52 protein-coding genes, 7 tRNA genes and 2 pseudogenes are annotated in these 56,625 nt (G+C 70.7%); 41 read left to right on the plus strand and 20 right to left on the minus strand.

Features of this window, described 5'->3' with window-relative positions:
* The 5 genes and pseudogenes from KUM44_RS46330 to KUM44_RS38995 form a co-directional block, all read right to left on the minus strand.
* A pseudogene (locus KUM44_RS46330) lies at positions 1-276 on the minus strand (FMN-binding protein); the annotation flags it as partial.
* Between the two features lie 38 nt (positions 277-314).
* Entirely contained in the window at positions 315-1,697 is a 1,383-nt protein-coding gene (locus KUM44_RS38980; RefSeq protein WP_217214498.1) for a ferric reductase-like transmembrane domain-containing protein, read from the minus strand.
* A gap of 98 nt (positions 1,698-1,795) precedes the next feature.
* A complete protein-coding gene (locus KUM44_RS38985) occupies positions 1,796-2,497 on the minus strand; it encodes a L,D-transpeptidase (protein WP_217214499.1) in 702 nt (233 codons plus the stop codon).
* A gap of 3 nt (positions 2,498-2,500) precedes the next feature.
* Entirely contained in the window at positions 2,501-3,085 is a 585-nt protein-coding gene (locus KUM44_RS38990; protein WP_217214500.1) for a pyridoxamine 5'-phosphate oxidase family protein, read from the minus strand.
* 117 nt (positions 3,086-3,202) lie between these two features.
* Positions 3,203-4,129 (minus strand): hypothetical protein, encoded by a 927-nt coding sequence (locus KUM44_RS38995; RefSeq protein ID WP_217214501.1) that lies wholly within the window; start codon positions 4,127-4,129, stop codon positions 3,203-3,205.
* Between the two features lie 300 nt (positions 4,130-4,429).
* Between KUM44_RS38995 and argH the strand changes: the two genes are divergently transcribed.
* The 6 genes and pseudogenes from argH (at position 4,430) to KUM44_RS39025 (ending at position 11,331) form a co-directional block, all read left to right on the plus strand.
* Positions 4,430-5,863 (plus strand): argininosuccinate lyase, encoded by a 1,434-nt coding sequence (argH, locus tag KUM44_RS39000; RefSeq protein ID WP_217214502.1) that lies wholly within the window; start codon positions 4,430-4,432, stop codon positions 5,861-5,863.
* A gap of 160 nt (positions 5,864-6,023) precedes the next feature.
* Positions 6,024-6,995, plus strand: a complete 972-nt coding sequence (locus tag KUM44_RS39005) for an aldo/keto reductase (RefSeq protein WP_217214503.1) — start codon at positions 6,024-6,026, stop codon at positions 6,993-6,995.
* Between the two features lie 80 nt (positions 6,996-7,075).
* On the plus strand, positions 7,076-7,645 hold the full coding sequence (locus KUM44_RS39010) for a TetR/AcrR family transcriptional regulator (RefSeq protein ID WP_254390731.1): 570 nt from the start codon (positions 7,076-7,078) through the stop codon (positions 7,643-7,645).
* Positions 7,642-9,168 carry an MFS transporter gene (locus KUM44_RS39015; protein ID WP_217214505.1) on the plus strand — a complete coding sequence of 509 codons (1,527 nt, stop codon included), beginning with the start codon at positions 7,642-7,644 and terminating at the stop codon, positions 9,166-9,168. The genes KUM44_RS39010 and KUM44_RS39015 overlap by 4 nt, the downstream gene beginning before the upstream one ends.
* A gap of 222 nt (positions 9,169-9,390) precedes the next feature.
* Entirely contained in the window at positions 9,391-10,329 is a 939-nt protein-coding gene (locus tag KUM44_RS39020; RefSeq protein WP_217214583.1) for a MerR family transcriptional regulator, read from the plus strand.
* A gap of 85 nt (positions 10,330-10,414) precedes the next feature.
* A pseudogene (locus tag KUM44_RS39025) lies at positions 10,415-11,331 on the plus strand (IS982 family transposase).
* Positions 11,332-11,457: 126 nt separating this feature from the next.
* Here KUM44_RS39025 and KUM44_RS39030 read toward each other — a convergent pair.
* Positions 11,458-12,132 (minus strand): 1-acyl-sn-glycerol-3-phosphate acyltransferase, encoded by a 675-nt coding sequence (locus tag KUM44_RS39030; RefSeq protein WP_030050417.1) that lies wholly within the window; start codon positions 12,130-12,132, stop codon positions 11,458-11,460.
* A 379-nt stretch (positions 12,133-12,511) separates the two neighbouring features.
* Here KUM44_RS39030 and KUM44_RS39035 point away from each other — a divergent pair, with 379 nt between their 5' ends.
* The 3 genes from KUM44_RS39035 (at position 12,512) to KUM44_RS39045 (ending at position 14,805) form a co-directional block, all read left to right on the plus strand.
* The gene (locus KUM44_RS39035) at positions 12,512-13,678 is read left to right on the plus strand and encodes a glycerophosphodiester phosphodiesterase (protein WP_217214506.1); all 1,167 of its coding nucleotides are present in this window, start codon (positions 12,512-12,514) and stop codon (positions 13,676-13,678) included.
* Between the two features lie 74 nt (positions 13,679-13,752).
* Positions 13,753-14,262 (plus strand): sigma-70 family RNA polymerase sigma factor, encoded by a 510-nt coding sequence (locus KUM44_RS39040; protein ID WP_217214507.1) that lies wholly within the window; start codon positions 13,753-13,755, stop codon positions 14,260-14,262.
* A gap of 45 nt (positions 14,263-14,307) precedes the next feature.
* On the plus strand, positions 14,308-14,805 hold the full coding sequence (locus KUM44_RS39045; RefSeq protein ID WP_217214508.1) for a GNAT family N-acetyltransferase: 498 nt from the start codon (positions 14,308-14,310) through the stop codon (positions 14,803-14,805).
* Positions 14,806-14,874: 69 nt separating this feature from the next.
* On the opposite strand, the gene KUM44_RS39050 is transcribed toward KUM44_RS39045, so the two are convergent.
* The gene (locus KUM44_RS39050) at positions 14,875-15,318 is read right to left on the minus strand and encodes a hypothetical protein (protein WP_217214509.1); all 444 of its coding nucleotides are present in this window, start codon (positions 15,316-15,318) and stop codon (positions 14,875-14,877) included.
* Positions 15,299-15,658 (minus strand): hypothetical protein, encoded by a 360-nt coding sequence (locus KUM44_RS39055; RefSeq protein ID WP_048581135.1) that lies wholly within the window; start codon positions 15,656-15,658, stop codon positions 15,299-15,301. The genes KUM44_RS39050 and KUM44_RS39055 overlap by 20 nt, the downstream gene beginning before the upstream one ends.
* Positions 15,659-15,800: 142 nt before the next feature.
* Here KUM44_RS39055 and KUM44_RS39060 point away from each other — a divergent pair, with 142 nt between their 5' ends.
* The 10 genes from KUM44_RS39060 to KUM44_RS39105 all read left to right on the plus strand — a co-directional run bounded on the left by KUM44_RS39060 (position 15,801) and on the right by KUM44_RS39105 (position 28,565).
* Entirely contained in the window at positions 15,801-16,448 is a 648-nt protein-coding gene (locus KUM44_RS39060) for an HAD family hydrolase (protein ID WP_217214510.1), read from the plus strand.
* A gap of 333 nt (positions 16,449-16,781) precedes the next feature.
* Positions 16,782-17,819, plus strand: coding sequence for a methionine ABC transporter ATP-binding protein (locus KUM44_RS39065; protein ID WP_217214511.1), 1,038 nt, complete (start codon positions 16,782-16,784; stop codon positions 17,817-17,819).
* A 20-nt stretch (positions 17,820-17,839) separates the two neighbouring features.
* Positions 17,840-18,550 carry a methionine ABC transporter permease gene (locus tag KUM44_RS39070; protein ID WP_217214584.1) on the plus strand — a complete coding sequence of 237 codons (711 nt, stop codon included), beginning with the start codon at positions 17,840-17,842 and terminating at the stop codon, positions 18,548-18,550.
* A gap of 69 nt (positions 18,551-18,619) precedes the next feature.
* Entirely contained in the window at positions 18,620-19,453 is an 834-nt protein-coding gene (locus tag KUM44_RS39075) for a MetQ/NlpA family ABC transporter substrate-binding protein (protein ID WP_217214512.1), read from the plus strand.
* Positions 19,454-19,613: 160 nt separating this feature from the next.
* On the plus strand, positions 19,614-20,252 hold the full coding sequence (locus tag KUM44_RS39080) for a GNAT family N-acetyltransferase (RefSeq protein ID WP_217214513.1): 639 nt from the start codon (positions 19,614-19,616) through the stop codon (positions 20,250-20,252).
* Positions 20,253-20,366: 114 nt separating this feature from the next.
* Entirely contained in the window at positions 20,367-21,578 is a 1,212-nt protein-coding gene (cbiE, locus tag KUM44_RS39085; RefSeq protein WP_217214514.1) for a precorrin-6y C5,15-methyltransferase (decarboxylating) subunit CbiE, read from the plus strand.
* Positions 21,579-21,945: 367 nt separating this feature from the next.
* A complete protein-coding gene (gene cobT / locus KUM44_RS39090; protein WP_217214515.1) occupies positions 21,946-25,905 on the plus strand; it encodes a nicotinate-nucleotide--dimethylbenzimidazole phosphoribosyltransferase in 3,960 nt (1,319 codons plus the stop codon).
* 141 nt (positions 25,906-26,046) lie between these two features.
* On the plus strand, positions 26,047-27,279 hold the full coding sequence (gene cobA / locus KUM44_RS39095) for a uroporphyrinogen-III C-methyltransferase (RefSeq protein ID WP_217214516.1): 1,233 nt from the start codon (positions 26,047-26,049) through the stop codon (positions 27,277-27,279).
* A gap of 63 nt (positions 27,280-27,342) precedes the next feature.
* Positions 27,343-28,161 (plus strand): RNA methyltransferase, encoded by an 819-nt coding sequence (locus KUM44_RS39100; protein WP_217214517.1) that lies wholly within the window; start codon positions 27,343-27,345, stop codon positions 28,159-28,161.
* A gap of 11 nt (positions 28,162-28,172) precedes the next feature.
* The gene (locus tag KUM44_RS39105) at positions 28,173-28,565 is read left to right on the plus strand and encodes an NUDIX domain-containing protein (protein ID WP_217214518.1); all 393 of its coding nucleotides are present in this window, start codon (positions 28,173-28,175) and stop codon (positions 28,563-28,565) included.
* Positions 28,566-28,588: 23 nt separating this feature from the next.
* Here KUM44_RS39105 and KUM44_RS39110 read toward each other — a convergent pair whose 3' ends face one another.
* The gene (locus KUM44_RS39110) at positions 28,589-29,983 is read right to left on the minus strand and encodes a serine/threonine-protein kinase (protein WP_217214585.1); all 1,395 of its coding nucleotides are present in this window, start codon (positions 29,981-29,983) and stop codon (positions 28,589-28,591) included.
* A 196-nt stretch (positions 29,984-30,179) separates the two neighbouring features.
* Between KUM44_RS39110 and KUM44_RS39115 the strand changes: the two genes are divergently transcribed.
* From KUM44_RS39115 to KUM44_RS39130, 4 genes are all read left to right on the plus strand, one after another.
* On the plus strand, positions 30,180-30,455 hold the full coding sequence (locus KUM44_RS39115; RefSeq protein WP_217214519.1) for a hypothetical protein: 276 nt from the start codon (positions 30,180-30,182) through the stop codon (positions 30,453-30,455).
* Between the two features lie 199 nt (positions 30,456-30,654).
* On the plus strand, positions 30,655-30,852 hold the full coding sequence (locus KUM44_RS39120) for a hypothetical protein (RefSeq protein ID WP_217214520.1): 198 nt from the start codon (positions 30,655-30,657) through the stop codon (positions 30,850-30,852).
* 492 nt (positions 30,853-31,344) lie between these two features.
* On the plus strand, positions 31,345-32,286 hold the full coding sequence (locus KUM44_RS39125; protein ID WP_217214521.1) for a phosphotransferase family protein: 942 nt from the start codon (positions 31,345-31,347) through the stop codon (positions 32,284-32,286).
* Between the two features lie 80 nt (positions 32,287-32,366).
* Positions 32,367-32,657 carry a zf-TFIIB domain-containing protein gene (locus KUM44_RS39130; protein ID WP_078916175.1) on the plus strand — a complete coding sequence of 97 codons (291 nt, stop codon included), beginning with the start codon at positions 32,367-32,369 and terminating at the stop codon, positions 32,655-32,657.
* A gap of 49 nt (positions 32,658-32,706) precedes the next feature.
* Here the strand turns inward: KUM44_RS39130 and KUM44_RS39135 are convergent.
* From KUM44_RS39135 to KUM44_RS39155, 5 genes are all read right to left on the minus strand, one after another.
* Positions 32,707-32,778: transfer RNA gene (locus KUM44_RS39135), tRNA-Val, on the minus strand.
* 29 nt (positions 32,779-32,807) lie between these two features.
* Positions 32,808-32,879, minus strand: a tRNA-Val gene (locus tag KUM44_RS39140).
* A 34-nt stretch (positions 32,880-32,913) separates the two neighbouring features.
* Positions 32,914-32,985 (minus strand) — tRNA-Val (locus KUM44_RS39145).
* 1 nt (position 32,986) lies between these two features.
* Positions 32,987-33,060 (minus strand) — tRNA-Cys (locus KUM44_RS39150).
* Positions 33,061-33,099: 39 nt separating this feature from the next.
* Positions 33,100-33,172, minus strand: a tRNA-Gly gene (locus KUM44_RS39155).
* Positions 33,173-33,351: 179 nt separating this feature from the next.
* Here KUM44_RS39155 and KUM44_RS39160 point away from each other — a divergent pair.
* The 3 genes from KUM44_RS39160 to KUM44_RS39170 are packed head-to-tail and all read left to right on the plus strand — an operon-like array spanning position 33,352 to position 36,089.
* Complete coding sequence (locus tag KUM44_RS39160; protein ID WP_217214522.1) at positions 33,352-34,395, plus strand: chorismate-binding protein; 1,044 nt, start codon at positions 33,352-33,354, stop codon at positions 34,393-34,395.
* Entirely contained in the window at positions 34,392-35,213 is an 822-nt protein-coding gene (locus KUM44_RS39165; RefSeq protein ID WP_217214523.1) for an aminotransferase class IV, read from the plus strand. The genes KUM44_RS39160 and KUM44_RS39165 overlap by 4 nt, the downstream gene beginning before the upstream one ends.
* A gap of 51 nt (positions 35,214-35,264) precedes the next feature.
* Positions 35,265-36,089, plus strand: a complete 825-nt coding sequence (locus tag KUM44_RS39170) for a GNAT family N-acetyltransferase (protein ID WP_217214524.1) — start codon at positions 35,265-35,267, stop codon at positions 36,087-36,089.
* 44 nt (positions 36,090-36,133) lie between these two features.
* Here KUM44_RS39170 and KUM44_RS39175 read toward each other — a convergent pair whose 3' ends face one another.
* Positions 36,134-36,658 carry a DsbA family protein gene (locus tag KUM44_RS39175; RefSeq protein WP_217214525.1) on the minus strand — a complete coding sequence of 175 codons (525 nt, stop codon included), beginning with the start codon at positions 36,656-36,658 and terminating at the stop codon, positions 36,134-36,136.
* A 193-nt stretch (positions 36,659-36,851) separates the two neighbouring features.
* Between KUM44_RS39175 and KUM44_RS39180 the strand changes: the two genes are divergently transcribed.
* Both KUM44_RS39180 and KUM44_RS39185 read left to right on the plus strand, forming a co-directional pair.
* Positions 36,852-37,295, plus strand: a complete 444-nt coding sequence (locus KUM44_RS39180) for a hypothetical protein (protein WP_217214526.1) — start codon at positions 36,852-36,854, stop codon at positions 37,293-37,295.
* A gap of 154 nt (positions 37,296-37,449) precedes the next feature.
* Positions 37,450-37,602: a hypothetical protein gene (locus KUM44_RS39185; RefSeq protein WP_167366237.1), complete on the plus strand. Its 153-nt coding sequence runs from the start codon at positions 37,450-37,452 to the stop codon at positions 37,600-37,602.
* A 58-nt stretch (positions 37,603-37,660) separates the two neighbouring features.
* On the opposite strand, the gene KUM44_RS39190 is transcribed toward KUM44_RS39185, so the two are convergent.
* Positions 37,661-38,221 (minus strand): CGNR zinc finger domain-containing protein, encoded by a 561-nt coding sequence (locus KUM44_RS39190; protein WP_217214527.1) that lies wholly within the window; start codon positions 38,219-38,221, stop codon positions 37,661-37,663.
* A 316-nt stretch (positions 38,222-38,537) separates the two neighbouring features.
* Entirely contained in the window at positions 38,538-38,951 is a 414-nt protein-coding gene (locus KUM44_RS39195; RefSeq protein ID WP_004002642.1) for an SsgA family sporulation/cell division regulator, read from the minus strand.
* A 191-nt stretch (positions 38,952-39,142) separates the two neighbouring features.
* Between KUM44_RS39195 and KUM44_RS39200 the strand changes: the two genes are divergently transcribed.
* The 7 genes from KUM44_RS39200 (at position 39,143) to KUM44_RS39230 (ending at position 46,938) form a co-directional block, all read left to right on the plus strand.
* Entirely contained in the window at positions 39,143-39,601 is a 459-nt protein-coding gene (locus KUM44_RS39200; RefSeq protein WP_217214528.1) for a TIGR02611 family protein, read from the plus strand.
* A 102-nt stretch (positions 39,602-39,703) separates the two neighbouring features.
* Positions 39,704-39,775: transfer RNA gene (locus KUM44_RS39205), tRNA-Val, on the plus strand.
* Between the two features lie 554 nt (positions 39,776-40,329).
* Positions 40,330-41,616 (plus strand): ABC transporter substrate-binding protein, encoded by a 1,287-nt coding sequence (locus KUM44_RS39210; RefSeq protein ID WP_217214529.1) that lies wholly within the window; start codon positions 40,330-40,332, stop codon positions 41,614-41,616.
* A gap of 14 nt (positions 41,617-41,630) precedes the next feature.
* Complete coding sequence (locus KUM44_RS39215) at positions 41,631-42,587, plus strand: carbohydrate ABC transporter permease (protein WP_217214530.1); 957 nt, start codon at positions 41,631-41,633, stop codon at positions 42,585-42,587.
* Positions 42,584-43,456: a carbohydrate ABC transporter permease gene (locus tag KUM44_RS39220; RefSeq protein WP_217214531.1), complete on the plus strand. Its 873-nt coding sequence runs from the start codon at positions 42,584-42,586 to the stop codon at positions 43,454-43,456. The genes KUM44_RS39215 and KUM44_RS39220 overlap by 4 nt, the downstream gene beginning before the upstream one ends.
* Positions 43,457-43,475: 19 nt before the next feature.
* Positions 43,476-44,090, plus strand: coding sequence for a hypothetical protein (locus KUM44_RS39225; RefSeq protein WP_217214532.1), 615 nt, complete (start codon positions 43,476-43,478; stop codon positions 44,088-44,090).
* 112 nt (positions 44,091-44,202) lie between these two features.
* Complete coding sequence (locus tag KUM44_RS39230) at positions 44,203-46,938, plus strand: Tat pathway signal sequence domain protein (RefSeq protein WP_217214533.1); 2,736 nt, start codon at positions 44,203-44,205, stop codon at positions 46,936-46,938.
* Between the two features lie 76 nt (positions 46,939-47,014).
* Here the strand turns inward: KUM44_RS39230 and KUM44_RS39235 are convergent, their stop codons facing one another.
* On the minus strand, positions 47,015-49,453 hold the full coding sequence (locus tag KUM44_RS39235) for an SCO7613 C-terminal domain-containing membrane protein (RefSeq protein WP_217214534.1): 2,439 nt from the start codon (positions 49,451-49,453) through the stop codon (positions 47,015-47,017).
* A 102-nt stretch (positions 49,454-49,555) separates the two neighbouring features.
* Here KUM44_RS39235 and KUM44_RS39240 point away from each other — a divergent pair, with 102 nt between their 5' ends.
* Entirely contained in the window at positions 49,556-50,002 is a 447-nt protein-coding gene (locus KUM44_RS39240) for an SRPBCC family protein (protein ID WP_217214535.1), read from the plus strand.
* A gap of 51 nt (positions 50,003-50,053) precedes the next feature.
* Positions 50,054-50,125: transfer RNA gene (locus KUM44_RS39245), tRNA-Val, on the plus strand.
* A gap of 69 nt (positions 50,126-50,194) precedes the next feature.
* On the opposite strand, the gene KUM44_RS39250 is transcribed toward KUM44_RS39245, so the two are convergent.
* The gene (locus tag KUM44_RS39250; protein ID WP_217214536.1) at positions 50,195-50,920 is read right to left on the minus strand and encodes a 3'-5' exonuclease; all 726 of its coding nucleotides are present in this window, start codon (positions 50,918-50,920) and stop codon (positions 50,195-50,197) included.
* Positions 50,921-51,088: 168 nt separating this feature from the next.
* Between KUM44_RS39250 and KUM44_RS39255 the strand changes: the two genes are divergently transcribed.
* The 3 genes from KUM44_RS39255 to thrS all read left to right on the plus strand — a co-directional run bounded on the left by KUM44_RS39255 (position 51,089) and on the right by thrS (position 55,217).
* Positions 51,089-51,655, plus strand: coding sequence for a DUF4365 domain-containing protein (locus KUM44_RS39255; protein WP_062722607.1), 567 nt, complete (start codon positions 51,089-51,091; stop codon positions 51,653-51,655).
* Entirely contained in the window at positions 51,652-52,881 is a 1,230-nt protein-coding gene (locus KUM44_RS39260) for a hypothetical protein (protein ID WP_217214537.1), read from the plus strand. The genes KUM44_RS39255 and KUM44_RS39260 overlap by 4 nt, the downstream gene beginning before the upstream one ends.
* Positions 52,882-53,240: 359 nt before the next feature.
* The gene (thrS, locus tag KUM44_RS39265) at positions 53,241-55,217 is read left to right on the plus strand and encodes a threonine--tRNA ligase (protein WP_217214538.1); all 1,977 of its coding nucleotides are present in this window, start codon (positions 53,241-53,243) and stop codon (positions 55,215-55,217) included.
* A 36-nt stretch (positions 55,218-55,253) separates the two neighbouring features.
* Here the strand turns inward: thrS and KUM44_RS39270 are convergent, their stop codons facing one another.
* Complete coding sequence (locus KUM44_RS39270; protein ID WP_217214539.1) at positions 55,254-55,913, minus strand: potassium channel family protein; 660 nt, start codon at positions 55,911-55,913, stop codon at positions 55,254-55,256.
* 78 nt (positions 55,914-55,991) lie between these two features.
* On the opposite strand from KUM44_RS39270, the gene KUM44_RS39275 reads away from it, so the two are divergent.
* Positions 55,992-56,540 carry an HIT domain-containing protein gene (locus KUM44_RS39275; protein WP_217214540.1) on the plus strand — a complete coding sequence of 183 codons (549 nt, stop codon included), beginning with the start codon at positions 55,992-55,994 and terminating at the stop codon, positions 56,538-56,540.
* Positions 56,541-56,625: the final 85 nt, after the last annotated feature.

Raw genomic sequence — 56,625 nt, forward strand, 5'->3', positions numbered from 1 at the left:
GGCCTGGACGGCGTCGGCCTTCGTGATCTTCCCGTTGGCCACGGTCAGCCGTACCTGCACGGCCCCGTACTGGGTCTGCGCCGCGTCACCGGTGAACGTGCCGGTGGCGGCCGCCTGGGCGCCGCCCTGGGCCGAGGCCGCCGGCGGTGCGCCGACGCCTGCCGCCTGCGCGGAACCCGGGTCGGACGCCGGTTTCAGCGACAGCAGCAGCACGATCCCGGACACGGTGGCGGCGCCGGCCAGCACGACACGCCTGATGGGATGACTCTTCCTCATCGCTCCTACAGCTCCTGAAGTCTTTTGAGTCCCGTCGCTCACATCTCGAACGACTCGTGATGGATGCGGCGGGCGGGCACACCCGCGCCGCGCAGTGCTTCGTAGACGGACTGCGCGAAGCCGGCCGGCCCGCACATGAAAACGTCGTGCTTGTCGATGTCGGGCAGCTTCTGCCGCAACCGCTCCGCCGAGATGTCGGGCCGCTCGCCGTCCGGGCTGTTCACCGCGTACATCAGACGGGCACCGCGCTCGTCGGCGATCTTGGCCAGCTCGTCCCACAGCGCCAGGTCCTGGGTGCTGTTGGCCCGGTAGAGGAGGGTGATGTCACCGGCCGCGCCGGGCAGCGTCTCGAACAGGGCCCGCATCGGTGTGATGCCGACACCGCCGGCGACCAGCAGCACCTTGCCGCGGCTGCGCCGCTGGGCGGTCATGGCGCCGTACGGCCCCTCGGCCCACACCTTGGTGCCGGGCCTCAGGTCACGCAGTCGCGACGTGTGGTCGCCGATCGCCTTGACCGTGATCCGCAGCATGTCCGGTCGGGGCGCCGCCGACAGCGAGTACGGGTGGGAACTGAACCGCATCCCCGGCGCCTTGAACCGCCACCGGAAGAACTGCCCGGCCTCCGCCCCCATCCGGTGCAGCTTGCGCCCGCCGATCAGCACCGACACGATGCCCGGCGTCTCCTCGATGACCGCCTCGACGTACATCCGGTGCCGCAGGTTGAGGCGGATCGGGGTGATGACCCGGTACCAGAGCACCAGGGCGGTCACGATGCCGTACAGCCCGTACCAGAAGGTCTTCGCGGTGGGCTCGACGGCGAACTCGTTGCCGGTGGTGATCTGGTGCCAGAACGTCAGGTACACGGCCGCGTACGTCAGCAGGTGCACGTGGTACCAGGTGTCGTACGGGATCCGGCGGCGGACGCCCCCGATCGACAGGAACGCTATGAGGAACAGCAGCCCGGTGCCGATGGCCGCCTTGCCCATGTCCGGCAGCGTGTTGACCGAGTCGACCGTCTGCTGCACTACGTCACCGAGCGTCTTGCCGGCCTGCAACGCGTACGCCCACATCGTGAGGAAGACATGCGCGATGACCAGGCAGATCGTGTAGCGCCCGCTCATCGCGTGCCAGCGCGCGACCCGGTCCGAGCCCACCCGCCGCTCCAGCGCCGGAACCCGGGCCATCTGGAGCACGACGAGCGCCATCAGATAGCCGGCGAGCAGCCCGGTGATCCGCCCCGCGGCCAGGATCTTCGCGGTGTTGTCCGCGAGGGACGGCGTGTTGTCCCACCACAGCCACAGCACCGCCGCCGCGCCCGCCCATAGGGCGATCACCAGCGGTACGGCCGGGGAGCGGCGTGGGCGGATGCGGCGCATCGTCTGGCGGCGAGCGGCACGGCCGCCTGCGAGCGTGGTGGTCACGGTTCCTCCGGGGACGGGAGCAAGGGGAGTGCGTGATGGGCGTGGTCCCTTGGCCCTGAGATACGTGCGAGGAGGTCCGTGTGTTCAGCGGTGCGCGCTCAGTACCGGGTGATGGCCGTCGGCCCTTTCGCCGTCCCGATCGCGATGTGCGGTTTGCGCCCCGGATCGGCCCATCTGAGGATCCGGCGCATCGCGTCCCGCGACACCGACACACACCCGGCCGTCGCCCCGCGCCCCTTCACATGGAGGAAGATCCCGGCTCCGCGGCCCTTCACCGGACGCTCGTAGTTGAACCCGATGACGAGCGCGTGCGCGTACAGCGCCCCGTACGAGACGAGGTGCTCGGACTCGGCGGCCCGGCAGTCACGGGCCCGCGGCTCGCTCCACCGGTTGTAGACACGGGAGTCGTTGTCCTGGCACCACCAGGAGTCCTTGCCCACCCGGCGGTACTCGTACGACGTCCCGCGCGGCGCCGCCTCGATGCCGAAGGCGTACGGCAGCCCGTACAGCCCGGTCGGCGTGGTGTTGGTGCTCTGCCTGCGCCTGGCCCCCTCGACGAGCCCCTTCGCGCCGAAGCGGGCGGACGCCGAGCCGGCCTTCACCCATGTCCCGTCGACCCGGTCCCACCAGGTCACGGTGCCGGACGTCGAGCCCGCTCCCGGTGCCACGGCGCTGATCAGCTGGGTGCCGCCCCCGGTGTCGGCCATGCGTGCGGGCAGCGGGGGCCGGGGCGTGCCGGCCGGCGCGGCGCCGACTACGAGGAGGGACGCGGACGCGAGGGCGACGACACCGGGGCGCATGGTTCAGACGCTAGACGGCGGGAGGGGCAACGGCACTCCGGGTAGGCCATCCAGGCTGGTCGCGATGTGCCTCTTGGCGAAGTACGCGCTCAGCGAGTCGTCGTCCTCGCGCGCGAACCGCCTGGCGTGCAGGTCGCGATCCTCGTCGTACGTCATGAGCGGTACCGCGTATCCGCAGGAGTCGCGAATGACATCGGCCCGCACCAGGACGATCGCGCGCAGACCGTGCAGGGACGGGTCGATGTCGGGAAAGTGCCCGAGCAACTCCTTGAACCGCGGGTCGTCACGGAAGACCGCCTCACCGCGGCCGTGCACCCGCACGATGTTGGGCGGGCCCTGGAAGGCGCACCACATCAGGGTGATCCGGCCGTTCTCCCGCAGATGCGCGACCGTCTCGGCGTTGGAGCCGGCGAAGTCGAGGTAGGCCAGGGTCACTTCGTCGAGGATCGCGAAGGAGCCCTTGAGGCCTTTGGGGGAGAGGTTGACCGTGCCGTCGGCCGACAGGGGAGCGGTCGCGGTGAAGAAGAGGGGCTGCTCCTCGATGAACGTGCGGAGTCTGCCGTCTATGCGTGCATAGGTTTTTCCCACGTCAACCGAGTATGGACCCAGGTCGTTCGTTTGTCTAAGGAATTGTGGGGTGTGTACGGAATCACCGCGGCCGCCCCGGCCGGCGTGCCAACGGGGCGGCCACGGCTGCCTGTCACGTCACTGGTTGAGCGTGCAGGGGGCGAACGCCTCCAGCCCCTCGGGCTTGGCGGCCGCGCGGCCGATGGCGGTCTCGATGCGGTTGAGTGCGGCTACGCGCTTGTCTTCCAGCGGGCCGAGGATGGCGTTCTGGACGAAGTTGGGTCCGCCCTGGCCGACGGTGTTGACGAGGCGTTGGTTGGCTTCGTCGATCTGGGTCTGGAGCTGGGCGAGGTTGCGGTCGACCTCGGCCTGTGCGGACGCGGGGATCGCGGGCAGCTGGCCGGTCACGTCCGGGCACGTGATGGTGCCGACGCCGGCGTTCCCCGCGTCGCCCGCCGCGTCACCGGCGTCCTCACCCGCACCGGCGTCGGCACCGGCGCCCCCTTCCTCACCGGCACCGGCCTCCGCGCCCGCGCCCGCCTCCGCGTCCTCACCGGCACCGGCACCGGCGCCGGCCTCCTCACCCGCACCCGCCCCGCCACCGGCGCCATCGGCGTTGAGCGTGCAGGGGGCGAACGCCTCCAGCCCCTCGGGCTTGGCGGCCGCGCGGCCGATGGCGGTCTCGATGCGGTTGAGTGCGGCTACGCGCTTGTCTTCCAGCGGGCCGAGGATGGCGTTCTGGACGAAGTTGGGTCCGCCCTGGCCGACGGTGTTGACGAGGCGTTGGTTGGCTTCGTCGATCTGGGTCTGGAGCTGGGCGAGGTTGCGGTCGACCTCGGCCTGCGCGGACGCGGGGATCGCGGGCAGCCGGCCGGTCACGTCCGGGCACGTGATGGTGCCGGGTCCGGCCAGCGTGCGGGCGTTCGTGCCGGTGCTCTTCGAAGACGATGTCGTCTCCCCGGCAAGGGCGAAGCCGGCGATCACCGTGCCGGACAGCGCCACCGCGGCGGCACCGCCGATGAACGCGACGCGGCGCTTGTTGTACTTCGGAAGAGCCCTGGACATGCGGATGCCTCACTCGGGTTCGGGGATGTCGTCTGTGCGTGATGTCTGCTGCAAACGCGGCGCCTGCGTTCGGCGAGAGGTACGGGTAAGCGGTTTCCCGCGTTCAAAGGGAGCGCGAATTTTCTGCCGCACCCCAACCCTGAGTTGACCGACCCGGCTTCCTGAATTGACGAATCATGCAGAGCTCTGCATACTCATGCAGGTGAATGTGTGGTCAAGCGCACTAGCCTGACGACCGCCTCCCCGTTCACGCCACGGGGAGGCGGTGCCACATCCAGACCCTCCCGAGGAGCGCAGCAAGTGAGCAGCAACAGCGGTGACGTCCGGCTCTGGGGCGGCCGTTTCGCCGACGGTCCCGCCGAGGCCCTGGCCAAGCTGTCCGCATCCGTCCACTTCGACTGGCGGCTGGCCCCGTACGACATCGCCGGTTCGCGTGCCCACGCGCGCGTGCTGCACAAGGCGGGGCTGCTCACGGAGGACGAGCTGACCCGGATGATCGCGGGCCTTGACCAGCTCGAAGCGGATGTCGCCGACGGCTCCTTCGTGGGCACGATCGCCGACGAGGACGTGCACACCGCCCTGGAGCGCGGCCTGCTGGAGCGCCTCGGCGCCGACCTCGGCGGCAAGCTGCGCGCGGGACGGTCGAGGAACGACCAGGTGGCCACCCTCTTCCGGATGTACCTGCGGGACCACGCCCGCGTCATCGGCGGTCTGATCGCCGACCTCCAGGACGCGCTGATCGGCCTCGCGGAGGCCCATCCGGACGTGGCGATGCCCGGCCGCACCCACCTCCAGCACGCCCAGCCGGTGCTCTTCGCCCACCATGTCCTGGCCCACGTCCAGTCCCTGTCCCGGGACGCGGAGCGGCTGCGCCAGTGGGACGAGCGCACCGCGGTCTCCCCGTACGGCTCGGGTGCCCTGGCGGGATCTTCCCTCGGCCTGGACCCGGAGGCGGTGGCGAAGGACCTCGGCTTCGAGCACGGGTCGGCCGCCAACTCGATCGACGGCACGGCCTCCCGTGACTTCGTCGCCGAGTTCGCCTTCATCACCGCGATGATCGGCGTGAACCTCTCCCGGATCGCCGAGGAGATCATCATCTGGAACACGAAGGAGTTCTCCTTCGTGACCCTGCACGACGCGTTCTCCACGGGCTCGTCGATCATGCCGCAGAAGAAGAACCCGGATATCGCGGAGCTCGCGCGCGGCAAGTCCGGCCGCCTGATCGGCAACCTGACGGGCCTGATGGCCACCCTCAAGGCGCTCCCGCTGGCGTACAACCGTGACCTCCAGGAGGACAAGGAGCCGGTCTTCGACTCCTGCGACCAGCTGGAGGTCCTGCTCCCCGCCTTCACCGGCATGATGGCCACCCTCACCGTCAACCGCGAGCGCATGGAGGAACTGGCCCCGGCCGGCTTCTCCCTCGCCACCGACATCGCCGAGTGGCTGGTCAAGCAGGGCGTCCCCTTCCGCGTCGCCCACGAGGTCGCCGGCGAGTGCGTCAAGGTCGCCGAGGCCGAGGGCAAGGAACTGGACGACCTGACGGACGAACAGTTCGCGAAGATCTCGGCCCACTTGACCCCGCAGGTGCGGTCGGTCCTCAACGTCCCGGGCGCGCTGGCCTCCCGCAACGGCCGGGGCGGCACGGCACCGAGCGCGGTGGCGGTGCAACTGGCCGAGGTGAAGGCAGACGTGGCGGCCCAGCACGAGTGGGCGGCGGCCAAGAAGACTCGGTAGGGGCAGCGCCCTTCAGGGGCGCGGGGAACTGCGCGATCAGCCACAACGATCCCGCACTCGCCAAGGCACCGCACAAACCGAGCTCGTAGGCGGAACGTAAGGTCATCGCGGGATACGTTGGTCCGAAGCTGTACCGGAGCCGACCGAAACGGAGCCCGCGATGCCCTTCGCCCGACTGGCAACAGCAACGACCCCGACCTGCCACATCGGACTCGGCCTCGCCGCCGTCGGCCGCCCGGGCTACATCAACTTGGGCCGAGAGCAGGACCTCGGGGAGAACCGCAGCGTCGAAACGCTGCGCACCCGCACCCACGAACTCCTCGACGCCGCCTACGCCCAAGGCGTCCGCTACTTCGACGCCGCCCGCTCCTACGGCCGCTCGGAGGAGTTCCTCGCCGACTGGCTCAACGCCCGCCCCGCGTTCGACGACATCGTCGTGGGCAGCAAGTGGGGCTACACCTACACCGCCGACTGGACCACCGACGCCGAGAAGCACGAGGTCAAGGACCACAGCCTCCAGACCTACGAGCGTCAGCGCGCCGAGTCCGACGCCCTGCTCGGCGACCGTCTCGACCTCTACCAGATCCACTCGGTGACCCCGGACAGCCCCGCCCTCACCGACAAGGACCTCCACGTCAGGCTCGCCGAGGCCGCCGCCCAGGGCCTCACCATCGGTTTCTCCACCAGCGGCCCGGCCCAAGCGGCAGCGATCCGCGCCGCCCTCGCCGTGACGGTCGACGGTGAGCCGCTCTTCCGGACCGTCCAGTCGACGTACAACGCCCTGGAGACCTCGGCCGGCCCCGCCCTCGCCGAGGCCCACGACGCCGGGCTCACGGTGATCGTCAAGGAGGGCATGGCCAACGGGCGGCTCGCGCACTCGTACGCGCCGGACGCGCTGAAGGCCGTGGCGGAGGAGACGGAACTCGGCTGCGACGCCGTCGCCCTCGCGCTGATCCTCCGACAGCCGTGGGCCGGTGTGGTGCTCTCCGGCGCAGCGACGACCGTACAGCTCGCGTCCAACCTGCACGCGGCCGTGGTCGACCTCGACGAGGAGCAGCTGGAGCGGCTCGCGGCGCTGGTCGAGGAGCCGGGCGCGTACTGGGAGCGGCGCGGGCAGCTGCCCTGGCACTGACAGGCCACGGTCCCGGGCATGTGTGAGTCACACATGCCCAGGGTGAGACATCAATGTCTCACATGCGCTACTCTCGTCTCATGGCCGTCGACCGTGACCACGTACTGCGCACCGCCGCAGCCCTGCTGACCCGCAAATCCACCGCGACCATGGACGAGGTCGCCAAGGCCGCCGGGATCAGCCGCGCCACCCTGCACCGGCAGTTCGCCGGGCGTGACGCGCTCGTGCGGGCGCTGGAGTCGCTCGGCATCGCGGAGTGCGAGGCCGCACTGGACGCCGCCCGCCTGGACGAGGGACCGGCGCGGGACGCCGTGCACCGGCTGGTCCGCGAGATCGAGCCGGCGGCCGGGCTGCTCGCCTTCCTCTACACGGAGAACCAGCTGTTCGAGGGCGAGCAGCAGAACGCGGGCTGGGCCCGCATCGACGACCGGGTCGCCGCGCTGTTCCGGCGCGGTCAGCGAAGCGGCGAGTTCCGCATCGACCTCAGCCCGGTCTGGCTCACCGAGGCGCTCTACGGCCTGCTGGGCTCCGCGGCCTGGGCGGTCGCGGAGGGCAGGGTCGCCCGCAACGACTTCACCCACATGATCGTCGAGCTGCTGCTCGGCGGCGCACTACGGCACCACACCACCGGACAGAGAGAGGAATCATGACCAGCACCTTGCAGCCGGCGACGACGACCGAGGCGGTGACCAAGCGTCCCGGCCGTTGGCTCGCGCTGTCCGTCCTCGTACTCGCCGTGCTGCTGGTGGCCGTCGACGCGACCGTCCTCGGTCTCGCGACCCCCTACATCAGCGAGGACCTGGCGCCCTCCGGCACCCAGCTCCTCTGGATCGGCGACGTCTACTCCTTCGTGATCGCCGGTCTGCTCGTCTCGATGGGCAGCCTCGGCGACCGCATCGGCCGTAAGCGGATCCTGCTCGTCGGCGCCACGGCGTTCGGCGCGATATCCGTCCTCAACGCCTACGCGACGACTCCGGAGCTGATGATCGTCGCCCGGGCGCTGCTCGGTGTCGCGGGCGCGACCCTGATGCCGGCGACCCTCGCCCTGATCCGCAACCTCTTCCACGACCCGCGCGAACGCAGCCTCGCCATCGGCATCTGGGGCGCGACGGCCTCCGCCGGTACCGCCGTCGGCCCGATCGCCGGTGGCTTCCTGCTCGAACACTTCTGGTGGGGCTCGGTCTTTCTGATCAACCTTCCCGTGATGGTCGTCCTGGTCCTGGTCGGCATCAAGCTGCTGCCCGAGTCACGCAACCCGAGCCCCGGCCCCTGGGACATGATCAGCGTCACCCTGTCGCTCGTCGGCATGATCGGTGTCGTGTACGCCGTCAAGGAAGCGGCCGCTCACGGCTTCACCTGGGCCACGCTCGCCGCCGGTCTGGCCGGCGCGACCGCGCTCTACGGCTTCGTGCGCCGCCAGCTCTCGCTGCCCTCCCCGCTGCTGGACATGCGGCTGTTCCGGCACCGCGGCTTCAGCGGTGCGGTGCTGGCCGACCTGCTGACCATCCTCGGCCTGTCCGGTCTGGTCTTCTTCCTCTCCCAGTTCCTGCAACTCGTGCAGGGCAGGGGGCCCTTGGAAGCGGGTCTGGCAGAACTGCCGGCCGCGATCGGCGCGGTGGCGGCCGGTCTCATCGCCGGTCGTGTGGCCCGCCGCTACTCGGTACGAGCCGTCGTCTCCGGCGGTCTCGCGGCGATCGGCCTCGCCCTCGCCGCGCTCACGGTCATCGACCGGACGACGGGTTACCCCCTGCTCGGCGCCGCCTTGCTGGTGGTCGGCGTCGGCGCCGGCTTCTCCTTCACGGTCACGTCCGACGTGATCCTCTCCTCCGTTCCGAAGGAGCAGGCGGGCGCGGCGTCCGCGGTGTCGGAGACGGCGTACGAGCTGGGCGCGGCGCTCGGTATTGCGGTGCTCGGCTCGATCGTGACCGGCGTCTACCGGGACTTCACCGGCCCGGCGGGCACTCCGGCCGAGGCCCACGAGTCACTCGGCGGCGCGGTGGAGGCGGCGGCGGACCTGCCCGCCCACACGTCCGAGGCGTTGTTGGAAGCGGCGCGCCAGTCCTTCGTGGACGGCTTGGCGCTGGCGGCGGGGGCTGGCGCGGCGGTCCTGCTCACTGCGGCAGCGGCAGCGTGGTTCCTCCTCCGCGGCCAACGGCTGGACAGTGCCCGCTAGATGATTGAGTCCAAGGGCTCGTAGCCGTAGGCCGCCAGCGAGCGGTGTCGCATGTCGCTGCCATCGCTCGCCCAGCACGTGCAAGGCGTGCCCGTTTCATCCGGGCGGTCAGCGGAGAGCGCGCAACGCATGATCCAGCAACTCGGAGGAACGTCTCGTGGTCGGGCCCTGCTTGGGAATGGCCTTGAGTCTCCAGTGACTGGAGACAGCAGAGTGGGGGACATGGACGTTACGACTCTCTACTCGATCGGGGAGCTTTCCCGGCGGACCGGCTTGTCTGTGAGGACCATCCGGTTCTACTCCGATTCGGGGGTGGTAGCGCCGACCACCCGTAGCCCCGCCGGTTACCGGCTCTACGACCTCGACGCACTGCTTCGTCTGGAACTCCTCCGCACACTGCGCGAGCTGGGCATGGACCTGGCCACTATTCAACGGGTACTGGACCGCGAGCTCTCGGTGGCGGAAGTCGCCGCTGCGCACGCCGACGCCATGGACGTCCAGATCCGGGTGCTGCAACTGCGTCGGAGCGTTCTGCGAGTCGTGGCCAGACGCGGGTCCAGTCCTGAGGAGACCACACTCATGCACAGGCTCACACAGTTGTCCGGCGAGGAACGCCGACGTTTGATCGACGATTTCATGGAGGGCACCTTCGGCACAGTGGATGCCGACCCGACCGCGGTGGCCATGGTTCGCGCTGCCACTCCCGACCTCCCCGATGATCCGACCTGCGAGCAGGTCGCCGCGTGGGTGGAGCTCGCCGAGCTGGCCGGCGACGAGGATTTCCGTGCCCGGATGCGCCGGACGGCCGTACGTCAGGCCGCCGGGCGCCCGCTCGACATCGAATGCGATGCCGGCGAGGAACTGATGGAATTCACCCGTCAGAAGGTGGCCGAGGCCATGGAGTCGGGCATCGACCCGCTCAGCGACAGGGGCGCACCCGTCATCGACGACCTCGTGCACCGCTTCGCCGAGGTGCTCGCGCGCACCCCTGACACGGAATTCCGGGACTGGATGGCCCAGCAGTTCGAAGAGGCGCACGATCCCCGGGTAGACCGATACTGGCGGCTGGTGTGGATCGTCAACGGCTGGCAGGTAGTACCGAACCTGATCCCGGTGTACCCCTGGCTCATCCAGGCCCTGCGAAATGACCGTGCCGCATAGTCACCGCTGTGGGCACGCCCCGGATCCCTGAATGAGTCCAGGGGATCGCCTGCGGACATGAGACAAGGGCGTCCAACGTCGATGTGTGACTAACGACCTGGACACCCTCGCAACGGCACTCTATGCCCGGATTGACGACGAGTTGAAGGCTTCGCCGTGGCTGGCGCCGTGGCGGCCTGCCGTCGGAACCACGCCCACGCTCAGTGACGCCGAGCTGATCACGCTCGCGGTCATGTCGGCGCTGCTCGGATACACCTCTGAGCGGCGCTGGCTTCGCCGCGTCGGGCGGGACTTCGGCCACCTGTTTCCCTACGTGCCCCAGCAGTCCGGCTACATCAAGCGGCTGCGCGCCGCGTTCTCACTGCTCACGAGCATGATCCGGATCGTGGCCCGCGATACCTCACTGTGGAGCGACGATGTGTGGCTGGTCGACTCCACACCGGTCGGTTGCGGTTGCTCCCGTGAGACGGCCCAACGCCTCGGACCTGGCAGGCTGGGCACAGTACGGCTACTGCGCATCACACTCGCGATACTTCTGGGGGCTGCGTCTGCACCTGGTGTGCACACTCGGCGGACTGCCGGTCCTGTTCGCACTCACCGGGGGCCAAGGCGGACGAGCGCGAAACGCTGCGCGACATGCTCGATACCGCGCCAGACGTCCTCGCCGTTCACCCCGGGCAGACGATCATCGGGGACAAGAACTACTTCGGCCGCGAGTTCGAGTACGGCCTTGCCGAGCGTCACCTGAAGTTGCTGCGGCCAGCCCGCAAGGGGGAAGCCGAGCGGGCCGGGGCGCACCTGTTCAAACCGCTGCGGCAGGTCATCGAGTCGATCAATCAGACCTTCAAAGGGCAGCTCGACCTGGAACGACACGGCGGCAAGAGCGCGGCAGGGGTGTCAGCCCGGGTCTTGTGCCGGATCCTCGCACTCACAGCGGCGATCTGGCACAACGACCAAACTGGACAGCCCATCAAGCGATCACTCACGGCCTATGATCACTGACCGCAACAACACCCCTTGGACTCATTCATCCAGGGGCGCGGGGCCGTATCGATATGCGGCTCCGCCGCGCGGGCGCGACAAGCCACGTACTACCCGCAGCCGCCGTACGAGAGAACCGAAATGGCGCTACGCGGCATCTTTCGCCTTGGTGGCGTACATGTCCACGTACTCCTGGCCGGACAGCCGCATGACCTCCGCCATCACCGAGTCGGTCACGGCCCGCAGGACATAACGGTCGCGGTCCATCCCCTCGTACCGCGAGAACTCCATCGCCTCACCGAACCGCACCGTCACCTTGCTCGGGCGGGGCATCCCCGCCCCGCCCGGCTGGATCTTGTCCGTGCCGATCATGGCGAACGGGACGACCGGCGCGCCGGTCATCAGCGTCAGCCGGGCGATACCGGTGCGCCCGCGGTACAGCCGCCCGTCGGGAGACCGCGTGCCCTCGGGGTAGATGCCGAAGACCTTGCCCTCCTCCAGGATGCGGCGGCCGGTCATCAGCGCCGCGACCCCGCCCCGGCCGCCGTCCCGGTCGACCGGGATCATGCCGGTGCCGGTGAAGAACCAGGCCATCAGGCGGCCCTTGAGGCCCTTGCCGGTGACGTACTCGTCCTTGCCGATGAAGAAGACCTGACGGTCGCAGACCAGCGGCAGGATCATCGAGTCGATGAAGGTGAGGTGGTTGCCGGCCAGGATGACCGGACCGTCGCCCGGGATGTGCTCCGCGCCCTCCACCTGAGGGCGGAACATCAGGCGCATGATCGGTCCGAGCACTGCCTTGATGAGCGCGAAGCGGGACAACGGGCCCTCCGGGGTCAAGGGGATGGCGAGGGATCTGTATAAGTCTGTGCAGGTGAGGACGATACTCGCGGTTCCCGGGGTCCCGCACATCGGTGGGCCGACTTCACCGAGGTCTTACGCACTGTTGACACAGGTTTACCTGCGGTGACGCGGCGTGGACGGGTCGTAACGCACCCGCCACGATGTGACGGACATCGCCCCAAGAGCCTAGAGCGGGTTCCCCGCAACCCCCGGACCCATTCCCGACGGAACGTCACCTCACCTTTCCCGTACGACATTCAGCGTCACCCGCGAGTTCCGCCGGAGGTCTCCCATCTGTCACACAGGCGCACCTACGATCGGCGCGCACTGAATGAGCGGACGGTCAGGGAGGGTCCACATGGGAACCCAGGAGAACGAGCAGACGGGCGTCACCGGACGGCGGATGCTGCTCGGCGCGGCGGTGCTCGGCGCGGGCGGAGCGGTCTTCGGGCTCTCCGGCACGGCGGGGGCGGCGGAGACCCGGCACGGAGGCGGTGGTGGCGTGAAGAGCCTGCCCAAGCCGACGATCATCGGCCACCGCGGCGCCAGCGGCTACCGGCCCGAGCACACCCTCGGCTCCTACCAGCTGGCCCTCGACCTGGGCGCCGACGTCGTCGAGGCGGGCGACCTGGTGCCGACCAAGGACGGCCATCTCGTCTGCCGCCATGAGCCGGAGATCGGCGGCACGACCGATGTCGCCGACCATCCCGAGTTCGCCGACCGCAAGAGGACGAAGCTCCTCGACGGCGTCTCCACCACCGGCTGGTTCACGGAGGACTTCACGCTCGCCGAGCTGAAGACCCTGCGCGCCATCGAGCGCATCCCGGCCAACCGCCCGCACAACACCCTCTACGACGGCCGCTGGGAGATCCCCACCTTCGAAGAGGTGCTGCGCTGGCAGGACGAGCAGACCCGGGGGCGTGGCAAGCAGGTCTGGATCTACCCCGAGCTCAAGCACCCCACCTACTTCCGCAAGCAGGGCCTGGCCCTGGAGGAGCGGGTCGCCAAGGTGCTGCACAAGCACGGCAAGGACCGGCGGAACTCCCCGGTCATCCTCCAGTCCTTCGAGCCGACCAGCATCCAGCGCCTGAACAAGCTCGTCGACAACCCGCTCGTGGTCCTGCTCTCCGGCGTGACCAGCCGCCCCTGGGACTTCGTCGAGACGGGTGACCCGCGCACGGTCGCCGACCTGATCAAGCCGGCCGGCCTCAGGGAGATCGCCTCCTACGCCCAGGGCATCGGCCCCACCCTGGACCTGGTCATCCCGAAGGACGCGAACGGCAACCTCACCACGCCCACGACGCTGGTGAACGACGCGCACAAGGTCGGCCTGATCCTGCACCCCTGGACGATGCGCAACGAGAACCCCTTCCTCCCCGCGAACTTCCGCAAGGGCACCGACGCGGACGCCTACGGCGACGTCTTCGGCGCTTACAGGACGTACTTCGCGACCGGCATCGACGGCGTCTTCACCGACAACCCCGACACGGGCGTGCTGGCCCGCGAGGACTTCGTCAACAGCTGAGCACCGCGCCCCGGTTGGGGTGACTGACGGCCGCCCGGGCAACCCTCTGCCCGGGCGGCCGCGTCGTGCCGCATATGACCCACGACCTGGTGTCCGCCCTGCGCCCCCTGCTCCTCGCGGAGGCCTCCGCCGAGGCCCACGCCTGCGGAACCGAGCCGGCCGACCTGGAACAGGCGGTCTGGCTCCGCCTCCTGGAACGCCTCGACACCGACGGCCCGCCCCCGGACCCACCGGGCTGGCTGCGCCGGGCCGTCCGCTCCGAGGCCCGCCGAAGCCGCCGTACGACACGACGGGAACGGCCCTACGAGCACGAGCCCGCGGCCGACACCGACGGGCACGATCCCGAACACCTCGCCCTCATGGCCGCCCGCCGCCGCGCCCTGCGGGAGGCGGTCCGCCGACTCCCCGGCCGCTGCCCCCGGCTCGTCGAGGCCCTCCTCTCCCCGAGGGACCCGACATACCGGGAAATCGCGGGGGAGTTGGGTATCTCACAGGGCAGTCTCGGCCCGGAACGTTCCAGATGCCTGGGATGTCTGCGCCGATTGCTCACACCGGAGGTTGCGGCCCGCGAAGCGCGGGGATAGGAGTGGGGGACGACAGGCGATCAGGTGAGCGGGAGGCGTGCGCACATGGGCATGAGCGTGACCATCTCTGCGGCGACCGAGCAGGACGCGGAGCAGATCTTCAGGTTGCAGTACCTGTGCTTCCAGAGCGAAGCGGCGCTGTACGGCAACTACCGCATCGGCCCCCTCGTCCAGACCCTGGACTCGGTCCGCGCGGAGGTCGCCGCGGACTGCGTCTTCGTGGCGCGGCTCGGCGAGGAGGTCGTCGGCTCGGTCCGCGGCAGCGTCACCGAGGAGGGTGCGGCCGCCATCGGCAAGCTCTGCGTCCACCCCCGCCTCCAGGGCCACGGCATCGGCGCGAGGCTGCTGCGCGCGGCGGAAGCGGCCCTGGCCGAACAGCGCGGCGCCAAGAGGTTCCGCCTGGAGACCGGCCACCGCAGCGAGGGCAACCTCCGCCTCTACCGCAAGGTGGGCTACGAGACGGTGGGCACGTCCAAGGGCGCCGACGGCGTCCCGATGGTCGTCCTGGAGAAGGTAGCCGGGGTGTACGCGACAACGGCGTGACTGCAACCCCCCAAGGGGCGCGGGGAACTGCGCGAGTAACCACGGACAAGCCGCGGCCGCCTGACAACCTCAGGCGGCATCCCCCTGAGGCGCACGCCTGCGCAGCCAGTACAACGCGGACAGCGGCAAGAGCACCGGAATGAACACGTACCCCATGCCGAAGTCGGACCACACGGTGGCGTCGGGGAACGCCGACGGCTCGACCATGGTCCACGTACCCACGATCAGCACACCCGCCAACTCGGCCGCGCAGCAGACCCGCGCGGCCTTACGGGCCGTCTCCCCGCCCCGCACCAGCGTGTACGTGATGAACCCGTACACGAGCCCCGCCACCGCCGACAAGGAATAGGCCAGCGGCGCCCGGTCGAACTCCGTCGCGATCTGGTAGGCCGACCGCGACACGGCCCCGACCACCATCACGCCGTACAGCCACACCAGCAGGATCCCGGGCCCGCTGATCAGCCGCGTCGGCCTGTCCTCGCGCACGGTCACCTCAGCCTCCCCAGATGTCATAGAGCCGCACCTCGAGCACGGCCAGCACGACACCGCCGGCGGCGACCGTCACCGAACCCCACTTTGAGCGCTCGGCCAGCGACATGAAGCCCGCGGCCGGAACACAGGCGAACGACCCCAGCAGATACGCCACGAAGATCGTCGTGCCCTGCTCCGGCTTCTCGCCCCGCGCCAGCAGCACGATCCCGACCACCAGCTGCACCAGGGCCAGTACCGTCACCACGGCCATCCCGATGAAGTGCCAGTCCTTGGTCGGCTGGTCACGGTACGCCGCCCAGCCGCACCACGCGGCGAGCAACAGCGCGGCGACCCCGGTCACCAGCGTCAGGGCATCAAACATGCGGCGAGCCTATTACGGCCCAAAAGGCCTGATGCGCCCGCCCCCGGCGGTCAGGCGGACGGCTCGGCGGCGACGATCCCGGCCGTGGTCGGCGCCCGGGGCCGTGTCCGGCAGGCTCCGGCCGACCCGTAGGGTCCAGACCATGACGATCCACGCTCGCGCCCTCCTGTTCGACAACGACGGCACCCTCGTCTCCTCCCTCGACTCCGTCGACCGCTGCTGGGCACGCTGGGCCGAGGAGTACGGCGTCACCGAGGAGTTCGGCGGGGTCGAGCTGCACGGACGTCCGGCCGTAGAGATAGTCGCCGAGCTGCTGCCCGCCGACGTCGTGCCGGAGGCCCTCGCCCGGATCGAGACGCTGGAGGTCGAGGACGTGCCGAACGGCGGCGTGCACCTGCTGCCCGGTACCAAGGACTTCCTCGACTCGCTGCCCGCCGACCGCTGGGCCGTCGTCACCTCCGCGACCCGGCGGCTCGCCGAGGCCCGGCTCGACGCCGTCGGCATCCGGCCCAAGACGATGATCGCCGCCGACGACATCACGCGCGGCAAGCCCGACCCCGAGCCGTACCTCCTCGCCGCCCGGCAGCTCGGCGTCGACCCGGCGCACTGCGTCGTCTTCGAGGACGCCCCCGCCGGTCTCCAGGCCGGTCGCGCCGCCGGGATGACCACCGTGGCCTTCACCACAACCCACCAGGCCCATGAGCTCGACGCCGACCACGTGGTGCAGGACCTGTCGGCCCTGTCCGCCCTGGTCACCGACGCCGGTATCGAGATCTCCGTACGAGGCTGAGAGCTGTCCGCCGCTGTCCGGTATGTGGACAGTGGCGGTCGGTAAGGACCGTAGGTCTGGTTTACTGATCGCATGACCACGACGAGCTGCCGCACCCTTGCGACCGAGGCGACCCTGACGCCCGGTGCTCGTTGTATGTGTCGAATGTGCGCCTTCTAGAGGGCCCCCGCACCACTCCTGAGCCTCGCGCCCCGAAGCGAGCTGCCTGGCATGTCCGTGCGCCGTACGCCCTGAGCCGTACGCCCCGCACGTGACCACATTGCCCCGCGCACATCTTCCCTCCCGTACCAGGGCACCCCCACGCCCGCGTACTCGACAGTGACGGAATCCCCAGTGATCACCACCACGGGCCTGACCAAGGTCTACCGCTCACGCGGCCGTGAGGTCACCGCCCTCGACGGCGTCGACCTGCACGTCCGCGAAGGCGAGGTCTACGGCGTCATCGGCCAGTCCGGCGCCGGCAAGTCCTCCCTCATCCGCTGCGTCAACCTGCTGGAGCGCCCCACCGCCGGCACCGTGACCGTCGCCGGACAGGACCTCACGGCCCTAGCGGGACGAGGCCCCCGGGCCGGCCGGGAACTACGGCGGGCGCGCAGCCGTATCGGCATGGTCTTCCAGCACTTCAACCTGCTGTCCTCGCGGACCGTCCAGGACAACGTCGAGCTGCCGCTGGAGATCCTCGGCAAGTCCGGCAAGGAGCGGTCGCGCAGGGCGCTCGAGCTCCTCGACCTCGTCGGCCTCGCCGACAAGGCCAAGGCCTACCCCGCGCAGCTCTCCGGCGGTCAGAAGCAGCGCGTCGGCATCGCCCGCGCCCTGGCCGGCGACCCCAAGGTGCTGCTCTCCGACGAGGCCACCAGCGCCCTCGACCCGGAGACCACACGCTCCATCCTCCAGCTGCTGCGCGACCTGAACCGGCAGCTGGGCCTGACCGTCCTGCTCATCACCCACGAGATGGACGTCGTGAAGTCGATCTGCGACTCCGCCGCGCTCATGGAGAACGGCCGCGTCGTCGAGTCCGGCACGGTCAGTGAACTCCTCGCGACCCCTGGTTCAGAGCTGGCCTCCGCGCTCTTCCCGGTCGGCGGCGAGGCCTCGGCCGACGACCGCACCGTCGTCGACGTGACCTTCCAGGGCGAGGCGGCCACCCAGCCGGTCATCTCCCAGCTCTCGCGCACCTACAACATCGACATCTCGATCCTCGGCGCCGCCATCGACACCGTCGGCGGCCTCCAGGTCGGCCGGATGCGCATCGAACTGCCCGGCCGCTACGAGGACAACGTCGTGCCGATCGGCTTCCTGCGCGAACAGGGCCTGCAAATCGACGTACTGGGCCAGGAGCCCGTTCTGCTGACGGAAGGTGCCCAGCTGTGACCCGGACTGACTGGTCTGCGATGCAGCCCCTGCTGGAGCAGGCGTGTTGGGACACCCTCTACATGGTCGGCTGGTCCACCCTCATCGCCGTGGCCGGCGGCCTCCCGCTCGGCATCCTGATCGTCCTCACCGACCGCGGCGGGCTCCTCCAGAACGTCCTTGCCAACAAGGTCATCGGGCAGATCGTGAACGTCGCCCGGTCGATGCCGTTCATCATCCTGATGGTCGCGCTGATGAGCTTCACGCGCTGGGTCACCGGCACGACCATCGGCCGCGAGGCCGCGATCGTGCCGCTCGCGATCGGCGCGATCCCGTTCTTCGCCCGCCTTGTCGAGACGGCTGTCCGCGAAGTGGACGGCGGGCTCGTGGAGGCCGTGCAGTCGATGGGCGGCAACACCTGGACCGTCGTCCGCAAGGTCCTCGTGCCCGAGTCCCTGCCGTCCCTCATCGCCAGCACCACGACCACGATCGTCGCCCTCATCGGCTACTCCGCCATGGCCGGCACCGTCGGCGCGGGCGGCCTCGGCGACATCGCCATCCGCTACGGCTACCAGCGCTTCGAGACCGAGCTGATGTGGCTGACCGTCGCGATCCTCGCCGCCGTGATCTCCCTCATCCAGTTCGCCGGCGACTACGCGGCCCGCTCCCTGCACCGCCGGGGCGGCCGCTCGGGCCCCGGCCCGAAGCTGCGACTGCTGAAGGCGTCCACGGCGACGACCAAGACCGTCTAGGCCCGGCTCCCCCACATCTCCCCGTAACACCATCACGGGGTCGCACCACCATAAGGAAAGGCACTTTTCGTGCGTAACACCGCCAAGTTCACCACTGCCGTCCTCGCCGCCGGAGCCCTCACCCTCGGGCTCACCGCCTGCGGCGCGGACAAGGACTCCGCCTCCGACGCGAGCGCCCCGCTGAAGGTCGCCGCCACGCCCACCCCGCAGGGCGAGATCCTCACGTACATCAAGGACAAGCTCGCGAAGAAGGCCGGCCTCGAGCTCGAGGTCAGGGAGTTCACCGACTACGTGCCGCTGAACCCGGCCGTCCAGCAGGGTGAGGTCGACGCCAACTACTTCCAGCACCAGCCGTACCTGGACGACTTCAACAAGAAGAACGGCACCGACATCGTCGCCGTGCCGAACGCCACGGTGCACCTGGAGCCGCTCGGCGTGTACTCCCAGGGCGTCAAGAAGCTGACGGACCTGAAGAAGGGCGCCACGGTCGCCGTCCCGAACGACACCACCAACGAGGCCCGCGCGCTGAAGCTGCTCGAGGCAGGCGGCGTGATCAAGCTGAAGGCGGGCGTCGGCTACGAGGCGACTCCCAAGGACATCGCGTCCAACCCCAGGAACCTCCAGTTCAAGGAGCTCGAGGCGGCCCAGCTGCCGCGCTCCCTCGGGGACGTCGACGCCGCCGTCATCAACGGCAACTACGCCCTGGAGGCCGACCTCAGCCCGGCGAAGGACGCCATCGCCGCCGAGTCGCCCAAGGACAACCCGTACGGCAACTTCCTCGCCGTGAAGAAGGGCAACGAGGACGACCCGCGGGTGCAGAAGCTGGCGAAGCTGCTCACCTCGCCCGAGGTGAAGAAGTTCATCGAGGACAAGTACGACGGCGCCGTCATCGCGGCGTTCTGAGCGGTCGACCTCCATCTGACGGTGCGTTTACCGCGTATCGCCACGCACGGGGTCCACACCTTCACCTGGTGTGGGCCCCGTGGTGCATCTCGGTGCTTTCATGCTGCATGCTGGGCAGTTCAGCAGGCCCTGAAGGTTTCCGAAGGTTACGGAGCGGCGCATGACTAGCACCTTCCCCAACATCTCCATCAGCACGGAGCGGTTGGTGCTGCGTCCCCTCGACGAGGACGACGTGCCCGCACTGGCCGAGATGATGAACGACGAGCAGGTCGGCGCCTGGACCGACGTCCCCCAGCCCTACACCGAGGACCGGGCCCGCACCTGGATCACCGAGTACGCCCCCTCCGAACGGGAGACGGGCCGCGGACTCGACCTCGCCGTCACCGAGTTCCTCACCCAGCGCCTGGTCGGCGTCGTCCAGCTCGCCAGGACCAACTGGCGGCTGCGGTCCACCGAGATGTCGTACATCATCGCCCCCTGGGCACGCGGCGAGGGCTATGCCTCCGAGGCGGCGCTCGCCACCGCCCACTGGCTGCTCGGTGACCAGAAGTTCGAGCGCATCGAGCTGCGCACGGCCGCCGACAACACCGCCTCCCAGCAGGTCGCCCAGAAGATCGGCTGTATCAGCGAGGGTGTCCTGCGCAACGCGTGCATAGCGCACGTGCGGGCCGAGGACGGCAGCTGGACCGATGTCCGCACCGACTTCATCGTGTGGAGCCTCCTCCCGGAGGACCTCGACGGCGCCGGGGAGCAACTCGCCGACACCGGCGGCTTCACCTCGTTCGGCGAGTGGAACTGACGGGAACCGACCCCCCGGCCACCCGCGGCGCCGACCCGCCGAACAGGTACTCTCACGGAGCCTGCCCCTCGGGCTGACCTACGACGACCTGCGCGAACCAGGAGACTGACGACGATGGCCGACCGCGTCACGGTGATCGGCTGGGACGGCTCACCGCTGACCGCCGCGGCACGCTCCGCTCTCGGCGCCGCCACGCTCGTGGCCGGTGCCGCCCACCACCTCGCGCTCCCCGAGGTGCCGCCCACCGCCGAGCGCATCCGCCTCGGCAGCGTCGCCCTCGCCGCCCGCCGGATCGCCGGCCACCGCGGCACCGCCGTGGTCCTCGCCGACGGCGACCCCGGGTTCTTCGGCGTCGTACGGACCCTGCGCGCCCCCGAGTTCGGCCTGGAGGTCGAGGTCGTCCCCGCCGTCTCCTCGGTCGCCGCCGCCTTCGCCCGCGCCGGCATGCCCTGGGACGACGCACAAGTGGTCGTCGCACACCGTCGCACCCTGCGACGCGCGGTGAATGTGTGCCGCGCCCACACCAAAGTCGCCGTCCTCACCTCACCGGGCGCCGGACCCGCCGAACTCGGCCTGCTCCTGGAAGGCGTCCACCGCACCTTCGTCATCTGCGAGGCACTGGGCAGCGAACGCGAGCAGGTCACCGTCGTCACCTCCGACAAGGCCGCCGACCACACCTGGCGCGATCCGAACGTCGTCATCGTCATCGGCGGCACGGCCGCCACGCGCGAGTCCGGGGACTGGATCGCCGGCCGTGACCCCGCCGCCGGGCCCCGCGGCTGGACCCTGCCCGCCGAGTCCTACGGCGGCCTCATGGGCGAAGGCGAGCTGGAACCGCTGCGTGCCGCCCAACTCACCCGGCTGGGCCCGCGCGTCGGCGACCTCGTCTGGGACATCGGCTGCGGCAGCGGCGCCTTCTCCGTCGAGGCCGCCCGGGCCGGCGCCGCCGTCATCGCCGTCGACCGCGACCCGCAGGCCTGCACCCGAACCGAGGCCAACGCTCGCGGCTTCGGGGTCCAGCTCCAGGTCGTCCACGGCACGGCCCCGCTCGCGCTGGAGAACCTCCCCGAACCGGACGTCGTACGGATCGGCGGCGGGGGAGCGGAGGTCGTCTCGGCCGTCGCCGACCGGCGTCCGCAGCGCATCGTCACGCATGCCGCGACCCGTGACGCCGCCGAGATCGTCGGACGCGACCTCAGCGCACACGGCTACGACGTCGAGTGCTCCCTCCTTCAGTCCGTCGAACTCGACACGCGGGCCTGGACGGAGCGCGAGCGCAGTGTCGCGTTCCTGCTCAGCGGGGTACTGCCCGACCGCACCGGGTGACCGTGAACCCGTCCCCGTGATCCTGTTGTCGTACCGCGCGCGGTAGGCTGGCCGATCGTTGTACCGCACGCGGTCGCCCGGCACTTCGTCGGTCAATGTCCGGAAAAACACGCCCCGTTTGGGGTGGGTGTGGTACGGCGGAACCGGAGGACGCGCAACGTGGCGCAGTCCACAGCGGCCTGTCGCGGATCAACCTGTCGCGACGGCCGAACGGCCACGACAATGCCACTCAATGGCTTTGTCGCCTTTTTGGGCGGGTCGTTCGTGCCGCTGGGCACGCACGCTCGTTCTTCACTGCGGGGGCGGTCGGTGCGCCGTCCCCGGTGAGCTGGTCGTGGAAGCACTAACCGATGGGCGAGGGGTACGCATGACCGACACCGGCCAGGTCCCGGGCGAGGGACTGCCGGAGAGCGCAGGCATGGTGGAGCAGCCGGGCGCCCCCGCGGCGCACGGTTCGTACACCTACCTCTCCGAGACCACCGCCGAGGACGAAGACCTGCTGCTGCCCGGCTCCCAGGGTGCCTGGGGCAACGAGGTCGCTCCCCCCGCGCCCGAACCGGTCGTCGAGGCCGTGCACGAACCGGACGCGCATGAGATCTCCGGCCGCGACAGCGGCTCGGTCGACCTCAGCGCCGTCCGGCTGCCCGGCCCGTCGGCCCCGACGACGCCGATTCCGCCGATCACTCCGCGCCGCCCCCTGCACCTCGGCCCGCCCCTCCCCGACGCCTCCGCCAGCCCGGTCCGCTCGCTCGCCGACCGCGGCGCCGTCGGCGCACCCGTACGCCAGCCCGGCCAGGCCCCGGCCGGCCCCGAGTACCTCGACGTTCCGCAGCCCCAGGCGGCGGCCCCGCAGCCGGCGGCCCCCTGGGGCGCCCCAGCCCCGGTCGCCGTCCAGGTCCAGGCTCCGGCTCCGGCCCAGGTGAGTGCCGAGGGGACGGCTGCCGAAACGGTTGTCCCGACCGGACAGTCGGACGTGGCCCAGGCGGTGGTGTCCCGGGTGGCCGGTGCCGCTCAGGCCGACGAGGTGCCTGCTGCCGCGCCGGCGGTTCCCGCTGCGGGTGCCGGTGAGGCAGCCGAGGCCCCTGAAGCCCCGGTGGCCGAGGCGGCCGATCCGGTCGCGGTGGCCGACCAGGCTCCCGAAGGTTCCGTACCCGAAGCCGACGCTCCCGCTGCCGACGCCGTCGCCGCTCCCGCTGCCGCTGCCGACGCCGCTGCCGACGCCGTCGCCGATGCCGGGCAGCTTCCCGAGGCGCCCCAGGCACCCGAGGCCGAGGGCGACCATGCTTCCGAGGGCCCCGCGCCCGAAGCCGCCCAGCTTCCCGCTCCCGAGGCCGACCCCGCGCCCGAGGCCGCGCAGCTCCCTGAGGAGCCCGCCGCTGAAGCGGACGCGATCCCCGAGGCCCCCGCCCCTGAAGCCGTGCAGACCCCCGACGCCCCGGCCCCCGTCGCCGAAGCAGTCCAGGTCCCCGACGCCGCCGTGCCTGCGGCCCCCGTACCCGCACCCGTGGCCGAGCCGCCCGTACCCGAGGCCCCCCAGGCTCCCGAAGCCCCTCAGTTCCCCGAGGCAGCTCAGGCCCCCGAGGCCCCCGCCCCGGTTGACGGCCCTCAGCCGACCCCGGAAGCCGCCCCCCTCCCGCCCGCATCGGACGCGGCGCAGGTCGAGGCCGCACCCGAGCCCGAGGCCGCACCCGAGTCCGAGGTCGCCCCCGAGCCGGAGCACCTCGCGTCGGCCGAGCAGCCCACGGACGCCGTCGCCGAGCCCGCCGACACCGCCCCCGCCGCCTCATCCCCCGAACCGGCCCCGCAACCCTCGGACGCCGAGCAGCCCGCTCAGCAGGAGAGCGAGCCCGCCGTCCCGGTCGCGCAGCCCGTCGAGGAGCCGCAGGCCCCCGAAGTCGCCGCCGATCCGAATCTCGCGCAGGCGCAGCAGCCGGTCGAGGACGCCGTTCCGTCGGACGCCCCCGGGCTCGAGGAACCGGCGGCGGCCGCGAGTGCCCCCCTTCCCGAAGCGGAAGCGCCCGTCGCGGAGCCCACGGCCGAGTTCCCGGAAGCCCCGCAGGCCCCGGAGGTCACCGCCGAGCCGTCCGCGTCGCCACAGCCACTCGCCGCCGCGAACCCGGTCGTGCAGGACACCGCCGACCCGCAACCGGCTCCGGCAGAGGCAGTCCCGGCCGAGACCCCGGAGCCGTTCGTCGCCGAACCCGCCGGTCCGCAGCTCCAGTCCCCGGCCGCCCAGCCCGTACAGGTTTTCCAGGACCCGGCCCAACCGCCCGTCGAGCCCGCGCAGTCCGCGCAGCCCGAGGTCCTCCAGGAGCCCGCGCCCGAGCAGCCGCTGGGCCAGTTCGTCCCCGTAGAGGGTTCGGTGCCGACCACCCCGCATCTCGCTCCGACCCCGCCGCAGCCGATCGTCCTCCCGGCGGAGGAGGCACCGGCTTCCGTCGCCACGGTCCCCGCACCCCGCGAGGGCGACCCCGGTCTCGTACAGCACGCGGAAGACCTGGACACCCGGGCCGCCGACCAGGACGACCCGCAAGCCCCGGCAGCCCCGGAAGAAGAGAGCACGGCGGCAGTGGAAGAGCCACGACAGCCCACCGGCCCGGCCGCGCCTGCCTACGACGACGCCGAACGCGAGGCCGTCCTCAAGGTCATGCGCGAGCGCCGCGACATCCGCAACGGCTTCCGCGGCGACCCCATCCCGCACGAGGTGCTGCTCCGTGTCCTGGAGGCCGCCCACACCGCGCCCTCCGTGGGGCACTCGCAGCCCTGGGACTTCGTCGTCATCCGGTCCGCCGACACCCGGCGCACCATGCACGAGCTGGCGATGCGGCAGCGTGACGCGTACGCCAAGTCGCTGCCCAAGGGCCGGGCGAAGCAGTTCAAGGAACTGAAGATCGAGGCCATCCTCGACACCCCGGTGAACATCGTCGTCACCGCCGACCCGACCCGCGGCGGCCGTCACACCCTCGGCCGGCACACCCAGCCGCAGATGGCGCCGTACTCAGCCGCGCTCGCGGTCGAGAACCTCTGGCTCGCCGCCCGCGCCGAGGGACTCGGCGTCGGCTGGGTCAGCTTCTTCGACGAGCGGGAGATGGTCCGCGCGCTGGGGCTGCCCGAGCACCTCGAAGTGATCGCCTACCTGTGCGTCGGGTACGTCGACGAGTTCCCGGACGAGCCCGAGCTGATGCAGGCCGGCTGGTCCAAGCGGCGCCCCCTGTCGTGGGTCGTGCACGAGGAGACGTACGGCCGTCGCGCGCTGCCCGGTGAGGAGCCGCACGACCTGCTCGGCGAGACCGTCGCCCAGATCCGCCCGCTGGACGCCAAGGCGCTCGGCGAGGCCTGGGAGCGGCAGAAGCGGATGACGAAGCCGGCCGGCGCGCTCGGCATGCTGGAGATCATCTCCGCCCAGCTCAGCGGTCTGTCCCGGCAGTGCCCGCCGCCGATCCCGGAGCCCGCGGCCGTCGCGATCTTCGCCGGTGACCACGGTGTGCACGCCCAGGGCGTCACCCCCTGGCCGCAGGAGGTGACGGCCCAGATGGTCGCCAACTTCCTCGGCGGCGGCGCGGTCTGCAACGCGTTCGCCGGCCAGGTGGGCGCCGAGGTGTGTGTGGTGGACGTAGGTGTGGCAGCCGACCTGCCCGCCACCCCCGGCCTGCTGCCCCGCAAGGTGCGCGCGGGCACCTCCGACATGACGACCGGCCCCGCGATGACCCGCGAGGAGGCCAAGCAGGCCATCGAGGTCGGCATCGAGACGGCCCGTGACCTGGTGGCGGCCGGCAACAAGGCCCTGCTGACCGGCGAGATGGGCATCGCCAACACGACCGCCTCGGCGGCCCTGATCTCCGTCTTCACGGACACCGACCCGGCCGACGTGACGGGCCGGGGCACCGGCATCAACGACGAGACCCTCGCCCGCAAGACCGAGGTCGTTCGCCGCGCCATCGAGGTCCACCAGCCCGACCCGGCCGACCCCATCGGCGTCCTGGCGGCGATCGGCGGCTTCGAACACGCCGCCATCGTCGGCCTGCTGCTGGGCGGCGCGTCGCTGCGTACGCCGGTGATCCTGGACGGCGTCAGCGCCGGTGCCGCCGCCCTGGTGGCCCGCGCCATCGCCCCCGAGGTCCTGGCCGCCTGCATCGCGGGCCACCGCAGCGCCGAGCCCGGCCATGTCGCCGCCCTGAACAAGCTGGGGCTGCGTCCCCTCGTCGACCTCGACCTCCGCCTCGGCGAGGGCACGGGCGCGCTGCTCGCGCTGCCGCTGGTGCAGAGCACGGCCAGGGCGATGCACGAGGTCGCGACGTTCGACTCCGCGGGCGTCACCGAGAAGTGAGTCCGGGCAGGGCCGGGGGTATGCGTTCCTACGCGTCCCCCGGCCCCGCCGTACGCTGAGCCCACGTTTAAAATCCGCACGTCAGGGCTGCTCCAGCGCCGTAGCACCCATCGCACCGCCAGCACGAGGAGCCGCACCCTCATGGCCGAACACCCCGCCTACCCCGTGGGCCTCCGTCTCACCGGCCGCCGAGTCGTCGTCCTCGGTGGCGGCGAGGTCGCCCAGCGCCGTCTTCCGGCACTCATCGCAGCGGGCGCCGACATCACGCTCGTCTCGCCCGAGGTGACCCCGTCGGTCGAAGCCATGGTGGACGCCGGAGAGCTCACCTGGGAGCGGCGCCCCTACGCGGACGGCGACCTCACCGACGTCTGGTACGCCCTCATCGCCACCAGCGACCACGACGCGAACACCCGTGCCTCCGCCGAGGCCGAGCGCAACCGCGTGTGGTGCGTCCGCTCCGACGACGCCGACGAGGCCACCGCCTGGACCCCGGCGACGGGCCACAGCGAGGGCGTCACGGTCGCCGTCCTCACCACCGACGCCAAGGGCCGCGACCCCCGCCACACCGCCGCGATCCGCGACGCCGTCGTCGAGGGCCTGCGCGACGGCACCCTCGTCGCCCCGCACCACCGCACCCGTACGCCGGGAGTAGCGCTGGTCGGCGGCGGCCCCGGCGACCCGGACCTGATCACCGTGCGCGGCCGCCGCCTGCTCGCCGCGGCCGACGTGGTCATCGCCGATCACCTGGGCCCGCGCGACCTGCTCGCGGAGCTTCCCCCGAACGTCGAGGTGATCGACGCGGCGAAGCTGCCCTACGGCCGGTTCATGGCCCAGGAGGCCATCAACAACGCGCTGATCGAGCATGCCAAGCAGGGCAAGTCGGTCGTCCGCCTCAAGGGCGGCGACCCCTTCGTCTACGGGCGCGGCATGGAGGAGGTCCAGGCGCTGGCCGAGGCGGGCATCGCGTGCACGGTCGTGCCCGGCATCTCCAGCTCCATCTCGGTCCCGGGCGCCGCCGGGATCCCAGTCACCCACCGGGGTGTCGCCCACGAGTTCACCGTGGTCAGCGGCCACATCGCCCCGGACGACGAGCGCTCCCTGGTCGACTGGCCGTCCCTCGCCAGGCTGACCGGCACCCTGGTCATCCTCATGGGCGTCGCCACCATCAGGAAGGTCGCCGAGACCCTCATCGCCCACGGCAAGTCCCCGGACACGCCCGTCGCCCTGGTCCAGGAGGGCACCACGGCCGCCCAGCGCCGGGTGGACGCGACCCTCGCGACGGCAGGCGAGGCGGTGCTCGCCCACGAGGTGAAGCCGCCGGCGGTCATCGTCATCGGCGAGGTCGTGAACGTAGGACCGACCCCCTCCGCGTAACCGCGGGTAACACAACCCGTTCCAACCGTTGGCACCGCACCCAGGACAAGGCAGTATCACCCTGTGGCCGATCTCATCACCGTCGATGACCCGACCGACCCGCGCCTGCGCGACTACACGGGCCTGACCGACGTCGAACTGCGCCGCAAGCGCGAACCGGCCGAGGGCCTGTTCATCGCCGAGGGCGAGAAGGTCATCAGACGGGCCAAGGAAGCCGGCTACGAGATGCGCTCGATGCTGCTCTCCGCCAAGTGGGTCGACGTCATGCGCGACGTCATAGACGAGCTCCCGGCCCCGGTGTACGCGGTCAGCCCGGACCTCGCCGAGCAGGTCACCGGCTACCACGTACACCGCGGCGCGCTCGCCTCCATGCAGCGCAAGCCACTCCCGACGGCGACCGAACTGCTGCGGTCCGCGCGCCGGGTGGTCGTCATGGAGTCGGTCAACGACCACACCAACATCGGCGCCATCTTCCGCTCGGCCGCGGCCCTCGGCATGGACGCGGTCCTGCTCTCCCCGGACTGCGCCGACCCCCTGTACCGCCGCAGTGTCAAGGTCTCCATGGGCGCCGTCTTCTCCGTGCCCTACGCCCGTCTGGACACCTGGCCCAAGGGCCTGGAGTCGGTCCGCGAGGCCGGTTTCACGCTCCTCGCGCTCACTCCCGACGAGAAGGCCAAGACCCTCGACGAGGCCGCCCCGCACCGGATGGACCGGGTCGCCCTGATGCTCGGCGCCGAGGGCGACGGCCTGACCACCCAGGCCCTGGTGGCCGCCGACGAATGGGTCCGCATCCCGATGGCCCACGGCGTCGACTCCCTCAACGTCGGTGCCGCTGCCGCGGTCGCCTTCTACGCGGTGGCCACCGGCCGCCCCCACATCTAGCCCGTACGGCGATGGCGCAGCGCGAGGCGATCGTCGCGGTCCTGCTCCGCGCGGGCCGTCTGCTCGCCGTCCGTCGCGGCCCCGCCGTCGCGCGCCCCGGCTACTGGCAACCCCTCAGCGGCAAGATCGAGCCGGGGGAGACCCAGCCGGAGGCAGTCGTCCGGGAGGTCCGCGAGGAGGTCGGCCTCACCGTCGTCCCCCTGGCGAAGGTCTGGGAGTCCGAGACGGACGACGGCAGCTTCCGCCTCCACTGGTGGACGGCGAACGCCGACACCGGCGACGTCGTCCCCGACCCCGACGAGGTCGGCGAGGCCCGCTGGGTCACCCCGGAGGAGTTCCTGTCCCTGGACCCGGTCTTCGAGGGCGACCGCGAGTTTTTCGAACGGATCCTGCCCGGCCTCTGACGACCGTGCGCCCCGGCAGCCGCCTACTCGGAGATCTCGAACGTCGACTCGTACGGCTCGGAGCCCGGATCCACCTGCTCGTGCTGCGGTCGTACGACGTCTCCGTCACTGCCGAGACCGCGCTGCGGCCCCTGACAGCCCTGCGCCGCCGCGATGCCCAGCGCCACGAGCAGCGTCACTACGACGAACACGAACAGCCGCTGCCGCAGCAACTGCGGGTTGGCGGGGCGGCGACCCGTGCTCGTGTTCCGCGGTGCCGGACGCCCCGCACCGTTGCGCTGCGCCGGCCTGCCGCCGTTGCCCCCACGCGGACTGTTGCGTGAGGCGGGCGTCGACCGGGTCCCGGACCGGGAGGCGGCCGGACCGCTGTTCGTGGCGCTGGCGCCCCTCGCCGGAGGGATCCCGTCGCGCGCGGGACCCGGTCCTCGGGACGCGCCGTGGCCACGCGGGGGTGCGGCGCCGCGCGGCGGGGGAGTGCCCTGCGGACGGCGCTGGGCGCGCTGCGGCTCCGGGTAGGTGTCGGCGAGCCGCCCGGTCAGACGGTCTGCCTCCGCGGAACGCGGCGCGGGCGGTCGTACGTCCCCCAGCCCCTGCGCCTCCCGGGCCGCGATCTCCTTGAGACGCAGCGACAGCTGAAGCGTGCTGGGCCGTTCCTCCGGGTCCTTCGCCAGACAGGCCCGCACCAGCGGAGCCAGCGCGTCCGGTACGCCCTGGAGCTGCGCCTCCTCGTGCACGACGCGGTACAGCATCACCTCGGAACTGCCGTGTCCGAAGGGAGAGTCACCCATCGACGCGTAGGCCAGCGTGGCGCCGAGCGAGAAGACGTCCGTGGCCGGGGTGACGGCGGCGCCGCGCACCTGCTCCGGGGCTAGGAAGCCGGGGGAGCCGACGGCCGTACCGACGTGCGTGAGGGTCGAGGCCCCGGTCGCCCAGGCGATGCCGAAGTCGATGATCCGCGGGCCCTTGGGGGACAGCAGAATGTTGGAGGGCTTGAGATCCCGGTGAACGACGCCGGCCTCGTGGACGGCGACCAGCCCCTCCGACAGGGCGGCCCCCACGGCGGCGACCTCCGCCGCGCCGAGCGGCCCCTCGTCGGCGACCTTGTCGTGCAGGGACGGGCCGGGCACGTACTGCGTGGCGAACCAGGGGCGCTCCGCCTCCAGATCCGCGGCCACCAGCCGTGCCGTACAGCCCCCGCGAATCCGCCGGGCCGCCGAGACCTCACGCGCGAACCGCGAGCGGAACTCCTGATCCTCCGCCAGGTCGGGCCGGATCACCTTGAGCGCGACCCGTTGCCCCTTCTTGTCGGAGCCCAGGTAGACGACGCCCATACCGCCCGCGCCGAGCCGTCTGTGAAGCCTGAACGAGCCGACGACGCGCGGGTCCTCGCGCCTCAGGCGCATCATCGCCATGTTCATCCCCGCTGCCCGGTCCGTGTGACGAGCCACAGCTTACGTTTCCACGGGCCGCCGTGCGCAGAGGCCGCGCCCTCTCGGGGCGATGGATTGTCAGTGGTGGGTGGGAGACTTGAAGGGTGGTCAGGGGGCGGGCGAGCAGGGCTACTTCGGTGTGCTTTGTCCCCCAACCACCCATCACAGAAGGGGGATTGAGCCCGTGAAGGGTGATCGCGTGGAGATAGTCGTGGATGCGGGAGACACGACGCGCACGTACGAGGTGGTGGCGAGCAGGGCGGGCCGCCGGGTGGAGACGGCGGTGCGCCGAGGTGTCGTGGAAGTGAGCGAAGTCACCAGAAGCGGTTCGGTCGTGCGTACGGCCCGCTTCATGGCGACCCGGGTCCTGGCGCTCGTCGAGCAGCCGGTGCCGCGTGAGGACAGCTCGGAGAAAGCGGGGCAGAGCGGGCGTCCCCTCCGGGAAGACCCCGAGACCTAGGTCCTCGTCTCCACCCAGGGGAGTACTCCGCAGGTCATGGCTCATCCTCCGGGAGGCCCGCCAATCGGTACGAGGGCATGACGTGCGGGGAGCGCCGGACGCCTAGATTTGAGGTCAAGCGGCGGGTGGCAGCACTCGTCCCCCGAGGTCAGACACCCGCCGCTGCCAACGACAACCGACACAGGTCAGGAGAGGGACCATGGCCCAGACGGCACCGCGGACACTGATCCGCACCCAGGGGCGCACGCTGCTGCGGTCCCGCCGCCAGGGCCGCCGCCACCCGCTGGTGGCGACGCTCATGGCCCTTCCCCTGGCGGCCCTGCTCCTCCTCGTCTTCGACGGCTGGGAGACAGTGGCCACACAAGCGTCGTCCGTGGGCGTGATGCTGGGGCGCTGAGCGGCGACCCCAGGCCCGGAAGAGCGGTCCGGGCGGGGACATCCACCCATGAAACCCCGTGGGGACGGGGGTGCGGCGGACGGCACAAATGCCGGCGCAGCTGGGGAGCTGCGCCGGCATTGCATTTTGCCTCCGGCGGTTCAGCCGGGATGCCTGCGGCGGCCTGCGCGGTTTTTTGCGGGTTCCCTCTGACGGTTGAGCCGGAATGCTTGCGGCGGCCAGCGCGGCCTCTTTTTGGTGGGGCGCGCGTTGCGCTACGGGTTCGTCCTGGGTCGGGGCCGGGCGCCCCAGCCGCGGGCAGTCGTGCCGCTGGGGCGGCACGGGTGGGCGCGGGCGGTGCCCCGTCAGCGCCGGGCTGTGCGACCCACCCCACCCCGGTGCACGCCGACGCCGGGTACCCCAGATCCCGGCTGCTCCGGCCGTACGCCCAAGCGGACCGCTCTCCGAGTCCGCGTACCCTCGGCCCAGATTCCCCCGCATCCAAGGACGCCCGTGACCTCGAACCCGCTCCTTCCCGACCTGGCCGTACGAGCCAAGGTCGAGGCTCACTCACGTACGTCCGCCTGTTCTTGCGGAGCAACCGTCACGCTCGCCGACCGGGCCGACGCCACCGTCGTTCGTCATGCCGGCACCGTCGCCAAGGCGCACGCCCAGGGCCTCGCCCTCGCTGATCTCACGCCCCGTCTCATCACTGCCGCCCACCTGCCCGACCTGCTCCTCGCCCCGCTCAGCCCGCAACCCGTCGACCTGCACGGCCGGCTGGTGACCTTCTGGCCGTACGGCACTCCCGTGGATCCCGAAGATCCGGATGCGGCCCCCTGGGAGGCGGCGGCGACGCTTCTCGCCCGGCTTCACCGAACGCCGGCTCCCGTTGCGGTGCCCCCTATGCGCGGCCCCGCCAAGGCCGCCCTCGCCGTGTCCCGCCTCCGGGCGACGGGGGCCACCGGTCCGGGCACCGCTGCCGTTCTCCGCGCCTGGGACACCCTGCCCGACTGGGCCCGTGCCGAGGCCCCGCAGCCCGACACCAGCACCCTCTGCCACGGCGACCTCCACCTCGGTCAACTCGTCCGTCACCCGGCCCCGGACGGCCCCTGGCTGCTCATCGACGTCGATGACCTCGGCGTGGGCGTCCCGGCCTGGGATCTCGGACGGCCGGCCGCCTGGTACGCCTGTGGGCTGCTGTCGCCCGAGGAATGGCATCGTTTCCTCGCCGCCTACCGCGCCGCCGAGGGACCGGCCGTCCCTGCTGACGGCGACCCCTGGCCCGCGCTGGACGTCCCGGCCCGTGCCCTCACCGTGCAGACCGCCGCCCGGGCGATCGCCAAGGCCCAGGTGGAGGGCCGTCTCCTGGACGAGGTCGAGCAGGCCCTCGTGGACGCATGTGACCGAATGGCCGCCGTCCCTCCTGAGTTGACCCAGGGATACGCAAAGTAGTGTGCAACCGACCGCAGCCGGACAGAGTCTGTCCTGGCGACACATGAAGCAGGACCGACCGGCGAGGAGTTGAGCCGAGCATGCAGTGTCCGAAGTGCCGAGCCCCGATGCACACGTACAACCGCAACGGCGTCCAGATAGAGCAGTGCAGCGGCTGCCGCGGGATTTTTCTCGACTACGGCGAGCTGGAGTCGCTGACCCGCCTGGAGTCCCAGTGGTCCCAGCCGGCCCCGCCCCCTCCGGCCGCGCCGCAGGCCTACCCGGCCGCCCCGCAGGCGCCGGCCTGGGGCGCCCCGCACGGCGGGCACCACGGCGGTCACTACGGCCACAAGCGTCACAAGAGCTTCGGCCACATGCTCTTCTCCAGCTGAGCCGCACCACGACGAAGCCCCCGGTCACAGGACCGGGGGCTTCGGTGCGTGGACGATACTGGGATTGAACCAGTGACCTCTTCCGTGTCAGGGAAGCGCTCTCCCGCTGAGCTAATCGTCCAGGTCAGCCACCCCATGAGAGGGGCTGCGTGCGCGATACTGGGATTGAACCAGTGACCTCTTCCGTGTCAGGGAAGCGCTCTCCCGCTGAGCTAATCGCGCGGGCCAGACCTTCGATGATCTGTCGAAGATCCAGTGGACGATACTGGGATTGAACCAGTGACCTCTTCCGTGTCAGGGAAGCGCTCTCCCGCTGAGCTAATCGTCCTTGGAGGTGGAGACGGGATTTGAACCCGTGTAGACGGCTTTGCAGGCCGTTGCCTCGCCTCTCGGCCACTCCACCAGGAGTGCAGGGGTTCGGGAAGATCCCCTTGTTCCTTCGAGCGGACGACGAGGTTCGAACTCGCGACCTCAACCTTGGCAAGGTTGCGCTCTACCAACTGAGCTACGTCCGCCTGTCGTTTCGTTCCGCTCCCGCGGCCCGGCGACGTGTTGAACTCTAGCGGATTCCGGGGCCAGTACAAAAACGCGTTTGTGCAGCGTGCTGCGCTGCACCTGCTCAGGGACCTGCCCGAGCCCTCCGGTAGGGACATGGCCAGGTCACCCGCAGGTCACCCGCCATAGACTCGACTGCGTGCTCGACCTCCCTCCTCTCGCCCGCTTCGGCGACCGCGTAGCCACCGGTCTCCTCGATGTCACCAGCGATCCCGCCGCCCTGGACTCCCACGGTTTCTGGGCCGTCTGCGCCGACTTCGAGGGCGGTCTGACCTGCGCCCGCTTCCGGGACGTCAGGGATGAGCCGGTGCCTGCGCCGGTGCCGGGCCGGTGGGTCGGTCCGGCGGCCGGTGACTGGACGTCCTCGCTCGATCGCGTCGCGTACACGGCGGGGGTCCGGCGCATCCGCGAGTACATCGCGGCCGGCGAGGTCTATCAGGCCAACCTGTGCCGGGTGCTGACCGCGCCGATCGGGGCGGACGCCGACGTGGACGCCCTGACGGCCCTGTTGGCCCGCGGCAACCCGGCGCCCTACGCAGGAACGATCCGGCTGCCGGAGCACGGCCTGGAGATCGCGACCGCGTCTCCCGAGCTCTTCCTGCGGCGGGACGGGCGGGTCGTCGAGTCGGGGCCGATCAAGGGCACCGGGCGCACCGAGGCGGACCTGCTGGAGAAGGACTATGCCGAGAACGTGATGATCGTCGACCTGGTGCGGAACGACATCGGCCGCGTCTGCGCCACCGGGTCCGTGACCGTCCCGGATCTGTGTGCCGTGGAGAAGCATCCGGGGCTGGTGCATCTGGTGTCCACCGTGCGCGGTGAGCTGCGCGAGGGTGCCGGCTGGTCCGAGCTGCTCGGCGCCGCCTTCCCGCCCGGTTCGGTCACCGGCGCGCCCAAGTCGAGTGCGCTGCGGATCCTCGAGGCGCTGGAGACGGCGCCGCGCGGGCCGTACTGCGGTGGCATCGGGTGGGTCGACGCCGACCGGGGTGCCGGTGAGCTGGCCGTCGGGATACGTACCTTCTGGATCGACCGGGGCGAGGGTGTGTTGCGGTTCGGCACCGGCGCCGGGATCACCTGGGGGTCGGATCCCGAGGGGGAGTGGCGGGAGACCGAGCTGAAGGCGGCCCGGCTGCTCGCGGTAGCGTCGGGGGCGTACGAGGTGAGTGGAGAGGGACTGACGTGAAGATCTGGCTCGACGGCGGGCTCCAGGACATCGAGTCCGCCCGTGTCTCCGTCTTCGACCACGGGCTGACCGTGGGCGACGGCATCTTCGAGACGGTGAAGGCGGTGGACGGCCGTCCGTTCGCGCTGACCCGGCACCTCGACCGGCTGACGCGTTCGGCGCGCGGGCTCGCTCTGCCCGAGCCCGACCACGACGAGGTACGCCGCGCCTGCGCCGCCGTCCTGGAGGTCAATCCGATGCCGCTCGGCCGGCTGCGGATCACCTACACCGGCGGCCACGGACCCCTCGGCTCCGACCGCGGCGAGCACGGCCCGACCCTCGTCGTCGCCCTCGGCGAGACCACCCGGCGCCCCGACTCCACCGCCGTGATCACCGTGCCCTGGACCCGCAACGAGCGCGGCGCGCTGACCGGTCTGAAGACGACCTCGTACGCCGAGAACGTCGTCGCTCTCTCCCGCGCCCACCAACACGGCGCTTCCGAGGCTCTGTTCGGTAACACCGTCGGGCAGCTCTGCGAGGGCACCGGATCCAATGTCTTCGTCGTCCTGGACGGCGAGATCCACACCCCACCGGTCGCCTCGGGCTGCCTCGCGGGCATCACGCGCGCGTTGGCGGTCGAGTGGACCGGCGCCAAGGAGACCGACCTGCCGCTGGACGTCCTCGGGCGGGCCGACGAGGTCTTCCTCACCTCCACCCTGCGGGACGTGCAGGCCGTGCACCGGGTCGACGACCGCGAACTCCCGGGCGCGCCGGGCCCGGTGACCGCCAAGGCAATGCAGGTCTTCGAGGAGCGGGCCGGGGACGACCTGGATCCGTAGGAGCGGAAAAATGGGCTGCCGTGGGTTGGTGTGGTGGGTAGAACACCCCTGATGACCACGACCCTGCGGCCGACCGAGCCGCTTCAGCACAACGAGGACGGGACCCGTTCGCGCCACTATCAGGTGTGTGTGAACGGCCGTCCCGTGGGCGCCCTCCGCCTCGGTACGCATCCCGTCTTCGGTGCCACGGTGGCCCGGATAACGGAGCTGCGGATCGAGGAACCGGACCGGCGCCGCGGCCGCGGCACGGTGGCCGCCCTCGCCGCGGAGGAGGTGGCGCGCGGCTGGGGCTGCCGGCGCATCGAGACGACCCTCCCCGGCGACGCCGGACCGGCGCTGCGCCTCGCCGCGGCGCTCGGCTACGTCGTCCGCAACCGCCGCATGGCCAAGGTGCTCGGCGACACGCCGCCCGAGCTGCCGCCGGGCAGCCGGGCGCGACCCATGACGGAGGCCGAGTACGGGGCCTGGCTGGCCGAGAGCCACGAGGGTTACCTCCGTAGCTGGGCCGATCGCGGGGTTCCGGAGGCCGAGGCCCGGGCCAGGTCCGAGCGCGACCACGCGGTACTGCTGCCGGACGGCCTGCGCACGCCGAACGTGTTCCTGAGCGTCCTCGAGCACGAGGGCGTCCCGGTGGGCACCCTGTGGGTGGCGGAGCGCGACGGCGGAGCCTACGTCTACGACGTCGAGGCCGACGCGGCCCACCGCGGCAAGGGACACGGCCGCACACTGATGCTGCTGGCCGAGGCCCAGGCGATCGGCGCGGGGTACCGGACCATCGGCCTCAACGTCTTCGCGGGCAAAGCCCCCGCCGAGCGGCTCTACGAGTCGCTCGGTTACCAGACGCGGCAGTACGGCCTGTACAAGACGCTGCTGTAGCCGTCCGGCGGGCGAGGATCGCGCGCGAAGGCTCCGGCCGAGGGTCAGGCGCCCTGCTCGGCCAGCAGCCGGTCGGCGATCTCCTCGATGCGCTCGCGCAGCCCCTCCTGGCTCTTGCCGCCGTCGAGGCGCTCGCCGCCGATCACATACGTCGGCGTGCCGGTCACGCCGATCGCCTTGCCCTCGGCCTGGTCGGCGTCGACGATCAGGATGTGCCGGCCGTCGATCAGCGCGGTGTCGAACTCCTCGGCGTCCAGGCCGAGTTCCCGGGCCATCTCGACCAGGAAGGGTTCTCCCCTACGGTCCAGCTCCTCGACCCGGCCCAGCACGGCCTCGACGTACGGCCAGCCCTGTCCCTGCTCCGCGGCCTCCTCTGCGGCCTGCGCGGCGGCGAAGGCGTGCTTGTGCTTCTCCAGCGGGAAGTGCCGCAGTCGAAGCTCCAGCCGGTCGCCATAACGGGCACGCAGGGCACGGAGGTCGTCCAGGGCGCCGCGGCAGTCGGGGCACTGGAGCTCGCACCAGATGTCGAGGACGGGGGCGGCGGGACGGGCGGGGGAGGAGTCGCTCATGGCCCCAGTCTCCCAGCAGCGGCCCGGGCGACCCAATCCGACCTGGTCGTACGCCCTCGACCGGCACCTGCGGAGGAGGCGACCCGGAGATGTCCCTGATGTCGGACGCAGGCATGGCCGGGCGGGCTTGCCACGGTGCAGGATGGAAGGGACGAAAGTGCCCTGCCCGACCCAGCCTGCCCTGGAGGACCGGATGATTGCCGAGACCGTCTGTTCCGCCGTCGCCGCGGCCGGCCTGGGCATCGCGGCGGTCACGGCGTACCGCAAGCGTTTCCTCGCGGCGACGCGCATCGCCGCGTATTCGCTGGTGCCCCTCGGGCTGGTGATGACCGGTGTCGTCGACTGGCTGGCGGACACCGCCTTCAGCCCGACCGCCTGGGCCGGCTTCGTAGTCCTCGGCGTGTCCTGGCTGCTGTTCGCGAGCACCCGTGCGGTGGAGCGGCGGCGCGGCGGCACCCGCAAGGAGCGCAAGGAGGCCCGGTCCGCCGCGCAGCGCGAGGCGGTGGCCCCGTCGGCCTCGGCCCCTTCGCTGGGCGCGGGCTCTGGGCAGTCCGCCAAGCCCGCGACCGCCCCCCGGGCCGGGGCGTCGGACGACTTCAGCGACATCGAGGCGATCCTCAAGAAGCACGGCATATGACGGCCGCGCGCAGGGCTGAAACGACACAGTGGGTCGCCGCCCGGCCGTAAGCGATCACGACTCGAACCGGACATCACGGAATCCAGCGAACTCCCGCTCATTCCGGGCGTGTTGATCGCGCCACCAGGGGCAACTGCGCCATCATCGGCGCGAGATGCTGGACACGACACAGAGCGAGGCCGCGCCGGCTCAGGACGAGCCTCGCGGGTGCCTTTTCGCCCTTTCCCAGCCACCGCTGATGATCTTCCTTGCGGTGATCGGGTGTCTGCTGCTCATGGCTGCGCTGCACGATCTGCTGTTGCTCTGAGCCGTACCCGCGGTCCCCGGCGCCACCCGCCGGGGTCCGCGTCGACACACCCGAAGTGTCAGCCGGCCGCTTCCTTGCGTCGCGCCCGGTAGGCGGCCACATGCAGACGGTTTCCGCAGGTACGGCTGTCGCAGTAGCGCCGCGAACGATTGCGGGAGAGATCCACGAAGGCGTGCCGGCAGTCCGGCGCCTCGCAGCGCCGCAGCCGCTCCTGCTCCCCGGCGACCACGAAGAACGCCAGCGCCATGCCGCAGTCGGCCGCCAGATGGTCGGCGACGGAGGCGCCGGGCGCGAAGTAGTGCACATGCCAGTCGTAGCCGTCGTGGTCCGTCAGCCGGGGCGTGGTGCCCGCGGCGGCGACCAGCTCGTTGATCAATGCGGCCGCCCTGCGCGCCTCGGGTTCGGCGAAGATGGCGGCGAACCGCCCGCGTACCTTGCGCACCGCCGACAGATCGAACTCCGACAGCACACCGACATCACTGATCTCGTGCTTTCGTACGAAATCGGCGAGAGCCGCGACATCCGGCAGTCCGTCCGGCGTGTCGTCGCCCTCCGGCGAGGTGTTCACCAGGTCCACCACGGCATCGAGTGCACACCGGGTGTCATGGGTGATCAGCACGTTTCGCTCCCTGGCCTGGGGTCGGGCGGGGCGCCCGCCGATGCTGGCCGATGGTAGTGGCTCGCGGTGCCCGGACATCGGCCGAGCCCGCACGTGGCTTCGAATACAACGCGGGGGAGGCCGCGACGGTTCCCGTCGCAGTTGGGCCGGTCACTACTCACCGTCACCCTCACACCACTGCCCCCACGGGCCACAGGCACACCGACGCCGCCTCCATGGAGCGGAGGCGGCGTGATGTGTGCCGTATGCGGTTGTCTTGGCCCGAGCCGTCTCCCCGAGTCGACGGCGCCGGGCGGCCTTGAGGGGACGCCTCGCCCTAGCTTTCCGCCAGGATGTGCGAGAGCTCCTGATCGAGATCGAAATGCCGATGCTCCGTACCGGGAGGCACGGCGGCATCCGTTCGCTTCAGGAAGGACTCCAGAGCCCGTGCAGGGGCCTCAAGCAGCGCCTCGCCCTCCGGAGAGCTCAGGGCGATGCAGACGACGCCCTGGCCGTGGCTGCGCGACGGCCAGACGCGGACGTCGCCGGTTCCGGTGGGCCGGTGGAGGCCCTCCGCGAGGAGGTCGCGGGCGAACACCCACTCGACGGTCTCTTCTGCTCCGGTGTGGAAGGTGGCGTGCACGGCGTAGGGGTCGGCCGTGTCGTACCGCAGGCCTGCGGGGACAGGCAGGGAGGACTCGCTCGACACAACGAGGCGCAGGTGCAGCTCGCAGCTGACCGTGGTGTTCATAAGCGCCAGGGCCTTTCGCTCAGTGTGCGCTCGGGGATTCGCACGTCGGCGAAATCGACATGCCACCTACGGTGCCGTTGTAAACCCCTCTGAGTGTTTTGCGTGTGTTTACGTAACTCTTCCGGCCGAGAACCAGTTCGCGAGGTACGCCCATTCCGGTGACTGGTTTCTGTCCGGTAGGGTTTGGCCGTATGAATACGGGGAGTAACGAGCCGGGCGAAGTTGCCGTGGCGACGGGACAGATCGAAGTGGACGGTGTGAAGGGCGACAGCGAGCAGGGCCTCGGTTCGAGAGCGCCGGAGTTCATCAAGGCACGCCGTGTACTGCATGTCAGCTGGCAGGTGGGCGTCTTCGTCATCGGCCTTGCGGTCGTGGTCGCCGGCATCATCATGCTGCCGCTGCCCGGCCCCGGCTGGGTCGTGATCTTCGGCGGCATGGCGATCTGGGCGACCGAGTTCGTCTGGGCCCAGCTCGTGCTGCGCTGGACCAAGCGCAAGGTCACCGAGGCGGCCCAGCGGGCCCTCGACCCGAAGGTGCGCCGCCGCAACATCATCCTGACGACGATCGGCCTCGTGATCGTGGGCGCGCTCGTCGGTTTCTACGTGTGGAAGTTCGGCATAGTCATGCCCTGGAAGATCAAGGACCAGTGATCAGGGACAAGTGATCCGCCACGGGGGTGCGGAGGTCGTCCGGTGCGGGTTCGTGCTGGTCACCCGCACCCCCTGACATGGGGTAATGTTCTTCCTGCGTCCGGGCGATTAGCTCAGTGGGAGAGCGCTTCGTTCACACCGAAGAGGTCACTGGTTCGAACCCAGTATCGCCCACCCGGATACGACGGCCCGTCTGCGAGAGCGGACGGGCCGTCGGCGTTCGCGCGCACCGGCGGGTCAGTCCCGGCCGGTCGGCGGCGGCCGGTGCCGGGTGTTCAGCGAGCATCGGCGAGGGCCGCACCCGTGTCCGTGAGCGTCGGCCAAGTGCCGGGTCGCGCCGGCGAGTGCCAGTCAGTGCCGACTGGCGCCGGGTCGCGTCGGTGAGGGCCGCTCCGCACCGGCCCGGACATGTTCGCCCGGTCCAACCTGTGACGCCTGACGCCCACCCTCAGGCAGGAGACTTCCGGGCGACTTCCGGCCGACCAATTTCCCTGCACGGAGGGCCGGTTTGCGTTCGGCCGGCCGACCCCGCCCGCCCTACCTGCGGAGTTGGGCGATCCGGCGCCCGAACCGTTCCCGACGGGCCGTCAACTCGCCGCGCGAGCCCACAAGAAATTCCTGTCCGAATCATTGACGCACCACGAGGCCCCTCGTAGCTTGTGCCAGCAAGCGCTTACTTGAAACGATTCATGCAGTCGGCGATGACGCTGCGGGGAGGGGGCCCAACCATGGGAACCAGCAGGAATGTTGAGAGGCGTACGATCCTGAAGGCGGCGGGGGCCTCCGCGGCCGTGGTCGGTCTGGGTGCGACCACCGCGTGCGGCGGCGACAGCGGTTCCGGCGACGGAACGGTGACGCTCCGTTACGCGTGGTGGGGTGGCGAGCCGCGCACCATCGCCATCAAGAAGACGATCGAGCTCTTCGAGAAGAAGTACCCGAAGATCAAGATCAAGCCTGAATTCACGGACTACGAGGCGTTCTGGGAGAAGTTCCAGACCCAGGCCTCCGGCGGTAATCCGCCGGACGTTTTCCAGAATGCGGTCGGCTTCCTGCGCAAGTACGACAAGCGCGGTGTGCTGATGGATCTCAAGACGCAGGCGGACGCGGGCAATCTGAGCCTGGACAACTTCCGCAACGGGGTTCTGTCGGCCGGTCAGGCCGACGGCAAGCAGCTCGGCGTACCCGTCGGCGCCAACACCATGGCGCTGGTCATCGACCGCAAGGCCTTCGAGAAGGCAGGCGTCGAGGCGAAGATGGGCTGGACCTGGGACGAGTACTTCGACGCGCTCCAGACGATCCAGGACAAGCTGAAGATCTCCGGTGACACCGGCTACTTCGGCATCATGTACCTCTACGACCTCTATCTGCGTCAGAACGGCAAGGCCTTCTTCACGGACACCGATCTCGGCTTCACCGAGGACGATCTGACGCAGTGGTGGGAGGACGGCTACAAGCGCGTGCGGTCCGGGCTGGTCGCCGACCCGAAGAAGATCGAGCAGGTCAAGCCGAAGTCCGGTCTCTCGGCGGGCCTCGCCGCGTCCGAATTCACCTGGGACAACTTCTCCATCCGCTACGAGGGCGAGGGCGAGTCGGACTACGGCCTCGCGCCGATCCCCACCACGGACGGCAAGAACACCGGCCAGTACCTCGGGTCGCTGATGCTGAGCGCCTTCACCGGGACCAAGCACCCCAAGGAGGTCGCGCAGTTCATCGACTTCATGGTCCACGACCCCGAGGTCGGCAAGACCATGGGCTACGACCGCGGCATCCTCGCCACCACCGAACAGTACGAGGCGTTCACGCCCGCCGACGACAACAACAAGGGTGTCAAGGCGTACGAGGAAGAGGTCGCCAAGGCCGGCGTCCTCGGCAAGATCACCCCGCATCCGTCCGGCGCCGACGTCATCGAGGCGGCCTTCCTGCGCCTCGGCGGCGAGGTCGCCCAGGGCAAGACCAAGCCGGCCGACGCCGCCAAGGCACTGTTCAGCGAGGCCAAGGCCGCGTTCGCGGGCTGAGGGGACGTACCACCATGACGCTCGTCAAGGAAGCGCCCGCGCGCCCGGCCGGGAAGCGGTCCGCCGCTCCCGCCGCCGGGCGGCGCGGGCGGCGCCGCGAGAACCTCGCCGGCTATCTCTTCATGTCGCCGTGGATCGCGGGGTTCCTGCTGCTCACGGCGGGGCCGATGATCGCGTCGCTGTACTACGCGTTCACCAGCTACAACCTCTTCACCCCGCCCCAGTGGGTGGGGCTGGACAACTTCACGACGATGTTCCAGGACCCGCGCTGGCAGAAGTCGGTCGAGGTCACGCTGAAGTACGTCGTCGTGGCCACGCCCCTGAAGCTGCTGCTCGCGCTCGGCGTCGCGCTGCTGCTCGCCCAGAAGCGGCGCGGACAGGGCCTGTACCGGGCCGCGTTCTACATGCCCTCGCTCATCGGTGCCAGCGTCTCCGTCGGCTTCGTGTGGCGGGCGCTGTTCTCGGACGACGCGATCGTGGACCGGGGGCAGAAGATCTTCGGACTCGACGTGGGCGGCTGGATCGGCAACCCGGACTACGTCATCTACGCCCTGGTGGCCCTCAGCATCTGGCAGTTCGGCGCGCCCATGGTCATCTTCCTGGCCGGCCTCAAGCAGGTCCCGCAGGAGCTGTACGAGGCCGCCGAGGTGGACGGGGCCGGTCCGCTCAGGCGGTTCTGGAACATCACGCTGCCGATGATCTCCCCGGTGCTGTTCTTCAACGTGCTGCTGGAGTCCATCCACGCGTTCCAGGTGTTCGGCTCCGCCTATGTCGTCTCCGACACCCGCTGCGGGCCCGCCGACGCCACGCTCGTCTACACCTGTTACCTCTACCAGAAGGGCTTCAAGGAGGCCCAGATGGGCTTCGCCTCCGCGATGGCCTGGACGCTGGTGATCGCGGTGGCGCTCGTCACAGCGGTCCTGTTCTGGTCGCAGAAGAAGTGGGTGCACTACGAGGAGGCCGCCAAGTGACCACCGCCCCCAGCCCTGCCCTGCGCACCGCGAACGAGCGGCGGCGCTTCGGCTCGATCGCCTGGCACGTGGGTGCGCTCGCCGTCCTCGCGGTCGTCCTCTATCCCGTGATCTGGGTGGTCGGCGCCTCGTTCAAGCCGAGCAAGGACATCATCGCCAGCCTCGACCTGCTGCCCACCAGGCCGGTCTGGGCGAACTTCTCCGGACTCGCCGACGGCATCTCCGGCATCTCCATCAGCAGCTTCTTCTGGAACTCACTGATGTACGCCTGCCTCGCCGTGGCCGGTGTCGTCCTCTCCAGCTCGCTGACCGCGTACGCCTTCGCCAAGATCCGGTTCGCCGGGCGGAACCTGCTCTTCACGCTGATGATCGGCACGCTGCTGCTGCCTTACCACGTGCTGCTCATTCCGCAGTACGTGCTCTTCCGCAACCTCGAACTCACCGACACCCTGGTGCCGCTGGTCGCCGGAAAGTTCCTGGCCACGGAAGCCTTCTTCGTGTTCCTGATGGTGCAGTTCATGCGGGGACTGCCGCGTGAGCTGGACGAGGCCGCCAAGCTCGACGGCTGCGGGCATCTGCGCACCTACTGGTCGATCGTGCTGCCGCTGAGCCGGCCCGCGCTCATCACCAGCGCGATCTTCACCTTCATCAACGCCTGGAACGACTTCATGGGGCCGCTGATCTACCTGAACACCCCCGAGAAGTACACCGTCTCGCTCGGCCTGATGATGTTCCGCGACCAGGAGGGCATCTCCAACTACGGCAGCATGATCGCGATGTCGCTGGTGGCGCTGGTGCCGGTCATCGCCTTCTTCATGGCCTTCCAGCGCTATCTCATCGACGGTATGGCGACGTCCGGACTGAAGTGAAGGGGCTGAGGCGGTCACCATGGCGCAAGCACGCGTGAAGGCCCGCGCACCGCGCAAGGAGTCCCGGCGCAAGGAGCCCGTGTTCGGCGAGCGCTTCGCGGTCTTCGCCGAGGCCCTGCTCACCGGCGTGTGGATCGCCGTGGCCTGTCTCGGGGTCGTCACCTACCCCGCGGCCTTCGCGGCCGGCGCGCGGCATCTGCGGCGCCGTATCGCCCACGAGGGCGGCGGCCTGCGGGAGTTCGGCGCGGACTTCCGGGCGGCCGTGCGCGGCGGGTGGGTCGTCGGGCTCGCCGGGTGGGCTGTCGCCGTCGCGGTCCGGGTGGACGTCATGGCCGCGCGGGCCGGGATTCCCGGGGGGCCGCTCGTCGGAGCCGTCGGCGTCTTCGCGCTCATCGCCGCGACCGTCGCCCTGCTGCGGGCGGCTGCCGTCTGGACGCCGGGCGCGGCCTGGCGGGCCCTGCTCGCGGACGCCGGGCGGCGGACCGTGCTCGATCCCGCCGGGTCCTTCCTGGTCGTCTGCGGACTGGCCGTCGTGGCCCTGTCCGCCTGGTTCGTCCCGCCGCTTGCGGTCCCCGTCCTGGGGGCCGTCGCGGCGGCCGCCGTCGCCGTGGAGGAGCGCCACCGGCACCGCTGACGCGCGGTGCCCTCGCACCAGGTCGGCGCCCGGGGCGCCGCACCTCTCGCTGTCATGCCCCTGACTATCCACCCCTCGCATCCCCCGTACGGAAGGAAAGGCTGGACTTCTCATGTCTCCCATCCCCCGTAGGTCCATCCTCAAGGCGGCCGCCGTCGCCGGAGCCGCCGCGCAGTTCAGCTGGGCGCCAGGAGCCAAGGACGCGCAGGCCGCCCCCAGAGCCGCCGGGGCCGACGAAGGTCCCGTGACCCTGGACTGGCTGGAGGACGGCGGCCTGGGCGCCGCGCCCGGCTCCACCGTCGGCGTGCCCTGGCCGAAGGGCGCGTACCAGGAGGACCAGACCTTCGCGCTCACGGACGCCGACGGCAAGTCCGTGCCCGTGCAGACCTGGCCGCTCGCCTACTGGCCCGACGGCTCCCTCAAGTGGACGGCCCACGCGGTGAGTTCGGGCAACGGCAAGCTCACCCTCGCCGCCGGCGCCGCCGCCGTACCGGAGAAGAAGGTCACCGTCGACAAGAGCGGTGGGACGATCGACGTCTCGACCGGCGTCATCACGGCGAAGATCGGCAAGTCCGGCGCCACCCTCGTCAAGTCGGTCACCCGTGGCTCCACGGAGATCGCCAGGAACGGCCGCCTGGTGCTGATCCGCCAGCCCGAGATCGAGGACGAGGACCAGGGCGCGGTCAGGACCGAGCGCTTCGAAGGGGCCATCTCGAAGGTCGAGGTCGAGCAGGAGGGCCCCGTCCGCGCGGTCGTCCGCATCGACGGCAAGCACCGCAAGGGCAGCCGCAGCCGGCTCCCCTTCTCCATCCGCCTCTACTTCTACGCGGGCGCCGACTCCTTCCGCATGGTGCACACCATCACCTACGACGGCACCCAGGAGCCCGGCAAGGCCGGCGGCGACTTCATCCGCGGCATCGGCGTGCGCTTCACCGTGCCGATGCGGGACCAGTCCTACGACCGCCACATCCGCATCGGCGGCGACGGCACCGGACTGCTCCGCGAGGCCGTCAAGGGCATCACCGGACTGCGCCGCGACCCGGGGGCCGCCGTACAGGCCGCGCAGTTCGCGGGGGAGAAGCTGCCCGATCCGTCCACGTGGGACCAGCGGGTCACCACCCGGCTCCAGTACATCCCCGAGTGGGGCGACTACACCCTCTCCCAGCTCTCCGCCGACGGCTTCACCCTGCGCAAGCGGACGAAGAAGGGCTACGGCTGGATCGGCGCCGGCGGCGGCAAGCGGGCCTCCGGTTTCGGATACGTCGGTGGCGTCAGCGGCGGACTCTCCTTCGGGCTGCGGGACTTCTGGGAGAAGTTCCCCGCCCAGCTCGACATCCGCGACGCCCACACCGACGCGGCCGAGGTCACCATGTGGCTCTGGTCGCCCGAGGCGCAGCCCATGGACCTGCGCTTCTACCACGACGGCATGGGCCAGGACACCTACCCCGAGCAGCTCGAAGGACTCAACATCACCTACGAGGACTACGAGCCGGAGTTCGGCACGCCGTACGGCATCGCCCGTACGTCGGAGCTGTTGTTCTGGGCCAACGAGTCCACGCCCTCACCGCAAGCCCTGGCCCAGCAGGTCGAGGCCGTACGGGTGCTGCCGCAGCTCGCCGCCCCGCCCCAGCAGCTCATCAAGGCCAAGGTCTTCGGCCCGGGCCTGTACTCCGAGCCCGACCGCTCCACGCCGGCCAAGGCGAAGATCGAGGACCACCTGGACTTCCTCTTCACCTACTACAAGGACCAGGTGGAGCAGCGCCGTTGGTACGGCTTCTGGGACTACGGCGACATCATGCACACCTACGACACCGTCAGGCACCAGTGGCGGTACGACATCGGCGGCTACGCCTGGGACAACTCCGAGCTCTCGCCGGACCTCTGGCTCTGGTTCGCGTATCTGCGCTCCGGCCGTGCGGACATCTTCCGGTTCGCCGAGGCGATGACCCGGCACACCGGTGAGGTCGACGTCTACCACCTCGGCGAATGGGCCGGCCTCGGCACCCGGCACGGCGTGCAGCACTACGCCGACAGCGCCAAGCAGCAGCGGATCGCCAACACCACGTATCGCCGCTACTACTACTTCCTCACGGCGGACGAGCGGGTCGGCGACCTCATGCACGCCAACGTCGACTCCGACGAGACGTTCCTGGTCCTCGACCCCATCCGCAAGATCCGCACCGAGCCGTACACCCCCGACCGGCACGCGCTGTCGATCGGCTTCGGCACGGACTGGAGCGGGCTCGTGTCGGCCTGGCTGACGGAGTGGGAGCGCAAGGGCCCGAAGTGGGAGAAGGCCAAGGCGCGGGTACTGTCGACGATGGAGACCATCGCCGCCCAGCCGAACGGGTTCGTGCAGGGCACGGGGCTGTACGACCTCGACACGGGGAGGTTCGCGGTCGCCGCGACGCCGGTGGTGGGTGTCTCCCACCTGTCCGCCGTGTTCGGGCTCAACGAACTGTGTGCCGAGCTCATCGACCTCGTCGACATGCCGAAGTTCAACGAGGCGTACTTCGACTACTGCCGCTACTTCAACGCCACCAAGGCCGAGCAGGCGGCGCGTTACGGCTCCAACTTCGGTTCACTGCTGCTCTTCCAGGGGCACTCGCGCCTCGACGCGTACGCCGCCGTGCAGACCGGGGACGAGAAACTGGCCAAGCGGGCGTGGGAGAAGTTCTACAACTCCGACGGGTACAAGGAGTCGGCGCCCTGGAGGACGGAGAAACTGAGCGGGCCTGACGCATTGGTGCCGGGTAGTGAGGCGGCGTGGGTGTCGACGAACGACACGGCGCTGTACGGGCTGGCCGCCATTGAGAATCTGGCGTTGCTGGGGGACAAGATGCCGTAGGGGGTGGTTCGGTTCGTGGGGAACTGCGGGTCAGTTGTGGCTGGTCGCGCAGTTCCCCACGCCCCTGGCGGGTGTTTCAGTGCATGTTGCCCAAGAAGTCCCGCATCCTTCGGGCATCCCTGAGGCGCTGCTCGTACGTTGCTCCGATGGCCAGCAGCAGGAGACCGGCGAGGGCCGGCGGCACCCAGCGGGGGAGGGCGTCGGTCACCTGGACGATGTACGGGGCGAGTTCGTGCAGGGCGTCCAGGGCGAGGACGGTGCCCCCGAGGACCAGGGGTGCCTGGAGGTGGTGGCGGGCGCCCAGGAGGGTGATGGCCAGGGCGGCGAGGCCGAGGAGCAGCGGGCGCGTCCAGTTCGGGTCGCCCCACGCCGTGACGAGGCTCGGCAGGAGCGTGGCGGCGAGGCCGGGGCCGTACGCCGTCCAGGACGAGGCCTGTGGGTCGCGGCGCCGGCGGAGGGCGCCGACGAGCAGGGCCGGGACGGTGACCGGCAGTGTGTACGCCTCGGGCGTGCCGACGTCCCAGGCCGCCAGGCGCACCCAGGTGGCCAGGACGAAGAGCGCGGCGGAGGCGTAGGCGACGGGGCGGCGGTCGGCGCGGATCGCCGTACCGGCGGTGATCACGCCGCACAGTGCCAGGACCAGGGCGAGCATCGGCAGGTCGGCCGAGGCCGCGGCCAGTCCGAGGGCCAGCAGTCCGGCGAGCGCTCCGGTGACTTCGACCGGGATCGTCGTCGGCGAACTCCCGAGCCGTGCCGCGAGCAAGGCCGCCGCCACCGGGACCGTCAGGACCAGCAGCGCGGTGTACTGCGGATGCCAGTCGGCCGCTGCGCCTGTGGCACAGGCGAGCATGGCGGCGTACGCGAGTGCGGTCGGGGCCGTGACCGGGGCGAGGCGCGGCTTCCAGGAGGCGGCCGCGAACAGTGCCGTGAGAGCGGAGAGCGCGGCGAGGGTGGCGGGCTCGCCGGTCAGGGAGAGGAAGGCGAGGGTGAGGGAGGTGAGGACGGCGAGTGTCGTGGCGGTCGGGCCAGGGGCGGGGAAGCCGATGGCGGGGGCCGCGGCCGGCTGAGGGGCCGGTTCCGTCTCCGCGCGCTCGGACGGTCGGAGCCGGGCGGCTGCCGCGAGCGTGCCGGCCGACGTGAGGCCGAGGGCCACCAGGCCTGCCACGTACGGGACTTCGAGCACCGACGGAAGCACCAGCGCGGTCGCCCAGGCCAGCACCAGCACACCGGTCAGGGCCCGGGGCCGCCAGACCGCGTCGCGGACAGCGAGGACCAGGACGACGGCGACGACCGCCAGGACCACGGGCACCGCTTCCGCATGAGGCGGCCATGGCGCGGACACCGTCACGGCCGCGCGCACGTCACCCGGCGCCCCGGACCACACCTCCCCCGCCCACGCGACCGGACCCAGCAACATGACACCCACCAGGGGCAGCGTCCAGAGCAGGGCGAGTCCCTGTACGGCGAGGGAGGCCCGGGTCAGCCCCAGCCGTACCGTCGCCGGCAGCCGGTCCACCCGTACCGCCGCCAACAGGGCGATCCCGCACACCAGATACGCCGGAACCGTCCATGCGTCCGGCAGCACGGAGCGAGCCGTGCCGCCGGCCGCGGCGACCGTGAGGAGGCCGGCGGTCACGGCGAGCCCAGCCGCCTGCTTCTCGGCGACCGGCTGACACGCAGCCGTCAGCGCGATGCCGGCGGCGAAGAGGAGGAGCGCCGCCGCACGGGCGGCGGCGCTCGGGCCGGTGGCCGTCCAGGACAGCCAACCGGCGGCACACACGCCCCACGCGCCCATGCCGTACGCACCGATCATCGCGGTGATCCGTACGGGCTTCGCGGGCACCCGGAGCGTCACACCCGTGTCGAGTCCGGCCGTCACCAGCACGGCGGCCGTGATCCCGTACGGGCCCGTGTCCGCCGCCACTGCCCAGAGAGTCAGGGGCAGTTGGGCGGTGACCAGGGCGGCGGGCAGGGGCAGACGCAGCGTGGAGGTGCGCGGCAGCAGGGCGTACGCCGTCCACAGGGCCGCCAGCGCCGCCGAAGCGGCCGCGACGTAACCCGTGGCGTCCACGTCGGTCAGCGCGACCTCGTGCAGGGCGTACGCGTCGAGCACGGTCAGCGCGAGCCCGAGGCCCGCCACCGACTCGGCCGTCGACCGCAGCCCGTGCTTCACCAGCGGCACCGGCGCGGCCAGCACCGCCACCGTGATCCCGCCGAGCACCAGGGCCCGCCCGGTGATCCCCAGGTGTCCCCAGCTGACCAGCGTGAACGCCATCGCGGCGATGGTGAGCAGGACACCGCCGAGCACCAGCAGCACGTTCTGGACCCGGGGCGCCGAGGCCTCGGGGTGCCGGGGTATGACCGGCGCTGGGGCCGTGGTCGGCATGGCCGCCGCGTGCAGGGCTGTGACCAGCCAGGCGCGGCGGTGCAGCAACTGGGCGCGGCGGGCGTCCAGTTGGCGCAGCTCGAGGTCGAGGAGCCGCAACTCCTCGGCCGGTGGCGGAATGTGCGTCATGCGTGGAGTGTGGCCCGCGTCACGCCGTACGGCATGAGTGCGGGTACTCAGAACGTACTCAGACGCAGGGGGAAACCCGCTGCACAGGGGCAGACTCGTGCCATGGACTGGAGCCACTACCGCTTCCGCAGCCTGTGGGCCCTGCCCGCCGCGCCCGCCACCGTCTACGACCTGCTGGCCCGGGCCGAGGACTACCCGCGCTGGTGGCCCCAGGTGCGCGAGGTGAACCGGATCGACGACACCAGCGGTGTGATCACGATCCGCTCGGTCCTGCCGTACGACATGACCTTCACGGCGCGTGAAGTGCGGCGGGACCGCGCGGCCGGTGTCCTGGAGATCACCATGTCCGGAGACATCGAGGGCTGGGCCCGCTGGACCGTCACCCCGCACGGCTCCGGCGCCCTCGCCCGCTACGACCAGGTCGTCGACGTGAACAAGCCGCTGCTGAGACGGTTCGCGGTGCCGGGGCGGCCCGTCTTCCGGGCGAACCACCGGCTGATGATGCGCGCCGGACGGCGGGGGCTTCTGGCCTACCTCGCCGGTCGGTGAGAAGCGGTTTGAAGGAAGCGCGCCGGGACCTGTATTGTTCAGTCCGTTCCCGGGCGATTAGCTCAGTGGGAGAGCGCTTCGTTCACACCGAAGAGGTCACTGGTTCGAACCCAGTATCGCCCACCGGGAAAGGCCGGTCCGCCGCAGCGGACCGGCTTTTTTGTTGCTCGGCTCCTTGTCGCCACGGACCGCCTAGGCGGCCGCGGGCAGATCCGGGCGCAGTGGCCACGCCGGGTCCACCGCCTCGTCGCTGCCGCTGCGGGCGAACCACGCCTGGAGCCCGCGTGCCTGCGCCGCGTGCCACACCGCCTGCAAGGTGTGCAGCTCGGCCGGCGACAGCCGCTCCAGCCGGGCCGCGAAACGGCGCCCCACCGCCCGGACGACCTCCAGTGAGGCCAGCGCGTCGGCCGCCGCGTCGTGCGCGCCGTCCAGCGTGACGCCGTAGTGCGCGCACAGGTCCGTCAGGGTGCGGCGGCCCTTGCGATAGCGGTCCAGGTGTTTGTCGAGGACCCGTGGATCGAGCACCAACAGGGGTGTCGCCTCGAACCAGTGGTCCAGGGACGAGGCGCGGTGGCGGCGCAACTCGCGGTCGAGCAGCGTGAGATCGAACGGCGCGTTCATCACCACCACCGGCCGTCCCCTGCCCGCCTGTTCCGCCAGCTCGCCGGCTATCTCATGCATCACCGGCGCAGGCCAGCGGCCGTTGCGCTGAAGATGCTCCTCCGTCAGTCCGTGCACCGCCGTCGCCGCCTCCGGCACCGGCACGCCCGGGTTCACCAGCCACCGGGTCACCCTCGGCCGGGTTCCCGGGGCGTCCTGGACGACGACGGCCGCCGAAACGATCCGGTCGGTCTCGACGTCCACGCCTGTCGTCTCCGTGTCGAATGCCGCCAGCGGCCCCTCATACCAGCACGCCATACCTACACAACCCCTCGTTCACCCACGGCAGCTGACGTACCGTCTTCTGCCCGTTTGGTGATACCCGGGCCGTTTGCGACGTACGCCGGAAGGACACAACAGGAGTGCGGGTCTTTGCAGTTCAGCGGCCCGCCACGGGGATTCACTCTGCCTGGAAGGCTGTTGGTCATGGCGATAGCGCAGCCCGAGCGGGGCGGGCTGCTGCCCGAACGAACGGGCCCCCATCGCGGTTCACTCGCCACTACCGCCTGCATGGAGACGTTGCAGGTGGGCTATCTGCACGCCGTCGCGGCTGCCTCCGGATGCTCGCTGTCCCAGCCGTTTCCGGACAACGGCATCGACTGGCACGTCAGCCACAGCGCGCCCGGCCACACCGTGGACGACGAAGTGACCATAAAGGTGCAGCTCAAGGCCACCTACCAGCTCGCACCGAACCCGCCCGGCCGCTTCTTCTCCTTCACGCTCGACAACGACCACCTGGCCAAGCTCGCCCGAACGCCGGTCTCGGTGCACAAGATCCTGGTCGTGATGATCGTCCCGCGCTCGCAGGAGCAGTGGCTGCGGGCCGGGCACGACCGTCTCGACCTGCGGCACTGCTGCTACTGGGTCAACCTCGCCGGCCACGCGATCACCGGCCGGCGCCGCACCACCGTGCGCATACCGACCTCACGCATCTTCGACGACCGGGCGCTCTGCGAGATCATGACGCGGGTCGGGACCGGAGGCAGACCATGACGCACCGTCCGCTGGAGGAACCCGTACGACCAGTGCGGCCGCACCCCGTCGACGCGTCCTGGGAGCGTCCCCCCGACCCCGGCGACGTCGACCCCGCCGTGCTCAGCGCCCTGCTGCACCGGCACGGCTGGCAGCGGCGCGGGGGAGCGGCGGGGCGCTACGGCCGCTGGGCCCCGCCCGGCCCTGGCGGCAACGGCACCAGCCTGCTCGTCCCCGAGTCCCGCGCCTTCCCCGACAGCGACGACCTGCTCGGCGAGGCCCTCGTCGCCCTCGCCCGCAGCGGCATGCCCTCCGCCCGTGAAGTGCTGGTCGGGCTCGCCGTGCCCAGCGACGAGGTCCGCTGGTGGCGGGACGCGCCGAGCGGGCCGGCCGGGGCCGCGCCCTGGACGGTCGAGGAGGAACTGCGCACCGGCGCCCGCCAGATGCTCCTCGCCGCGGCGCTCGCCACGCGCGCGCGTGCCGGCTACTACGGCACCCGGCACCGCCGAGCCGCCGCCGCGATGCTGGAGAGCGTCCTCATAGGCTCCGGGGCCGGCGGCCGCCGGCTCGCCGCCTTCGTGCCCGTCGGCACGGGACGCCCCCTCGCCGTTCGCCTCCATCAAGCCCTCTACGCAGCCCGCGAAGCCATCGACTACCAGCGGGCCACCGGCGGCATGGACGCCTTCGACGGTGCCGTCGAGGCGGGCGTCAGCCGGGAGCTGACCGAAGCGCTGGTGGTGCTGGTGCGCGGCACCGAGGGTGCGCGCGTCGCCGTCGACTGGTCGCCCGCGGCCGGGGTGCCCGCGGACTGCGCGTCCGGTGTCGAACCCGTCGAGTTCTCGCCGGGCGACCTGCCCGTGCTGCGCGAGGCCGCCGCCCGCTATCTGCGCGAGGAGCCGTCCGTGCCGGTGAGGATCACGGGAACGGTCGTACGGATGCGCAGGTCGGGACCGCGCGGGGAGGGCACCGTACGGCTGCGCGTCCTCGCGGGCGCCGAGGTACCGCACGTCCGGCTCACCCTGGACGAGGAGTCGTACCGCATCGCCGGGCACGCCCACCTGGTCGGACTGCCGGTGCGGGTCCACGGCCGCCTGGAGAGCCGGGGCGGATTCCGCAAGGTCACCGGGGCGTCCGGGGTCGTACCGGTGCAGGTGGACGAGGCCGAGCGGGACCGGCTGATGAAGTCGTTGCAGGAGGATCTGGACTTCTTCGAGGGGGCTTGTGGTGGGGAGGGGGACGGGGACTGACGGGTGACGGCTTGCAGCTGGAGCGCTGACTGTTTGGCTTCGTTCGCCTCCGGCGCGCCCCTACGGCTCTCTTCGCCGCCGGTGTCCGACAGACAGTGCGGGTTGGGGGGTACTCGCCCGGCGCGGTGTGGGCTGGTCGGCACACGGACCCGGGCAGCAGCGCCCTTACAGGGGCGCGGGGAACTGCGCGACCAGCCACGACGAAACCGCACACGACCGCCGACCCGTCCCGCTCCTCCCGGCGGAGCGCTCACGCGGAGCGCAACCGTTTCGCGGTCAAGTGGGTGGGGTCGGTACGATCGCGTAATGCGCGCGCTCCTGGTATGGCGCCGCACCCCACCTTCAGTCAGGAGAGACCGGTGTCAGACGTCCGTGTGATCATCCAACGCGATTCCGAGCGGGAAGAACGCGTGGTGACGACGGGCACTACGGCCGCCGACCTCTTCGCCGGTGAGCGCTCGATCATCGCCGCGCGCGTGGGCGGCGAGCTCAGGGACCTGTCGTACGTGCTCGTCGACGGGGAAGAGGTCGAGGGCGTCGAGATCTCCTCCGAGGACGGGCTCAACATCCTGCGCCACTCCACCGCGCATGTGATGGCGCAGGCCGTGCAGGAGCTCTTCCCCGAGGCCAAGCTGGGCATCGGCCCGCCCGTCAAGGACGGCTTCTACTACGACTTCGACGTCGAGAAGCCGTTCACGCCCGAGGATCTCAAGGCCGTCGAGAAGAAGATGCAGGAGATCCAGAAGCGGGGGCAGCGCTTCTCGCGTCGTGTCGTCAGCGATGAGGCCGCTCGTGAGGAGCTCGCCGACGAGCCCTACAAGCTGGAGCTGATCGGCCTCAAGGGCGCCGCCTCCAGCGACGACGGCGCGGACGTCGAGGTCGGCGCCGGTGAACTGACGATCTACGACAACCTGGACGCCAAGAGCGGCGAACTGTGCTGGAAGGACCTCTGCCGGGGACCCCACCTGCCCACCACCCGCAACATCCCGGCGTTCAAGCTGATGCGCAACGCGGCCGCCTACTGGCGCGGCAGCGAGAAGAACCCGATGCTCCAGCGCATCTACGGTACGGCCTGGCCGTCCAAGGACGAGCTCAAGGCGCACCTCGACTTCCTCGCCGAGGCCGAGAAGCGCGACCACCGCAAGCTGGGCAACGAGCTCGACCTGTTCTCCATCCCGGAGCAGATCGGCTCCGGGCTCGCCGTCTTCCACCCCAAGGGCGGCATCGTCCGCCGGGTCATGGAGGACTACTCGCGGCGCCGCCATGAGGAGGAGGGCTACGAGTTCGTCTACACCCCGCACGCGACGAAGGGGAAGCTCTTCGAGACGTCGGGCCACCTGGACTGGTACGCCGAGGGCATGTACCCGCCCATGCAGCTCGACGAGGGCGTGGACTACTACCTCAAGCCCATGAACTGCCCGATGCACAACCTGATCTTCGACGCGCGCGGGCGTTCCTACCGTGAACTGCCGCTGCGTCTCTTCGAGTTCGGGACCGTGTACCGGTACGAGAAGTCGGGCGTCGTGCACGGCCTCACGCGCGCGCGTGGCTTCACGCAGGACGACGCGCACATCTACTGCACCCGTGAGCAGATGTCGGAGGAGCTCGACAAGACGCTCACCTTCGTCCTCGGCCTGCTGCGCGACTACGGTCTGACCGACTTCTACCTGGAGCTGTCCACCAAGGACCCGGAGAAGTTCGTCGGCTCGGACGAGGTCTGGGAGGAGGCGACCGAGACGCTGCGCGAGGTCGCCGAGAAGCAGGGGCTGCCGCTGGTTCCGGATCCGGGTGGCGCCGCCTTCTACGGGCCGAAGATCTCCGTCCAGGCCAAGGACGCCATCGGCCGGACCTGGCAGATGTCGACCATCCAGCTCGACTTCAACCTGCCGGAGCGCTTCGACCTGGAGTACACCTCCGCGGACGGCTCCAAGCAGCGCCCGGTCATGATCCACCGCGCGCTGTTCGGCTCCATCGAGCGGTTCTTCGCGGTGCTGCTCGAGCACTACGCGGGTGCCTTCCCGGCGTGGCTGGCCCCGGTCCAGGCGATCGGCATCCCGATCGGCGACGGGCACGTGGACTACTTGGAGAAGTTCGCTGCGGCCGCGAAGAAGAAGGGCCTCAGGGTCGAGGTGGACTCCTCCTCCGACCGTATGCAGAAGAAGATCCGCAACGCCCAGAAGCAGAAGGTGCCCTTCATGGTCATCGCGGGTGACGAGGACATGGCCAACAACGCCGTCTCCTTCCGCTACCGCGACGGCTCCCAGGAGAACGGCATCCCGTTCGACGAAGCCATCGCGAAGATCGCACAGGTCGTCGAGGAGCGGGCGCAGATCTGATCCGGCTGCGCGCACGCACTGGGGCCCTCGGGGAGTTCAGTTCCCCGGGGGCCTTTCGTCGTCCTCGTGGGAGAAGACGTGCAGCAGCCACGAGGCGAAGGTGCCGGTCACGGCCCCGAGCAGGCCCAGTCCCACGGCCATGATCCCTACGGCGATCAGCCGCCCCCGGAAAGTGACGGGGGTGAAGTCGCCGTAACCAACCGTGGCGAGCGTCGAACATGTCCACCACAGGGCGTCGCCGAAGGTCCGCATCGTCGCGCCCGGCGCCCCGCGCTCCTGGTGGTAGACCGAGAGGGCACCGGTGAAGCCGAGGAGCACCGTGGACAGGCCGGCGTAGACGATCACCCGCGCGTGCACGGTGAGCCAGGGCCGTCCGTGCCGACGCCTGACGGTGTCGTACGCCTTCACGATCTGGAGCGGCCGCAGCAGCGGCAGGAACAGCACCACCGTGTCCAGCGGGTGCCGGTGTACGAAGCTCCGTCGCTGTCCGCTGAGCAGCCAGCGCACGGCGTAGTCGACACCGAACAACGCCCAGGCGGTGAAGGTCAGCGCGAGACAGAGGTCGAGCACGGCATCCGTGAGATGACCATGGCCCAGGACACGGATCGCGTAGGAGGTGAGGAAGACGAGGGACGCCACGGCGAGAGGGATCTCGGTGTGCTGCTGCCAGCGTGCCAAGCGGCTGTCGTCGTCCACCGGCCAAGCTTGGCTCGGGCCGACCGGGTGCGAGCCCCGGCGACACGCCGGGAACGGCCGAAGCCATATGCTGCACGCATGACGAGTGAGCCGGAGCAGCAGTGGGGAGTGGGGATCCAGGACGCGTTCCAGCGCCTGTGGACGCCCCATCGGATGGCCTACATCCAGGGTGAGAACAAGCCGACCGGCCCCGGCGCGGACGACGGCTGCCCCTTCTGCTCGATCCCGGCCAAGTCCGACGAGGACGGGCTTGTCGTCAAGCGTGGCGAGCAGGTGTACGCGGTCCTCAACCTCTACCCGTACAACGGCGGCCACCTCATGGTCGTGCCCTACCGCCATGTCGCCGACTACACCGACCTCACCGAGCCGGAGACCATCGAACTCGCCGCCCTGACCAAGCAGGCGATGACGGCCCTGCGCACCGCCTCGGGCGCCCACGGCTTCAACATCGGCATGAACCAGGGCACGGTCGCCGGCGCCGGCATCGCGGCCCATCTGCACCAGCACATCGTCCCGCGCTGGGGCGGCGACACGAACTTCATGCCGGTGGTGGGCCACACCCGGGTGCTGCCGCAGCTGTTGGCGGACACCCGGAAGATGCTGGCGGAGGCCTGGCCGACCGCCTGACATCTCGGCCGGCGGTGGCAGCTGTCAGCCCGTCCGGCGTCTGAGGACGAGGCCCGCCAGGGCCGATGGGGGGTCTGGGGGCCGC

It is taken from the genome of Streptomyces sp. AC550_RSS872 (assembly GCF_019049285.1).
In the GTDB taxonomy this organism is placed as follows: domain Bacteria; phylum Actinomycetota; class Actinomycetes; order Streptomycetales; family Streptomycetaceae; genus Streptomyces.

Coding starts and splice junctions, on each gene's coding strand:
- KUM44_RS39225 (WP_217214532.1), top strand. CDS start 43,476: ATGGCGCAAGCACGCGTGAAGGCCCGCGCACCGCGCAAGGAGTCCCGG.
- cobA (WP_217214516.1), top strand. CDS start 26,047: ATGGCCGAACACCCCGCCTACCCCGTGGGCCTCCGTCTCACCGGCCGC.
- KUM44_RS39275 (WP_217214540.1), top strand. CDS start 55,992: ATGACGAGTGAGCCGGAGCAGCAGTGGGGAGTGGGGATCCAGGACGCG.
- KUM44_RS39250 (WP_217214536.1), bottom strand. CDS start 50,920: ATGGCGTGCTGGTATGAGGGGCCGCTGGCGGCATTCGACACGGAGACG.
- KUM44_RS39200 (WP_217214528.1), top strand. CDS start 39,143: ATGAATACGGGGAGTAACGAGCCGGGCGAAGTTGCCGTGGCGACGGGA.
- KUM44_RS39210 (WP_217214529.1), top strand. CDS start 40,330: ATGGGAACCAGCAGGAATGTTGAGAGGCGTACGATCCTGAAGGCGGCG.
- cbiE (WP_217214514.1), top strand. CDS start 20,367: ATGGCCGACCGCGTCACGGTGATCGGCTGGGACGGCTCACCGCTGACC.
- KUM44_RS39255 (WP_062722607.1), top strand. CDS start 51,089: ATGGCGATAGCGCAGCCCGAGCGGGGCGGGCTGCTGCCCGAACGAACG.
- KUM44_RS39080 (WP_217214513.1), top strand. CDS start 19,614: ATGACTAGCACCTTCCCCAACATCTCCATCAGCACGGAGCGGTTGGTG.
- KUM44_RS39175 (WP_217214525.1), bottom strand. CDS start 36,658: ATGAGCGACTCCTCCCCCGCCCGTCCCGCCGCCCCCGTCCTCGACATC.
- KUM44_RS39120 (WP_217214520.1), top strand. CDS start 30,655: ATGGCCCAGACGGCACCGCGGACACTGATCCGCACCCAGGGGCGCACG.
- KUM44_RS39170 (WP_217214524.1), top strand. CDS start 35,265: ATGACCACGACCCTGCGGCCGACCGAGCCGCTTCAGCACAACGAGGAC.
- KUM44_RS39110 (WP_217214585.1), bottom strand. CDS start 29,983: ATGAACATGGCGATGATGCGCCTGAGGCGCGAGGACCCGCGCGTCGTC.
- KUM44_RS39040 (WP_217214507.1), top strand. CDS start 13,753: ATGACCCACGACCTGGTGTCCGCCCTGCGCCCCCTGCTCCTCGCGGAG.
- KUM44_RS39240 (WP_217214535.1), top strand. CDS start 49,556: ATGGACTGGAGCCACTACCGCTTCCGCAGCCTGTGGGCCCTGCCCGCC.
- KUM44_RS39105 (WP_217214518.1), top strand. CDS start 28,173: ATGGCGCAGCGCGAGGCGATCGTCGCGGTCCTGCTCCGCGCGGGCCGT.
- KUM44_RS39180 (WP_217214526.1), top strand. CDS start 36,852: ATGATTGCCGAGACCGTCTGTTCCGCCGTCGCCGCGGCCGGCCTGGGC.
- KUM44_RS39020 (WP_217214583.1), top strand. CDS start 9,391: ATGGACGTTACGACTCTCTACTCGATCGGGGAGCTTTCCCGGCGGACC.
- KUM44_RS39195 (WP_004002642.1), bottom strand. CDS start 38,951: ATGAACACCACGGTCAGCTGCGAGCTGCACCTGCGCCTCGTTGTGTCG.
- KUM44_RS39185 (WP_167366237.1), top strand. CDS start 37,450: ATGCTGGACACGACACAGAGCGAGGCCGCGCCGGCTCAGGACGAGCCT.
- KUM44_RS39005 (WP_217214503.1), top strand. CDS start 6,024: ATGCCCTTCGCCCGACTGGCAACAGCAACGACCCCGACCTGCCACATC.
- KUM44_RS39015 (WP_217214505.1), top strand. CDS start 7,642: ATGACCAGCACCTTGCAGCCGGCGACGACGACCGAGGCGGTGACCAAG.
- KUM44_RS38995 (WP_217214501.1), bottom strand. CDS start 4,129: ATGTCCAGGGCTCTTCCGAAGTACAACAAGCGCCGCGTCGCGTTCATC.
- KUM44_RS39130 (WP_078916175.1), top strand. CDS start 32,367: ATGCAGTGTCCGAAGTGCCGAGCCCCGATGCACACGTACAACCGCAAC.
- KUM44_RS39230 (WP_217214533.1), top strand. CDS start 44,203: ATGTCTCCCATCCCCCGTAGGTCCATCCTCAAGGCGGCCGCCGTCGCC.
- KUM44_RS39215 (WP_217214530.1), top strand. CDS start 41,631: ATGACGCTCGTCAAGGAAGCGCCCGCGCGCCCGGCCGGGAAGCGGTCC.
- KUM44_RS39260 (WP_217214537.1), top strand. CDS start 51,652: ATGACGCACCGTCCGCTGGAGGAACCCGTACGACCAGTGCGGCCGCAC.
- KUM44_RS39070 (WP_217214584.1), top strand. CDS start 17,840: ATGCAGCCCCTGCTGGAGCAGGCGTGTTGGGACACCCTCTACATGGTC.
- KUM44_RS39050 (WP_217214509.1), bottom strand. CDS start 15,318: ATGACATCTGGGGAGGCTGAGGTGACCGTGCGCGAGGACAGGCCGACG.
- KUM44_RS39055 (WP_048581135.1), bottom strand. CDS start 15,658: ATGTTTGATGCCCTGACGCTGGTGACCGGGGTCGCCGCGCTGTTGCTC.
- cobT (WP_217214515.1), top strand. CDS start 21,946: ATGACCGACACCGGCCAGGTCCCGGGCGAGGGACTGCCGGAGAGCGCA.
- KUM44_RS39010 (WP_254390731.1), top strand. CDS start 7,076: ATGGCCGTCGACCGTGACCACGTACTGCGCACCGCCGCAGCCCTGCTG.
- KUM44_RS39235 (WP_217214534.1), bottom strand. CDS start 49,453: ATGACGCACATTCCGCCACCGGCCGAGGAGTTGCGGCTCCTCGACCTC.
- KUM44_RS39060 (WP_217214510.1), top strand. CDS start 15,801: ATGACGATCCACGCTCGCGCCCTCCTGTTCGACAACGACGGCACCCTC.
- KUM44_RS39035 (WP_217214506.1), top strand. CDS start 12,512: ATGGGAACCCAGGAGAACGAGCAGACGGGCGTCACCGGACGGCGGATG.
- KUM44_RS38985 (WP_217214499.1), bottom strand. CDS start 2,497: ATGCGCCCCGGTGTCGTCGCCCTCGCGTCCGCGTCCCTCCTCGTAGTC.
- KUM44_RS39045 (WP_217214508.1), top strand. CDS start 14,308: ATGGGCATGAGCGTGACCATCTCTGCGGCGACCGAGCAGGACGCGGAG.